The organism is Vallitalea maricola, from assembly GCF_036985595.1.
Lineage (GTDB): Bacteria > Bacillota > Clostridia > Lachnospirales > Vallitaleaceae > Vallitalea > Vallitalea maricola.
In genome coordinates this window covers 1-44,906 of record NZ_BTPU01000073.1, presented here as the reverse complement: position 1 = coordinate 44,906, position 44,906 = coordinate 1, and the positions used below count along the sequence as shown (strand labels likewise).

Genomic DNA, 44,906 nt, shown 5'->3' with positions numbered 1-44,906 from the left:
CCACTCTTGTTATGTATATAAGCTAATAGAAAGAAGGGTGATATAATTTGTCATTTAGAGAACATGTGGAAACACTAGCAGAAGAGATATTGATTCCGATTCTAGAAGAGAATAGATTCGAACTTGTAGATGTTGAATATGTAAAAGAAGCTTCCAATTGGTATCTAAGAATTTTTATTGATAAAGACGGTGGGGTTACAATAGATGATTGTGAACTTGTAAGTAGAGCTTTTGATAGTGAATTTGAAGATAAGGACCCAATTAAGGAACCATATATATTAGAAGTTAGTTCTCCTGGACTTGATAGACCATTAAAGAAAGATAAAGATTTTGCAAGAAGTCTAGGTGAGAAAGTAGAAGTTAAATTATACAAATCTATCAATAAGAAAAAAGAATTTGTAGGTTTGTTAAAGAGTTATGACGATGATAGTATAACACTTGAGTTAGAAGATGGTGAAGATTGGTCTATTGCAAGGACTGATATAGCAATTATTAGACTGGCAATATTATTTTAAATATATTTTGAAATGAGAAGCTTTTATGTCATTTGCTAAATTAAAGAGCTTTCCTATAAGATTAAAAATACTGAGGAGGATTAAAATGAATGCTGAATTTATTGAAGCATTGAACCAAATTGAGAAAGAAAAGGGTATTAGTAAGGATATATTAATTGAGACAATTGAAGTTTCTTTAGTTACAGCATGTAAGAATAACTTTGGTACTGCACAAAATATAAAAGTTGAGATCGACCGTGATAGAGGTGATGTTGCGGTTTATGCTGAAAAAGAAGTTGTTGAAGAAGTAGAAGACAAACAACTTACTATCTCATTGGAAGATGCAAAAAAAATAAATCCAACTTATAAGTTAGGTGATATGATAAATATTGAGATAACACCTAAGAATTTTGGAAGAATAGCTGCTCAAAAAGCGAAGCAAGTTGTTGTACAGAAAATAAGAGAAGCTGAAAGAGAAGTTATATTCAATCAATATATTACTAAAGAAAAAGATGTTATTACTGGTATTATCCAGAGACAAGTAAGAGATAATGTAATTATTAACTTAGGTAAAATCGATGCTATCTTAGCTGATAAAGAACAAGTTCCAGGTGAAAGATATTATCCTAACGAAAGATTTAAGGTCTATGTCCTAGAAGTAAAAGAAAGTACAAAAGGACCTAAGGTATATGTTTCACGAACTCATCCAGAACTCATCAAAAGATTATTTGAACAAGAAGTTCCAGAAGTACATGATGGTGTTGTAGAAATAAAAGGTATTTCTAGGGAAGCAGGTTCTAGAACAAAGATAGCAGTTTACTCAACTAATAGAGACGTCGATCCAGTAGGATCATGTGTAGGTCATAATGGTGCTAGAGTATCAATCATTGTAAATGAACTAAGAGGAGAAAAAATTGATATTATCCCTTGGGATGAAGACCCAGTGAAATTCATATCAGCAGCTCTTAGTCCTTCAAAAGTAGTGAAGGTTATTGTTAATGAGCAAGATAAGAGTGCTAAGGTGGTGGTTCCAGATTATCAATTATCTCTAGCAATTGGAAAAGAAGGTCAGAATGCTAGACTGGCTGCGAAACTTACTGGTTACAGAATTGATATTAAAAGTGAAACACAAGCTAAACAGACTAATTTCATTACTGAAGAAGAGACACTTGGAGCACTTTTATCAAGGAACTCTTTAGACGAAGAAGAACTTTACTAGTATTTACTTCTTTCATAACCATTCTTAATAAAAACAATAAAGAAGGGAATGATGAAAATGGCTAGAAAAATACCTTTAAGAAAATGCACGGGTTGCCAAGAAATGAAGGATAAAAGACAGTTGATTAGAGTTGTCAGGACAAAAGAAGGTAATATATCCATTGATAGTACTGGTAAGAAAAATGGTAGAGGTGCATATATATGTCCATCTATAACATGTCTTGAAAAAGCTATTAAGAATAAAGGTTTAGAACGTTCTTTTAAAGCAAGTATTCCAAGCGATGTGTATAGTGCCCTTAAGGAGGAATTAAGTAAAATAAATGGATAAAAAAGTTTATTCTCTATTGGGACTATGTAAACGGGCTTCAATGCTTAGTTCAGGAGAATTCATGACTGAAAAAGCTGTAAAGAACAAAACTGCGAAGCTAGTAATTGTAGCAGCTGATTCTTCTAAAAATACAAAAAAACTATTTAACAATATATGTTTTACACATAAAGTTAAGCTTATAGAGTTTGGTACTAAAGAAGAATTGGGTAGGGCTATTGGCAAAGACATTAGAGCATCCATATGCATTCTAGATGAAGGATTTGCTAAAGCTATTGAAGAAAATACTAATTTCAAGACTTAAATTTGCGGAGGTGGTAATATGTCAAAAGTTCGCGTATATGAAATCGCTAAACAACTTGGATTAAGTAATAAAGAATTACTTAACACGTTAAAAGAATTTGATATCGAAGTGAAAAATCATATGAGCTCATTGACAGACGAGGAAGCAAGTATTGTAACTGAATACTATGCTCCTAGTAATGATGAAAATAATGAAAAGGTAGTAGATACAAATAAGGAATCACAAGAAATAGAAGATGACAATGAAGATTTAGATGTAATCACAATACCAACCAATGTAACTGTAAAAGATTTGGCAGAGAGACTTGGTAAGCAATCATCTGATATTGTAAAATCTCTTATGTTAAAAGGGATTATGGCTACTGCTAATCAAGAAATTGATTATGAGACAGCAAGTTCAGTTGCACTAGAATTCGATTTCCTGACAGAAGAAGAAGAAGAAAAAGATATAGTTGACGAATTTTTTGCTGAAGAACCAGACGATGAAGAGGATTTAGTTACTAGATCTCCTATAGTTGTAGTTATGGGTCATGTTGACCATGGTAAAACATCTCTATTGGATGCTATACGTGAAAGTAATGTTACATCCAGAGAAGCTGGAGGAATAACTCAGCATATTGGTGCATCAGTAGTAACTATAAATGACAATGACATTACATTTTTGGATACACCTGGTCATGAAGCTTTTACAGCAATGCGTCTAAGAGGTGCTATGGCTACAGATATAGCAATACTAGTTGTTGCCGCTGATGATGGAGTTATGCCTCAGACAGTTGAGGCTATAAACCACGCAAAAGCTGCTAATGTACAAATAATTGTAGCTATCAATAAAATTGATAAACCAGGTGCTAATCAAGATAGAGTTAAACAAGAATTAGTAGAATATGGTTTAGTAGCAGAAGACTGGGGTGGAGATACTATTTGTGTACCAGTCTCAGCAATAGAAAAAACAGGCCTTGACCAATTACTTGAAATGATTCTTTTAGTGTCTGAAATGGAAGAATTAAAAGCTAATCCTAATAAAAAAGCTAGCGGTACAATTGTAGAAGCTCAGCTTGATAAAGGAAGAGGTCCAGTAGCAACTGTTCTTATTCAAAATGGTACCCTTAAGGTTGGAGATGCTATTATTGCAGGTACATCATATGGTAAGATAAGAGCCATGATTGATGACAAAGGACGTAGAGTTAAACAGGCAGGTCCTTCTACACCAGTAGAGATTTTGGGATTATCTGAAGTTCCTGTAGCTGGAGATGCGTTCTATACTGCTAAGAATGAAAGAGAAGCTAGACATGTAGCTGAAAAAGTAATTAGAAGAGATAGAGAGAAACTTATTCAGAATACACCTCAAAAAGTTACTCTTGATGACCTATTCAGTCAAATACAAGCTGGTAATATGAAAGAACTTAATATTGTTGTCAAGGCAGATGTACAAGGTTCTGTCGAAGCAGTAAAACAAAGTCTTGTAAAATTATCTAACGAAGAAGTTATGATTAAGGTTATACATGGTGGAGTAGGTGCAATTAATGAATCTGATGTAATGCTTGCATCTGCATCAAATGCTATTATTATAGGATTTAATGTTCGTCCTGAAGCCAGTGCAAAAACTGTAGCTGAAAGTGAACAAATTGATATACGTTTGTATAGAGTAATATATAATGCCATTGAGGATATTGAAGCAGCTATGAAAGGTATGCTTGACCCAGAATACAGAGAAAAAGTTATAGGTCATGCAGAAGTTAGACAGACATTCAAAGTTTCAAGTGTAGGAACTATTGCAGGTTCATATGTACAAGATGGTAAATTCACAAGAAATGCAAAAGTCAGACTTGTTCGTGACGGTATAGTTATATACGAAGGAGAACTTGAATCACTTAAGAGATTTAAGGATGACGTTAAAGAAGTTAACTCTGGATATGAATGTGGTATTATGCTCAGCAAATTCAATGACCTAAAAGAAGGGGATATTGTTGAAGCATATATTATGGAAGAGATACCAAGATAGTCAAGAAAAGAGACTACGTCTCGTCTTGCGTAGCAAGTTTCCAGTCGTTAGGAAAGTTTCCTTGACGCATATGAAAGCGGTTCTTTTTCATATACTTAATTAGAACTTTCCTATAAGATAATAACTTTATAACAACTATGATATGGTTTATATTAAAATATGTATTACTCATAATATAAGAAGGTGAGTAGAAATGAAGAAAAGAAGTAATAGAATTATTAAAATTAATGAAGAAATCAGAAGAGAAGTTAGTAATATTTTAAATAGAGGGTTGAAGGATCCTAGAGTTAATCATATGACAAGTGTAGTAAGTGTTGATACTACTCCAGATTTAAAATATTGTAAGATATATGTTAGCGTACTTGGTGACGAGACATCTCAAAGTGATACTTTAGAAGGATTGAAATGTTCTACTGGATTTATTAGAAATGAACTAGCTAGAAGGATAAATCTAAGAAATACCCCAGAAATAACGTTCGTAGTAGATCAATCCATTGAATACGGGATAAATATGTCAAAATTAATTGACGAAGTTAATAAACCAAAAGGTGAATAATATGAATCTACAAGAAATAATTAATATATGTGATGGCTACAATAATACCATAATATCAGGACATATACATCCAGATGGAGATTGTGTTGGTGCTTGCTATGCATTAGCATTAATTCTCCATAAAAAAGGAATAAATGCCGCTGTTGCTTTAGATGATGTACCTGATACATATGATTATCTAAAAGGTAGCAATTATTTACTAACAGCAATCAAGAAGGATAACTACGTTTTTATCTCTCTTGATTGTGGTGATAAAGAAAGACTTGGAGCTTATTCAGAGATTTTTGACAAGGCTTCTGTAACTATTAATATAGATCATCATATCAGTAATACAAAATTTGCTGATTATAACTATGTTTCAGATGTCAGTTCTACTTGTGAGATAGTATATGACATTCTTGAACGTTCCAGTGAAACTAAGTTATTAGATAAAAATATATGTGAAGCGCTGTATACAGGACTTATCTATGATACTGGAGCATTTAAACATAGTAATACTACAAAAAGGACTCATGAAATAGCTGGTGAGTTAATTAAGCATGGAATAGATTTTACTGATATCACTAACAGGCTTTTTTATTACAGATCTTACAAATCCTTAAAAATTCTAGGAACAGCTATTAAAAATTCTGAGTTTTATAAAGATAATAAAGTAATATTTACACATTTAACAATAAATGAACTTAAGGAATACGATTGTGATAAAAAGGATACAGAAAGTATAGTTCAAATATTAAACGAAGTCATAGAAAGTGAATGTGCTATATTCATTATACAAAACGGCAGCAATACTTATAAAGTAAGCTTAAGATCACGTAATGATATAGATGTATGCAAAATAGCCAAGAAATTTGGCGGCGGCGGACATACAAAAGCTTCAGGGTGTACCATGTCTGGTAATATTACAGAAATAAAAGATAAATTATTAAGTGCAGTAGAAGAACAAATAAAGGATATCATATGAATGGAATAATTAATGTTTATAAAGAAAAAGGTTATACATCATTTGATGTAGTAGCAATACTTAGAAAAAAATTGAAAATAAAAAAAATAGGGCATACAGGTACACTGGATCCAGAAGCTGAAGGTGTACTTCCTGTATGTGTAGGAAAAGCTACAAAAGTAGCTGATTACATTACAGATACAACTAAGACATATCTTGCTACGATGACTTTAGGAATAGAAACAGATACAGAGGACCATACTGGTAATATTATTAGTGAAAAAGAAGTGACATGTTCTAAGGAACAAATAGAAGAAGCTGTTAATTCTTTTATAGGTGATTACAGTCAGATACCTCCTATGTACTCTGCTCTAAAGGTAAATGGTAAAAGATTATACCAGTTAGCAAGAGAAGGAAAAACTATTGAACGTAAAGCTAGGAATATATATATTTATAATATAGATATTATAAATACCTACGGTACCAATGTTGAGATGAAAGTTAAGTGTTCAAAAGGTACTTATATAAGGACTCTATGTGCTGATATAGGAACTAAACTCGGTTGTGGAGCTCACATGAGTAAACTCATAAGGACTCAGTCAAGTCTATTCAGTATTGATTCTAGTATTAAACTAGGTGAAATTGATTATTATATCATGAATGATAAACTGAATGAGATAGTTACTAGCATTGATAAAGTTTTTCAGGATTATAATAAATTGGTTGTTCGTTCAGAATATGATAAATTCCTTTATAATGGTAACAAATTAAAGGTAGAATTTATAAAAGACGGTGAAAATGTAACAGAACAGATGCATTATAGAATATATGATGAAAACAACAATTTTATCGGCATATACCAATCTATATTAAAAGATGAAATTATGATATTAAAGCCTATTAAATTGTTCTTATAAGGAGATTGTTAGATGGAATACATTAAAGATACAAAAGAATTTACATCTCCTCCTTCTGTTGTAGTCCTAGGCAATTTTGATGGAATACATATCGGTCATAGAAAACTCATATGTAAGGCCTTGGAGCTATCTAGAGAACTTGGTCTGAAATCATTAGTTCTTACTTTTGATCCACATCCAAGTTTTGTATTAGCAAATAAAGAACCTGTTGACCTTATATATCTAAGCTGTGAAAAGGAACGACTTTTAAGTAATATAGATATATTTGTTGAATATCCTTATGACCTTGTTACAGCAAAGATGACCCCAGAGAATTTTATTGAAAAAGTCATCTGCAAACAACTAAACGCTAAATTTATTGTAGTTGGAAATGATTACAGATTTGGGCACGAGAGAAAAGGAGATATTAATTTATTAAAAAAATTATCTTCTAAATATGGATATGAACTAATTACAATTCCCAAAATTGCATATAACAATAATATTGTAAGCAGTACATGGATTAGAAAAGAAATAAAACAAGGTAACATAGAGCTGGCAAATAAATTGTTGGGTGAGAATTTTAGCATAGCAGGAAAAGTTGTAGAAGGTAAGAAAAATGGAAGAAAATTTGGATTTCCTACAGCGAATATAATACCCCATAGATATAAGATATTACCACCTAATGGTGTTTATTATTCAAATATATCCGTTAATGGTAAAAAGTACAATAGTATTACCAATGTAGGGGTGAATCCAACATTAAATGGACAAAAAAAAGTTGTGGAAACGCATATATTAGGTTTTGACGAAGATATATATGGACAAGTTGTAGTTGTAGAGTTTATTCAATTCATTAGAAAAGAAAAAAAATTCAATTCTATTGAGGAATTAAAAAAAGAAGTTTCTAGCAATATAGAATACGTTACAAGCTTAATAAATGAATAATGTTAAAAAATGTTGAAGAAATAATATGGATATTGTATTTTTTATAATAAAAATGTTAAAAATATACTAAGTATAGAAGAAATAACATAAATTGATTTCGTAATATTAAATCATGCAAAATTAATAACTAGATATCACATAAAATAATTTGTTTACAAAAATATCTATTTATGATAAAATTTATTGATGTAAGCCATTGCTCAGAAACTTGGGAGACTCCGACCCTTTCTTAGCAATAGGTGTTTATCTAAAATTATGGAGGTAAAGAAAATGGAAAAAACTAAACAAGAAATAATTGCAGAATTTGGAAGAAATGCTACTGATACTGGTTCACCAGAGGTTCAAATCGCATTACTTACTGCAAGAATCAATCACTTAACAGAGCATTTAAAAATGCACAAAAAAGACCATCACTCAAGAAGAGGATTACTTATGATGGTTGGTCAAAGAAGAGGTTTATTACAATATCTTAAGAATAAGGATATTGAAGGATATCGTAGCTTAATCAAAAAATTAGGATTAAGAAGATAGTTATAATCTTATTTGATTGAAACCTAGAAATTATATTTTTAGGTTATTGAAGAGCGGAGAAATCCGCTCTATAATTTTAAATTTAAAGAATTAATCAGTTTTTATGTCTTTAGTACTAGCATAGTTAACCTTTAGTCATTAGTTTTTGTTTTTTAAAATTCATAGAAATAGAAGATGAAAACTAACGACTAAGGATCTAGACTAAAGACAACCAAAATTTATTATTCGGAAGGAGATTGTTAAATGTCTAGAGTATATTCATTAGAATTAGCAGGTAGAACTCTATCTGTTGAAATTGGAAAAGTTGCAGAGCAAGCTAATGGAGCTGCATTATTAAGATATGGAGATACAGTTGTATTATCTACTGCAACAGCATCAGAGAAACCACGTGAAGGAATTGATTTCTTCCCATTAAGCGTTGATTATGAGGAACGTTTATATTCAGTTGGAAAAATTCCAGGTGGATTTATAAAAAGAGAAGGAAAACCTACAGAAAATGCGGTACTTACTTCAAGGGTTATTGATAGACCTATCAGACCTTTGTTTCCAAAAGATTATAGAAATGACTGTGCAGTTGTAAATACAGTTCTTTCTGTAGATCAAGACTGTCAACCAGAACTAGTTGCTATGATTGGTTCATCTATAGCTTTATCCATATCTGATATTCCTTTCCAGGGTCCAACAAGTTCACTTATGTTAGGATATGTTGATGGAGAAATCATTGTTAATCCTACAGCAGAACAAAGAGAGAAGTCAAGAATGTCATTAACTGTTGCATCTACTAGCGAAAAAGTTGTTATGATTGAAGCTGGTGCAGACGAGATACCAGAGGAAACTATGGTACAAGCAATTTTTAAAGCACATGAAGAAAATCAGAAAATAGTAGAATGGATAAATGGTATCGTAGAAAAAGAAGGTAAAGAAAAGCATGGTTACGAAGAGTCAGCAGTGCCTAGTGAAGTATATGAAGAGGTAGTTAACTTCATTGGTGATGAAAGAATGGAAGCTGCAGTGTTTACTGATGTTAAACAAGTTAGACAGCAAAGAATCAGCGAAATTACTGAAGAATTAACTGCAAAATTTGAAGAAGAAAATGAAGATTGGGTTTCCTATATAGGTGAAGCCGTATATAAATATCAAAAACAAACTGTAAGAAGAATGATTTTAAAAGATCATAAAAGACCAGATGGACGTGCTCTTGACGAAATTAGAAAATTAAGTTCAGAGGTAGATATTTTACCTAACACTCATGGTTCAGCATTATTCAGTCGTGGACAAACACAAGTTCTTACAGTTACAACATTAGGACCTCTAGGAGAAGTTCAGATGTTAGATGGATTAGATGAACTTGAAACATCCAAGAGATATATACATCATTATAATTTCCCATCATATTCAGTTGGGGAAACAAGACCATCTAGAGGACCTGGACGTAGAGAAATAGGACATGGTGCATTAGCTGAAAGAGCATTATTACCAGTGATTCCATCAGAAGAAGACTTCCCATATGCAATAAGACTTGTATCTGAGGTACTCAGCTCTAATGGTTCTACTTCTCAAGGAAGTATATGTGCAAGTACTTTATCACTTATGGCATCTGGAGTACCAATAAAAGCTCCAGTAGCTGGAATATCAGTTGGACTTGTTACAGGTGAGACTGATGATGATTATGTTATGCTTACTGATATCCAAGGGCTTGAAGATTTCTTTGGAGATATGGACTTCAAAGTAGCAGGTACTCATAAAGGTATCACAGCAATTCAGATGGATATTAAAATACATGGACTTACTAATGAAATTATAGAAAAAGCTATTTACCAAACTAGAAGAGCTAGATTATTCATACTAGATGAAGTTATGCTAAAAGCTATTGATGAACCAAGAACAGAATTATCCAAGATGGCTCCCAAAATTCTTCAAACTAAGATTGATCCAGAAAAGATCAGTGAGGTTATTGGACCACGTGGAAAAACTATTAACAAAATCATTGATGAAACTGGAGTTAAGATTGATATTGAAGATGATGGAAGAATCTTTATCTGTGGCGTAGAAAGTGAAGCTACTAATAAAGCCTTAAAAATAATTGAATCCATAGCAAAAGATATAGAGGTCGGCGCAATCTATACTGGAAAAGTAGCAAGAATAACTAAGTTTGGTGCATTCGTAGAAATAGCTCCAGGCAAAGATGGATTAGTTCATATATCAAAATTAGCTCATGAAAGAGTTGGAAAAGTTGAAGATGTAGTTAGTATTGGTGATGAAATCCTAGTTAAGGTTACAGAGATAGATAATCAAGGTAGAATTAATCTTTCAAGAAAAGATGCATTACCAAAAGAATAATAATTTACTTTATTCAAGGGAAGCGGCTTAGTCGCTTTTCTTGATTTATTATTTGTTCAAATGCACATACTGTATTTAGAATTAATTATTTATTTTACTTTCCCATTACCATTAATATGACTGCATTTATTAAAGATGGGAAAGTTGTATTGTTTAATATACAATTGTAGATAAAGCAATTTTTGGAGGATAAAATATGGTTAAAATGAAGACTATGGATAATGGATTATGTGTAGTTGGTGAAGAAAATTCATTTGTAAGATCTGTTGCACTGGGTATATGGATTAAAAATGGTTCAATAGATGAAAACAAAAACAATAATGGCATATCCCATTTTATAGAGCATATGATGTTTAAAGGAACCAAGAATAGAACAGCTAAAGATATTGCTGATGAAATGTCAGAGGTAGGAGGGAGAATTAATGCATTTACTGGTAAGGAGTATATGTGTTATTACGCTCATACTCTTGATAACCATATAGATGTAGCTCTTGATGTTTTATCTGATATGATACTTAATTCGGGTATGAAAGATGAAGACATGAAAAAAGAAAAAGGTGTCATAATAGAAGAAATTAATATGTATGAAGATTCACCTGAAGAGATTGTTCATGATTTGATTCAAGAAGAATCTTGGAGTGGCTCAACTCTTGGTTATAACATTCTTGGAACAAAGGAATTAGTTAACAATTTTACTAAAGAAGACATTGAAGAATATATGTCAAAACACTATATACCTGAAAATATTGTAATTTCAGTTGTTGGTAAATTTGATTTTGATGAGATGTTTGAGAAAATAAGTGAAAAGTTTTCTGTTCTGAAGAAAAAAAATAGAGTTGAAAGAATTGAAAAATTAAACTATAAAAAGTGCTTTGTAACAAAAGATAAAGATATAGAACAAGTTCATTTATGTATGTCTTTTCCAAGTATACCTTATAATTCAGATGAGATATATATTCTATCCATATTGAATACTATTCTTGGTGGAGGTATTAATTCAAGATTATTCCAATCTATTAGAGAGGAAAAAGGATTAGCATATTCAATCTATTCTTATGTAGAAACATATAATATTGCAGGAATGATTAATATATATGCTGCTACCAATCCAACTCAAATAGAACCAGTTATACTAGGTGTCATGGAAGAAATTAATCTATTGTTAGAAAAAGGAATAGATGAAAAAGAACTGAATCAAACAAAAGAACAATTAAAAAGCAATCTTATAATAGGTTTTGAAAATATGAACTCCAGAATGTCTAGTTATGGGAAAACGAAACTCATGATAGATAGAATAAAATCACAGGACGAAATGATAGAAGGTATCAATGCTGTTAACTTAGATAGTTTCATGAGTTTTGCTAAAAAAACATTCAACTACAATGATATGAGTACAGCTTTAGTTGGAAGACATAAAGATATTGATATTGAAAGGATTAAGAGTCTATGCACAAGATAAAAGTCTATGTAGAGCAAACTGACAGTGGAAAGATATTACCTCTACCAAAGTATATGAGTAAAGATGCAGCCGGCATGGATGTATATGCTTGTTTAGAGGATGATGTAATATTAGAAAAAGGTAAAATCAAATTAATACCTACGGGTCTAAAGATAGCGTTGCCTTCAGGATATGAAGCTCAGATTAGACCTAGAAGTGGTCTTGCTCTAAAACATGGTATTAGTTTAGTCAACACTCCAGGAACTATAGATGCAGACTATAGGGGAGAAATAAAAGTCATAATGATTAACTTTGGTGAAGAGGATTTCACTATTAAACATGGTGAAAGAATTGCTCAAATGGTTATTAATAAGATTGAGCAAGTAGAACTTGAAGTAGTAGATGGCTTAGAGAATACTGAAAGAGGTTCTGGTGGCTTTGGTCATACAGGAAAATAGAATGTTAATAAATTTGCCTTATGAAAATTCATAAGGCTTTAATATTATATTGATTAATGCTATACTAAAACAAAGTATGAAGGTTCTAGCAAGAGACTTATAGAACTTACATATTTAAAATATTTTTAACGAGGTGGTTTATAATGCAATATAAGCTATTTGGAAAGACTAATGAAAAGGTTTCGAGACTTGGTTTTGGCTGTATGAGATTTCACACTAACAATGACGATAATAAAGACATCAAGGAAGAATTGGCTATTAAACAAATTTGCCATGCAATTGATGGTGGCGTCAACTATATTGATACAGCATATAATTATCATGGTGGAGAAAGTGAAAAATTAGTAGCAGAAGCACTGAAAAATGGATACAGAGAAAAAGTTAAGATAGCAACTAAATTACCATCTTGGTTAATAAAGACAAGACAGGATATGGACAAATATCTAAATGAACAGTTAGAAAAGTTGCAGACTGATTATATTGATTTTTATCTTTTACATACATTAAAGAAAAAATTATGGAAGAATTTAGTAGAGAATGATGTATTTGAATTTTTAAATAGTATTGTTGCTGATGGAAGGGTTAAACATGTTGGTTTTTCTTTTCATGACGATATTGATTTATTTAAAGAGATTGTAGATTCTTATGATTGGGATTTTTGCCAAATACAATATAATTTTTTAGATGAAAATTATCAAGCTGGGAAAAAAGGATTGGAATATGCTAAAGAACGTGGACTTGGTGTAGTTATTATGGAACCCCTAAGAGGTGGAAGCCTTGTAAAGAATGTTCCTGATGATATAACAGCTATATGGAATAAGGCGGATATAAAAAGAACTCCTGCTGAGTGGGCATTCAAATTTATACTTAATCATCCAGAAGTTGATGTAGTGTTGAGTGGTATGAATGAGATGGAACATATCAATGAGAATATTAGAATTGCTACAGAGACAACACCTGATTCATTGACAAATAAGGAAAAAGAATTAATTGATGAAGTCAAATCAGTATATGATAGTAAAATTAAAGTTAGATGTACCAATTGTGCCTATTGTATGCCGTGTCCAAAAGGTGTTGATATTCCAGCCTGTTTCGCATTGTATAATGAATCGTCCATGTTTGATTTTCATACTTCTAAAAAAGAGTATACCAAGTATCTAAAGAATGAAAATAAAGCTAGTATGTGTATTGAATGCGGACAATGTGAAGAAAAATGTCCACAACACTTGGATATAAGAGAAAAATTAAAAGAAGTAGTAGAGATTTTTGAAAGTTAAGGATGCCTTAGGCATCTTTTTTTTATCCTAAAAACTTTGATTTTAAGCTAAAGTATAGAAGTTCCATATAGAATATTAAATTTTACTTGATTATTAGTTGACATGTATAAATTTCCTGCTATAATAACTCAGCTTAGAGAAGCAATACCATTTGATTAACTAAATAGTTAATCAAAATAAAGAAGGAGGAAAGTTAATACAATGAATATCTATGTTTTTAAGGCCAATGTGTACAAATATTTTATTACATTGTATCGTGCCTATCCAAGAAGTTTTTTTATATCCAGTATATTAACTATAACCTATACTCTATTATACTCGTATATTCTATATGAACATATCTTTGAGGGAGAAGTTAATAGCGCTTTTATAGGTGAAGCAGGAACTAGTAATTATATGGGATATATTTTGGTAGGGGTATTGGTATATTCTTTTACAGTTAGCACTTTACTCAATGTCAGTAGGAGTCTTATTACTGAGAAAAGAATAGGTACATTGGAAAGCGTAATGTTGGCACCATATAATAGAGGTCTATATTTTTTGGCTTACATGGTAGCACAAACAATACATACTTTTGGAGAATTAGTTTTTGCCATACCAATATTGGTAGTGTTTAAAGTGAAATTTGCGTATTTTGATTTGCTTTCATTCATAATAGTTTTATCAATATCTTTGCTCGCATTTCTTGGACTTTCGCTATTATTGGCAAATCTTATGCTATATACAAGAGATACGTATATATCACAGAATACATTGTTTACAGTTATGTTTCTTATATGTGGAATCAATTTTCCTATTACCTATTTACCAAGTTTTGTATCAAAAATTTCATATCTTATACCTTTAACACATTCTATAAAACTATTTAGAGGGATATTACTAAAAGGAGAAAGCTTAATGATACAAATTGATTCTGTTATAGCTTTAATTCTTCAAGGTATTATTTATAGCTTGATAGGATTTTTGACTCTTAAGAAAGTAGAAAAGATAGCTTTAGAAAAAATTGGTGGATGATCTATAGTTAATTAACGAAAGGAATGAAATATATGATAGAAGTTAGAGGACTATGCAAGACATATGTAACAAAAGAAAGTAAAGGTTTCTTTAAGACCAATAAAAGCCACTTGAAAGCTGTTGATGATCTAAGTATTAATATAAAAAAAGGTGAGATAACAGGTCTGCTGGGTATTAATGGTGCTGGAAAAACTACAACGGTCAAGATGCTTTCTACACTACTTGAACCAACAAGAGGAGATATTATATATGATGGAAGGGATATTAAGAAAAATGAAAAAATAATCAAAAGTAAAGTAAATATGATAGCAGGTGGAGAGAGGATGATATATTGGCGCCTTACTGCTAAAGAAAATCTTAAATATTTTGGCAGCATGTATGGATTACATGGTAAAAATCTAAATGAAAGAATAGATTATCTATTAGAACTTGTAGGATTACAGGATAAGAAAAATATACCAGTGGAGAAATTTTCAAAAGGTATGAAACAACGGTTACAGATAGCAAGAGGATTGATAAATGATCCAGACTACATTTTCTTGGATGAGCCTACGTTAGGACTTGATATTCAAATAGCAAAAGAAATGAGAGCGTTTTTTCTAGAACTGGTTAAGCAACAGGACAAAGGAATATTATTGACAACTCATTACATGAAGGAAGTAGAAGAATTATGTAGATATATATACATATTAAATGAAGGAAAACTTCTCACAGAAGGTTCAGTTGAGGAAATAACTAAGATGTCATCAATTGAAGATGGTAACCTAGAAGATGTTATACTTATGATGACAAAAGATGTTTCCATAGAACATAAGGAAGTGATATAATGAATTTTATTAGATTGGTATGGGCTAATGTTATTGCTCAACATAAAAATTATTTTTTTAATAAAAGTATATACTTATCTTTGTTTTTATGGCCGGTTATTGGATTTATTAATATATATTATTCTTACAAACCATTTAATAATAATATTTTGCTTAGAAAAATAGGTCTGCAACACGATGGGGAAATATATTTGTATTTATTGATTGGATTTGTTGCTATGAGGTTTTTTTATACTCTTATACAATCAGCATGGCAATCCAGTTATTTACTCAGAATGTCAGGGACTTTGGAATTGATATATATGTCTCCGTCTAATAGGATGGGAATGTTAATTGGTAATAGTATAGCTTCATTATTTGGAAGTGTGTGGATGTTTATTATTTTTTCGGTAGGTATGATTACTTTCTACAGAGACTTCCTTAAAGTAAATATATTATCTGCTATTTTAAGTGTAATACTACTATGTATATTAGCAGTAATATGGGGAGTTTTTTTGAATAGCTTATTTTTATTATCAAGAGATAGCGGGTTTCTATTCACAATATTTCAGGAACCCACAGAAATGTTCACTGGAGCAAAGTTACCATTTATGCACATGCCAATGTGGGCAAAAGCTATTGGATATTTATTTCCATTAACTTATGTAATTATAGTTTTGAGAAAATCACTTATGTATAATATTGGTATAATTAACTTATTGCATGATTATGTAATATGTATATTTATCGGAGGAATGTTGATGATAATTTCTTATCTAATGATGAGGGTAGGAGAAAAGAATGCAATAAAAAATGGCACAGCAACGTTATTTTAATAATATATATGTAAAGCGATACTCTCTTAGCTATATTGACAAGGGTATATATCAAAAGTATAATAAGTATAAATATTAGTCGACTCTAAATAGTAGCAAAGGAGCAAATAGATGTATGATATAGTCATAGTAGGAGCTGGACCGGCAGGGGCAACTCTAGCTAGAATCTTAGACAAAAGATATAAGGTCTTATTAATTGATAAGAGGAACCTTAATGAAGATATAGAATATAAGAGAGAAAAATGCTGTGGGGGTTTAATTGCTCCAGATGCGCAGAAAATGTTAGCACATCTTGGATTGGGTATTCCAAAAGATGTTTTAACTGGACCACAGATGTTTAGTGTCAAATCAGTTGATTTTGACAATGGAATGGAGAAACATTATCAAAGACATTATATTAATGTTAATAGAGAGAAATTCGATAGATGGTTAGTATCTTTAATACCTTCTACAGTTGAAGTTAAATTCAACTGCTTATTTATCTCCCATAAAAAACAAAATGACTATATAGAAGTAAAATATAGGGAGAATAATAAAGATTTTGTTGTTAAAGCAAAAATATTAGCGGGAGCAGATGGAGCAATATCAAAAGTCAGAAAACAGGCATTTATAGATTGTACGATACCAGATACATATATATCTATACAGAAATGCTATAAAACACACAATGAAATGCCTTATTATACTTCAATATTTGATAGAGATATTACAGATTTCTATTCTTGGATTATACAAAAGGAAAATTGCATTTTAATAGGTTCAGCCATATTAGATAATGATAAAGCTAATGAAAAATTTGACTTACTTATTGAAAAACTCAAAAATTATGGTTTTGATATAGGTGAAGAAAATAAGAAAAATGGAACCTTAATAATGAGAACAAAAAAAATTAAACAAATTAATCTAATCAGAGACAATGTTGTATTAATTGGTGAGGCAGCAGGGTTTATAAGTCCTAGTTCAGCTGAAGGAATAAGCTACGCATTAAAAAGTGGTACTATGTTGGCTCATAGTATCAATAATTATAATTTGAAATTTGCAAAGTATTATACTAAAGAAAGCAAAAAAATCAAATTAAATATTATTATAAAAAATTTTAAAGCTTTTATAATGTATAACAAGTTTTTACGTAAAGTAATTATGAAATCAAGAATATTGAGCATGGATATAAAAGATATTAACCAAAAAAATAAATAACATTCAGTGGGGTGTGTATATGAATAGGTTTAATAAAGTTCTTATATTATTAGGAATGACATTATTAGCATTTAGTTATAGGAGTATGACTATTAGTGCTAATAATGTTGGAGAAGAAAAGAATTATGAACAATACATTGAAATAGCTAAGAACCTAGAAATAATTTCTGAGGCTGATGACATTAAATATGAAAAATTTATTACAAGAAAAATATTTTGTTCGTTAATAGTAAATACCTATGAAAAAATATCTGGTAGTACACTAGATAATACAAGAAAAATATCTTTTTTAGATACTCGGGAAGATTATGTTTATAAAGCAATCAATACTGGCATTATGCATGAAAAGACTAAATCTCATTTTAAGCCTTATAGCAAAATGACTTGGGAAGAAGCAATCACTATTGCTACAAATACGATGAAACTATTGGAAAAAGAATTAGATCAAAAAATTATTTGTAATAATGATTATGAACTAGAAGGAAATAATAATGGAATAGTATATGATGATCAAATAGTCGAATCAGTTAAAAGTGCTTTATCTACTGAGCTGATAACTGGATTAGATAAAAAAATAGAGTTGAAAAATAAAATAACTATTGAAGAAGCTATTGAATTATTAGTGAAGATGACAACCATTGTACAAAACACTAAAGATAATTATTTTTTGGATAAAGGAAATTATGTTGTAGATGGAGTATGGTGGCATTTTGATAAAGATAGCAATTTTGTTAAGGATTCTACATATAATAATGTCTTTCAAGCTTATGTCGGTTTTGTATTAAAGAAGGATGGCAGATTGTATATAGATATAACTTCATATGATTCTCCACCATATTATGATTCTGATGGATGTGAAATAATAAAAAAAGCAAATTGGAAACTTTTTGAACTAGAATGTATTACAAGTATTCATTCTTGTAATGACGGTAATTTATTGATAACTTGTTTGGATGGAAGTGTTTGGCTGATAGATCACAAATTAGAGTATAAAAGAATTGATTTTCCAGAAGCTATTAAGGAGATAAAGGGTGATGAAGAGATTCTTATGGCTCTTGGAAACTCTGGCAAAGTTTATTTTTTTGGTGAAATACCTTTACAACAGGAAAACGTAGCTAACATTATTAAAATATCTAGTCGGGATAATATTTATAGAGGCTTAGATGCAGATGGTAATGTATGGGAATGGAGTAGTAAATTCTTATTTGATAAGTATTCAATTAATAAACCAATGATTAATAAGATGATAAAAAGTAATGAATTGGATTTTTATAATATATGGGATGTAGATTTAATAAAGTTGGCAGAAAATAATATTATTATTGAAGTAGATGATACTTATTGTAATGGATGTTTAGTTTTAAACAATAAAGGAGAAATTCTATTTAATAATAATTCAAATCAACGTTATGAAGTACTTCCATTGTCAGTAAAACAGTTTAAGAATTCCACAGTACTAGATGAAAATGGTAAAGTATGGTATATGGATACATTACCAAGGGCAGGTGGGTATCAATGGATGGAACCTGTTCTTATACCAGGAATGATGAATGGAATATTGATAGATGATAATGTATGTTTACAAAGAGATGGAAGTATATGGAGCTGGGAACGTATTGGTTTTACAGAACCAACATTTGTTGAACATAAATTAGGATTTTTACCTGATGAAGTTAAACCTTCAGAAATTATTAAGATATTAAGATATAATAACTATATATTGATATTGGACAATAAAGGGGTTTGCTGGTACATTTATACCTATGAAAAGAAAAAAGAATTAGGGGTATCAAAACTTCAAGAAGCTAGCCCATTATTTAAGAATATTAAAGATGTAGGATATGGATTTGTTTTGAATAATAATAGTGTTTATTGGTTTGATATTGAAAGTAAAGATGAAAAGGATAATATACAGCTTAATTTTATAATGGATAATATTAAACAATTAGTTTCTGGGTACTATAATTCTTTAGTACTTGATAATAACGGTAAAGTGTTTGATATTGGTGAAATATATTATTATTTAAAAACACCTTTAAATGAAATAAAATATCCAGTACAATTTAATAATATACCCCAAATGGTGAAATTATGGGATTATAATTTGTTACAATATCCTGTAGGCGTAGGTATAGATATAGATGGTAATTTAATTGGATTTTTATTATATAATTATTCAGATGTAAAACAGACTTTTAATAAATTAGCAATTAAAGAGTATTCTGATTTAGCTTTTACTAACAACCATATTATTGTAATTAAAAATAATAAAAAATCAAAATCTTGGTTAATTAGTTATGATCCAATTACAGTAAAATGGGTTAATGCCGATGGCATCATTGGTCCAGAAAGAGATTTTATAAAAATTAAAGAATGTTCTAAAGTCTCTTTTCAGGATGACTGAGATTTATATATGATAAAATTGAAAAATAAGAAAAAAGGTAATGTATATTTATGGATAATAATATAAAAGAAATAATAAGAAAAAGTTATAATAATAATGCGAACCTTAGAAGTTCAATAATTCCTGATTGGAAGAAAAAAGAAGTAAATAAATTTTTATCACATATAAATGATAGTAAAATGAATTTACTTGACCTTGGTGCTGGTTCAGGAACATTTGCAGAGTATTTCACTAAAAAAGGATTGGATGTTTATTGTATTGATATTTCAAAAAGTATGATTGATATATGCCTGTCAAAAAATCTAAAAGGAGAGGTAATGGATTTTTATAACTTGGATTTTGAAACAGAACAATTCAACCTTGTTTGGTCTATGAATACCTTATTGCATGTACCAAAAAGAGACATTCATATTGTTTTAGGTGAAGTTCAAAAAGTCCTTAAAAAAAATGGTATTTTTTATTTAGGATTATATGGTGGAGTATCAACAGAAGGTATATATGAGGAAGATATATATGAACCTAAAAGATTTTTTGCTTTTTACTTAAAAGATGAATTACTAGATATAGTCAACAACCATTTTAAAATAATAGAATGTGGCGAAATAACTCTTGATGGAGACCGTAATTTTTTATCTATGATTTTAACAAGTAAATAATTATTAACCTATACCCACAGCTATTTTAAATTTTCTATAAGTCAAGTATAGTATACAGTGAAGGGAGGAAATATAATTAATGTACTTAACATATTTTGATAGAGATAATGATATTAATATATATTTTATATATTCTCCTTTCCATGAGTTATTAGGTAGCCTTCATGTATTATCAAGACATGAGCATCATGTACCTAGACAGATTTGGGCAGAAGACATTATGAAAACATTGCCTCCAGAGATTAAAGATAAAATATTATTTTATGCTAATGTAACTAGTAATTTTTTAGGTGTTATCGGGTTTTTAGAGAATAAAAAATTATGGGATATTAGTATTTCTGAATGTATTGGTGAAATAGCAAATATTAATGAAGTGGATTTCTTTTACACTATATTTAATGGCGAAATAGATAAGGGATCCCTTATTAATGCTATAAATAGCAATTATTATAATAGAAGTATTCCAAATAAATATGTAGAATGTCTAAAAGAACATAAGGAATATAAAAGACAATTGATAATATTTCTAAAAGAATACTATTATAATTATTTCGTAAATGAGGTAAGTTTTGCTGAGCCCATATTAATTAGAAAGCTAAAAAGAGAATATAAAAGGTGTAAAGAAATATCAGTTTATAATTATATACATTCTCTTCACCCTAGAATAGAAGTAACAGATAATAAAATTAATTTTCATAAATATAAATTATTTGAAGTGAATAAAGAAAATATAAAAGAAGTAATATTCAACGTAGACAGTTATATAATTCCTCATTTATTATTAGGTATGAATGAAACCCAGAAACTAATAAGTTTAATAATACCAACATATATTACTTCATATGATGATGATAAATTACCAAAAGATACATTAAATATCTTTAAGGCTATTGCTGATGAAACCAGAATGAAAATTGTTCGTAATTTATATAGGCAGCCTATGGCAACTCAAAAGTTAGCGGATAGATTGAATTTGACTGAAGCATGCATTTCCAAGCATTTAAAAATTTTATATAATACAGATATAGTGACTAAGATTAGAGATGGTAATTATATTAATTACCACCTTAATCAAAGAATTATTGATAGTTTGGTTTTGTATATTTATGAATATATAAATTAGTAACTTACTTCCAATCCAAATATTAACATATATACCATAGATTTAAACCTTAATACATGTAAAGAAAGAGGAAATAGTTTATGAAAAAATTAATCATAATAACTTGTTTAGTATTTTTAGCACTAGTTGGATGTCATAACAATGGTGAAGAGAAAAGTGATATAACACAAGTAGATAAGGGTATAAATGAAAATCAATCACTAGAGGATAACAACTTAGATAATAAAAAATTAAATAGTAATATTGAGGACTTATTAAGTAGTGAAGGTGTAAAACTTAAAATAAGCCAAGACAACAGTGAATTCTTTCCTGCTTCAGAAGAATTTACTAATAAGGTTATAGAATTAATTTCTAGACATGGGAATTCTATCTGGAGAGATACTAATACGGATAATTATGATGTAATATTAAGATGTGATGGATTCAAAGATATTCATATGAATCTAGAATGTGGTTCGTTTTGGTTTGAAGATAGTGAAGAATTATATATATCTCCAGTAGCTGATAGATGGAATAATTACATTATAAAAATAATAAACGGTAAGCCAATGTATAGCTCATTTAAGAAAACAATATTAGGTAAAATACAGTTACAAAATAGTATGGATGAAGCTGTTTTATTTTATGACGGTGATGTTAGATTGCAAGTCAATAACTATGATATACTTATTGACGATTATTTGAGTGAAAGTGATTTATTTAGAGAGCATAATCCAGTAAAATATGAACTAATAAATATTAATAATGAAGATTTATTTTTACTTACAAGAAATTCATATGACAGAAATGGAAAAGTTATAAACCAATACCTTTATAAATATGAAAATGAAAAAATAGAAAATATATGGTCCACTGATAGCATTGATTGTGATGTAGAATATATTGATGTTAATAAGAAATCATTGTATATCAATTTCCCATTCATTAATGAGAAATATCAAATTAAATTAACTCAAGATGAAATAAAAGAAGTGAAAAGATTGAAAGAACAATTAGAAAGTGAAGGAATAATTGTAGATGAAAACTTCTATAAAAACACTTCAGATAACTTGATTTGTGTTCCTAGACAGAGTCAAATAAAAGATATAGATAATAATGATATCAATGAACTTGTTATTACTATACAATTTGATAATGTAGGGATGACAATGAGCCCAATACCATCAATGAATGCGAAAGCAATTATTGTATTTAATATACAGGATAATAATATAGTTTTTAGTAATATTATTTTTGAAAGGGACAATGTCAATAAAGATCTAGATTATTTATTTAAGAGTAATCAATAGGTTTTTTACTCTAATATATTCTATAGATTTAGATATTAATTCTTCTAGAATATCAATATCTTCCAGTTTATTAATATACAAACAATAAGAATTTCATAAGATCATTATCGTTCATTTTAATTCTGCCATAATTCTCACCTCGCTAATAATATGCCTGATACTTTATTGTATTATTATTCTTTTGAATTTACTATAAATAAATTTATAATTATATAATGTTGAAATATAATTTTATATATGATACCATATATATGAAATTATATTTCTTAATTTTATAATACTAAAGCTAAATTAAGCTAAAGGAATGGTGACTTTGATAGATAAACTACAAAAAATAATTAATAAAGATAAAAAAATTGCTATAGGGTTAATGTCAGGAACTTCACTTGATGGTGTAGATGCCGCTCTTGTAGAGATTGAAAAGTCTTCAATTGAAACAAAAGTAAAACTTCTAGAGTTTGATACACTCAATTACAATTTAGAAGAGAGAAACAAAATCCTTGATATATGTGCTAATGAAACCTCAACAGTTGAAGACATATGTAAGATGAATGTATATCTAGGTGAGAAGATGGCAGAAGCAGCTATGAAAGTTATTGAAAAAGCAAAGATTGATAAAACTGATGTGGACTTCATTAGTTCTCATGGACAAACAATATATCATAGTCCTGAATATTTTGCTACATTACAGATTGGAGAATTAGCTGTGATAGCAAATAGAACAGGGTTGATTACAGTAGGAGATTTCCGCCCAAGTGATATGGCTGTTGGTGGTCAAGGCGCACCATTAGTTCCTTTTGTTGATTATCTATTATTCAATAATAAAACCAAAGGCAGAGCATTAATAAATATAGGTGGTATTAGTAATGTATCTTTAATAGAAGCTAATGCAAAACCAGAAGAAGTGGTTGCTTTTGACATGGGACCAGGTAATATGTTAATAGATGCTGTTGTATCTATAGGAACATATAATAAAAATACATATGATGTTAATGGGTATTTTTCTTCTAAAGGAGAAGTCTGTAATAATTGGTTGGATGTTATTATAAATAATGATAGTTTTTTAACTAAATTACCACCTAAGAGTACAGGTAGAGAACAATATACATTTGAATTAGCTCAGAATTTATATGATGAGGGTATCTCTAGAAATTTGGGATTTGAGGATATTGTAGCAACAATAACAGCTTATACCGCTAAATCAATAGTAATGCATTTCAATAATTATATTGATATCCACCATAATATTGATGAAGTCATTGTCAGTGGTGGAGGAGTCTATAATAATACTATCATGCAAGGTCTGAAAGATGGACTTAAACAAGAGGTATCAATAATGGATCAATGGGGATATTCGTCAGATGCAAAAGAAGCTATTGAGTTTGCAGTGCTGGGAAATGAATTCTTACATGGCAATAATAATAATCTACCATCAGCTACAGGTGCAAATAGAGGAATTAGTATGGGTAAACTAGCGTTACCTTATTAAAGGAATACTTTATCTAAATTTAGAATATATAGTAATAGAATATTAATTTACTTATTATAGAAAAAGATTAATGGGGGTGGTCATAATTATTAGACCAAGGAATTTGAGAACTGGAGATCTGATTGGTATTATTGCACCTGGTAGCCCTACTACATTAAATAACGTGAATATGGCAAAAAAACATCTAGAGGAACTTGGGTTTAGAGTGAAGATGGGTGATAGTTGTTATAGTCAGAATGGATATTTAGCTGGTGAAGATAACTTAAGAGCTGAAGATGTCAATAATATGTTTTTAGATGATAATATAAAAGGAATCATGTGTTTGAGAGGTGGCTATGGGACTACTAGAATACTAAACTTAATTAATTACCAAAGGGTAAAAGAACATCCTAAAGTATTTGTGGGTTATAGTGATATTACAGCCCTTCATATAGCTTTTAATCAATTATGCAATATGGTTACCTATCATGGTCCTATGGCAGGTGTAGATATGCTGGATGGAATGGACGAATTTACAAAAGATAGCTTTTTATCATGTATAGGAACGAAAGATAAAATTAATATTGGAAATCCTCCTGGGACTGCTATGAAATGTATATGTTCTGGTACAGCAAAAGGTAAGCTGACAGGTGGTAATTTATCATTGATTGTGTCAACTTTAGGTACACCCTATGAGATTGATACAAAAGGTAAGATTCTATTTATTGAAGAAGTTGGAGAAAGACCATATGTAATAGATCGTTCACTTACACAATTGAAAAATGCAGGAAAGTTAAGAGATGCAGAGGGGATTGTATTAGGTGACTTCAAAGATTGTGTACCACTTGAAGATGAAGTGAGTCAAAGTCTGGAGGAAGTATTCAATGATATCATAAAACCTTTTAACAAACCTACTATCTACAACTTAAAAGCAGGACATTGTATTCCCATGATAACATTGCCTTTGGGATTAGATACATACTTGGATGCTGATAAGTGTCAACTTATTGTTGATAATAATTGATGATAATATATAAAATCAAAAAATTAATTATGGGGGAATTAGTTGAAAATATTGGATATAAGAACTAATAAGTTCTCAATAGGTTTAAAGAAACCTTTTAAAACTGCTCTTAGGACTTTATATCATATAGAAGCTATTATTGTAGAAATTGTTACTGAACAGGCTAGAGGTTATGGTGCAGCATCACCTACTGCTGTAATAACAGGAGATACAAATAGTTCAATAATAGGTGCAATTGATCATATTAGACAACTAATTATAGGAAAAGATGTAAGTAATTTTGAAGAAATAATGACCACACTTAATAAATGTATAGTTGGCAATACTAGTGCAAAAGCTGCTATAGATATAGCATTGTATGATTTGTATGGGAAATTATATAATGTACCAGTATACAGATTATTAGGTGGTTATAGGGATAAATTAAAAACTGATCTTACAATCAGTCTGAATACACCTGATGAAATGGCAACTGATAGTTTGAAAGCTGTTAATGAAGGATTTGATAATCTAAAGGTAAAAGTGGGTAAGGATTCTGATTTAGATATTAGAAGGATGCAAGCCATCAGAAAGGCTGTAGGAGATAAAGTTAAAATTAAAGTTGATGCAAATCAAGGCTATGAACCAAAGGAAGCAATCTACGTCATAAAAAGAATGGAACAAAAGGATATTAATATTTATCTTATGGAACAGCCAGTTCATGGAAAAGATATAGATGGATTAAAGTATGTCACTGAAAATGTGAATATACCTATATTAGCGGATGAAAGTGTATTTTCACCTGCCGACGCTATGAATATAATTAATAAAAGAGCAGCAGATATAATTAATATCAAACTAATGAAAACAGGGGGTATCTATAATGCCCTGAAGATTATATCATTAGCTGAAATAGCTGGAATGAAATGTATGATTGGTTCAATGATGGAAAGTAATATAGGAGTTACAGCTGCAGCTCATCTAGGAGCGGCTAAAAAAAATATAATAGAGGTAGATTTGGATGTACCACTTTTATGTAGTGAAAGCCAGGTAGTAGGTGGTATATCATATAATAAAAATAATATATTATTTAACCAAGAATTTGGTTTCGGTTTTGGGAAGATAGACTTTATTGACAAATAAAGCCTATCTTTTTTTATAGGGTAATTTTAGCCTATTTTTAATTATTAAGTACAAGTTCTGTTGACTGCTCTCATGATATACATATCTTGATTGTTTTTCTCTATAAAAGAATTTATCTTATATCCACATTTAATATATGTTTCAACAGCTGGTCTATTGCTACTATTAACTTTTAGATAAGAATATTTGTAACCTAATTTATTAAATATTATTTTTTGTACAAGCTTCATCACTTTTATACCATAGCCTTGTTTCTTAGCAGAAGATTCGCCAATAACATAACCACCCAATTCTACATTGTTTTCATCTATTACACGAAGTATTACAGCGCCAATTGGCATACAATAAATATTTTTTTCTTCAATGATATAAATTACTAAATCAGAATCTTTTTTATAATCTTTATACCATTTTCTTGGACTGATCCTTTTGTTAGAATTATTGGATATTGATTCTGCTTCATTACTATTTTTATACCATTTCTTGATTAAATTGTAATCTTTACGCTTTATCTCACGAAATTTGAATTCTTGATTTTCTAATACGGAATATTTTTTCATGAAATTCACCTGACCAAGTTGCTTTAGATATTTATATATAGGATTCCATTTTATAAAATAGTTATTACAATATATGTGAATTAGGTTGGGTAGGTACATTGTCTAAGTAATGATTATATTTATGTAGTACATGCAAATTTAGTATTCAGGGGTCACATATAGCCTGTAGAAAACATATTTTATTATTAAAGTACTAAGTTAGTGATGATAATATATGAAAAACAAAGTAGCAGTAATTGGTGGAGATTTAAGACAGATTTATCTAGCAAACATATTTTCTAATAATAATCAAGTTTTTATTTTTGGTAACGAGCATAAAGAGCTATCTAGTAATGTGAAGCAAGCAATATCTTTGGAAGAAGCGGTAAAAGATGCAAGTTTTATAATTTGTCCTATACCTTTTTCTAAGGATAATGAACATATCTTTGCTGCTAATTCTAAACAAAAAATATTATACAAAGATTTATTTAATCTAATTACATCAGATCAATATATTTTTTCAGGACCATATACTGAAGAGGTATTTGAGTATGCAAAAGAAAATAATATTCACTTATTTGATATTGTAGCTGAAGATGAGTTTGCGATACTTAATTCAATACCAACAGCAGAAGGTGTACTTAGTATGATGATAGAGAATGTAGAAATTACTCTTGCGAATAATAAATGTTTAGTTTTAGGTTATGGAAGATGCGGTATGGCAATAGCGGACCTAGCAAAGAAACTGAACATGGATGTATATGTAGCTTCTAAGAATAATGAAGAATTAATAATGGCTACAATAAATAAATTAAAAACAACTAAGATACAGGATAATAAATTGTTTAGGGTAGATTATTTAACCAGAGATTTCTTGGATGACAGTAATTTCATTATTAATCTAGAGAAATTCAACTATGTAATTAACACAATTCCTGTAGCACTTATTGATATTGATGTATCAAAAAAACTTGATGATTATATTTTTATAGATATAGCGAATGTCTATGAAGATAACACAAACAAATTCATAAATGCTCGTGGAATACCAGGAAAATATTCACCAAAAACAGCAGCTAAAATTATTAGTGGTGTTATCGAAAAAGAGATATATGGAAGGAACAATAAGTCAGGAAAGGAGTAGGTAATTTGAGAGAATTAGAAGGTAAAAAAATTGGTTTTGCTTTATGTGGGTCATTCTGTACGTTAGCAAGAGTTTTTGATCCCATAAAACAATTGATAGATAATGGTGCTGAGATTTTTCCAATAATGTCTAGTAATGCGTATTCTATTGATACTAGATTTGGTAATGCAAAAGATTTTGTGAAGAGACTAGAGGATTTAACTGGGCATAAGGTTCAAACAAAAATAGAAGAAACTGAGCCGATAGGACCTAAGAGGCTTTATGATATGTTAGTTGTTGCACCATGTACTGGTAATACATTAGCTAAACTGGCTAATGCCATTACTGATACAGGAGTATTAATGGCGATAAAAGCTACTCTAAGAAATTGTCAGCCGGTTATTATTGCAATAGCTACCAATGATGGATTAGCTCTAAATTTTAAGAATTTTGGTACCCTCATGAATACAAGAAATGTTTATTTTGTTCCATTTGGTCAGGATAATCATTTAACTAAGAAAAATTCATTAGTAGCTAAGATGGATTTAATTTATGATACAGTTATTGAGGCATTTGAAGGAAGGCAAAAACAACCTGTACTTATACAGTATTAGTAGACAAAAACCTTTTCAAAATTGTGAGTATATGGTATATTTAGTTAAAGATAAAGAAGAAAAAAATTTTCAAGGATACTTAATTCTATTTAGGATTCCTTGAAATATTAATTATGGGGTGAATATATGAATATATTAATTCAAAAATTTGGTGGTACATCTATGGCAACAGAAAAAACTAGAAAAAATGTTGCTGATAAGATAATTGAAGCTAAAAAGATATACGATAATGTTGTAGTAGTTGTTTCTGCTATTGGTAGACTAGGTGCACCCTATGCTACTGATTCACTACTTCATTTAGTTAATTATAAAAATACGAAATTATCTTCAAAAGAAATAGATTTACTTATGTCAGTAGGTGAAATAATATCTTCACTTGTATTAACTAATACTTTACTTGAAAGTGGAATAGATGCTTGTACATTGACTGGTGGCGGTGCTGGAATAATTACTGATGATAACTATAATAACGCTGATGTAATTAACATTAATACAGAACCTTTGATGAAACTACTGAATGAAGGTAAAATTCCTGTTGTAGCTGGATTTCAAGGTGTGACTATAGGAAATGATGTAACAACTCTTGGAAGAGGTGGAAGTGACACAACAGCATCATTACTTGGTGAAGCATTAAATGCTAGTGCAATAGAGATATATACAGATGTTGATGGTATAATGACCGCTGATCCTAGAATATGTAAGAGTGCCAAAATAATTGATGAAATAAGCTATAATGAAGTTTTCCAGATGGCTGGAAGTGGGGCAAAAGTTATACATCCACGAGCTGTTGAAGTAGCTAGAAGAGCAGGTATACCATTAATTATTAAAAATACGTTCAACAATTCAAGAGGAACAAGTATAAAAAGACATATTGGTGTCGAGAGAAAGAAAACTATTGAAGATAAATTGATAACTAGTATTGCTCACAAAACCAATATAACTCAGGTATCTATAAAAGGAGATATTGATGATGAGAATTTCTTTACAGATCTTGCAAGAGAAAATGTGAGTATTGATATTATTAATATTTTCCCTGAAAGGAAAGTATTTACAATAGATGATGTCTGTAAGGAAAAAGTTATTAGATTAATTGAAAAATATGAAGCACCTTATACTTTTATTGATGATTGTTGTAAAGTTACAGTTATTGGAGAAAAGATAACTGGTGTTCCTGGAGTAATGGCAAAGATTATTCGCTGTTTAAGTAAATCATCCGTTGAAATATTACAGACAGCCGATTCTTTATCAACAATAGCATGTCTGATAAAAGAAAAAGATTTGGTAATAGCGGCTGAAGCTCTTCATAAAGAATTTATGCTCGGATAAATAAGTTGATTGCTTTAATTGATATATTGAACTTAATGATAAATATAATTATACGTTAAGTTCAATATATAAATTCGCCTAAATAGAATGAATGAAAATATAGATTTATTCGCATAATATATTTACAAATATAAAAATATTGAAGGGCGAAATATAATGGATAAAAATATAAAGACTAATGAACAAAATAGAAATGATGAAAAAGCTGATTCACAAGAAGTTAAAGAGTATGGACAAGTTACAATTGATAAGGAAGATGACAGAATACATTGTCTAACTATCATTGGGCAAGTGGAGGGACATGTTTGCTTACCTCAGCAAAATAAAACTACTAAATATGAACATGTATTGCCCCAACTTGCATCTATAGAAGAAAGTGACAGTATTGATGGTTTATTATTACTTCTTAATACAGTTGGAGGAGATGTAGAAGCTGGACTGGCTATAGCAGAGATGATAGCTTCACTTAGCAAACCTACTGTTTCTATAGTACTTGGTGGAGGTCACTCTATTGGTGTACCACTTGCTGTATCAACCAAGTATTCTTTTATAGTACCAAGTTCAACAATGACAATACATCCTGTAAGAATGAGCGGAACAGTAATTGGAGTTCCTCAGACCTTTGAATATTTTGATAAGATGCAGGATAGAATAGTGGATTTCATTACCAGAAATTCCAAAATAAGTAGAGATAGATTAAAACAGCTTATGTTAGATACTGGAAAATTAGCTAAAGATGTTGGAACAATAATTGTGGGAGAAGAAGCTGTTGAAGAAGGGATTATTGATGAATTAGGTGGTATAGACAAAGCTATAAAAAAACTATATGAAATGATTGAAGAGAATAAAAAAGAAGGTGAAGAGTCCTAATGTATTATTCTATAATACCTTATGAGGAGTTATTTCCCACTACCGAAGATGATTTCAAATATGAAGAAGTGACATATGAAGGGAATACGGTTCAAGTATATAAAAAAGATGACAAATATATTATAAAAAGAGTCATATCTACTGATTTAAAAGTATATCTTAATAAAGAACTAAGTCCTGGAAGTGAATTAAAAATGTAGCTATGCTTTATTCTTGGGTTGAAATAATATGGTAAAAGGGTTAAAATATAACATGCATAGGTATGAGGGGGATTTTTATGTCATTTTTTGAGGCAATTCTTATGGGAATTGTTCAGGGGTTAACTGAGTTTTTACCTATCAGCAGCTCTGGTCATTTGGCTATATCAAGACATATATTAGGCTTACAGCTGGATAACATTTTATTTGAGGTTTTACTACATATAGGAACACTTGTAGCAATCATTGCAGTTTATTATAAAGATGTCATTGATTTAATAGTCAGCGGTTTAGGATTAATAGGTCGTCTATTCAAATACATAATTATAAGTATGGGAAATTTGATTTACAAGAATAATAAGAAAACTCCACAGATTATTGATAATGATAAGAAGAAATTCGTGATACTTATCATTGTTGCCAGTATTCCCACAGCAATCATCGGACTAATATTAGAAGAGAAAATCATTGAATCTTTTGATATATTATTAGTTCCTGGAATTTGTTTAATTGTTACTGGATTTTTACTATATTCAACTATAAAACTAAAATCAGGTACTAAGAAGGAAAGTAAGACTTCATATAAAGACGCTATAATAATAGGTGCTTTTCAAGGATTTGCTGGACTTCCAGGTATATCACGTTCTGGTTCAACAATTGTTGCCGGACTTCTTAGAGGGCTAAATAGAGAATTTGCTGTAAAATTTTCTTTTTTGATGTCCTTACCAGCAGTAATTGGAGCAATGATATTACAAATAAGAGGTTTCCAGTGGGATACACTTTCTACTATTATAACAGCACCTTATGTAGTAGGAATGGCTGTATCTGCTTTTGTTGGATACATATGTATCAAATTGTTGATTAAGTTAATTAAACAAAATAAATTACATTATTTCGCATATTATTGTTTTGTGATTGGCATAATCGTAATAATTTCCCATTTTGTCTTATAGATAATAAGGGATTTCGTAATGATTTTAAAAGAATACTTAGGAATTAGGGTACAGATAAACATAAAGAAGAGGGGGTAGTGATATGGCACCTAAGAAGAAAACATCTACTAAATCACCTAAGAAAAAAACATCTACTAAAAAAACAACAACAAAGAAAAAAGATGAAGATTTAATTTCCAATGATATAAAATACGAAATAATAGCTTTAACATTTTTTGCTTTTTCATTACTCATGTTTGTTAGTGTTTATTTTAATAAAGCAGGAGCATTAGGAAGAATTATCAATAATCTGTTCTTTGGATTATTCGGAGTAAGTGCGTACTTAATACCAATAATAATATTTTTGGCTTCATTTTTTAAGATATTTAATAAAGGAAATAAATTACTGAATAATCGAATATATTTAGGTTGTATTTTATTATTAACCATATCGATATTTTCACATGTAATATATATAAAAGGAACTCAGGTATTGAAAGTAAGCGGTTTAGGAGCTTTTTTTCCTGCACTGGCAAATTACTATAAATTATCAACAACTAGAGTAGCAGGTGGATATTTAGGCGGATTATTCGGTGATATACTTATTTTGTTTATTGGAAAGATAGGTACTTATATATTACTTATATTAATAAGTATAATTCTAGTTATTTTATTATCCCAAAAATCATTATTCAAGTTGATTAAGAATATTGGTCAAAAAGTAAAAGATGGTAGTAAAAATGCAATTGAAAAAACTAGAGAAGCAAGAGAAAATATGATTGAAGAATATTCTAATCATGATGATGAAGATGAAAAAGAAGATAATAATGAGAAGGTTAGTTTCCTCAGTAAGGTATCACTTAGCATTGATGATGAGCCAATAGAGAATTTTCTAGAAGAAGAAAAAGAAGTAGCACATAAACCTATTGAAGAGAAATATGTGCCACAAAAAGAAGAAATTAAACAGGCTGAGGTAATTCAAGCTAAAGAACCTACTGAATCAATAGAATCAACAGATAAGACTATCAAAGAAGTAATTCAAACAGATAAACCAGAAAATGTAGAATATAAATTTCCATCCATTGACTTATTAAAGAAAAATCCTTTGGGTGGTAACAAAGGTTCCAAAAGTGCAATTCTCAAAAATGCTGATAAGTTAGAGAAGACTCTAGAGAGTTTTGGTGTTAGAGCTAAAGTACTAAATGTTAGTTGCGGTCCTACAGTAACCAGATATGAATTACAACCTGAACAAGGTGTAAAAGTTAGTAAAATAGTATCTTTGGCAGATGATATTGCATTGAATCTTGCGGCATCAGGTATAAGGATTGAAGCTCCAATTCCTGGTAAATCAGCAGTAGGTATTGAAGTACCTAATAAAGAAGTTAGTTCAGTATATTTACGAGAGGTTATAGATACAGAAGATTTCAAGCAATTTCCATCCAATGTTGCATTTGCCCTTGGTAAAGATATAGCTGGTAAAGTAATTGTTGCAGATATTGGACGTATGCCTCATATGTTGATTGCTGGTGCAACTGGTTCTGGTAAAAGTGTATGTATAAATACTTTAATTACAAGTATAATTTACAAATCAACTCCGGAACAGGTTAAGTTAGTAATGATTGACCCAAAAGTAGTTGAACTTAGTGTTTATAATGGCATTCCACATCTATTAATACCTGTTGTAACAGATCCTAAAAAAGCAGCAGGTGCACTTAATTGGGCAGTGAGTGAAATGTCAGATAGATATAAATTATTTGCTGCATCGAATGTAAGAGATGTAAAAGGTTATAATAAACTTGTAGCCAAAACTGGTGAAGGAACCTCGTTACCACATATCATAATTATAGTTGATGAATTGGCCGACTTGATGATGGTTGCTCCAAATGATGTTGAAGATGCAATTTGTAGACTGGCGCAAATGGCAAGAGCCGCTGGTATACATTTGATCATCGCTACTCAAAGACCTTCTGTAGATGTAATTACAGGACTAATCAAAGCAAATATACCATCAAGGATAGCTTTTTCAGTATCTTCAGGTACTGATTCAAGAACAATCATTGATATGAATGGTGCAGAAAAACTTCTTGGTAAAGGTGATATGTTATTTTATCCTGTAGGAGTACAAAAACCTCTAAGGGTACAAGGAGCATTTATATCAGATAAAGAAGTTGAACATATTGTAGAATTTTTGAAAGAGAGCAGGAAAACTATTTATAATGATAAGATTATAAGTCAGATTTCATCTGACAAAGCTGTTCTTGGAAAACAAGACGATAAAGATGACTATTATAATGAAGCATTGGAATTAGTTATTGAAAAGCAGAAAGCTTCTGCTTCCATGATACAAAGACGATTCAGAGTTGGTTATAACAGAGCAGCTAGAATAGTTGATCAATTACATGAATCAGGTATAGTAGGTGGTGAGGAAGGAAGTAAGCCTAGAAAAGTTTTAATAACAAAAGAAGAATATGAAGAAATGAAAAATCAAGTATCAGCAACATCTGAAGACGGGTAGTAACTAAAAGTTATAAATATTTACTTTAATAATGACTAATTTTTATTAGAAGGAGAAATTGAAATGAAAACAGATATTCAAATAGCTAATGAAGCTAAAATGAAACCGATTAGTGTAATAGCTGGAAAATTAGGTATGACAGAAGATGACATTGAATTTTACGGTAAATATAAGGCTAAAGTAACTGATGAGTTGTATAAGAAAGTAGAAAGTAATGAAGATGGAAAACTCATACTTGTAACAGCTATCAATCCCACTCCAGCTGGTGAAGGTAAAACAACTACAACAGTAGGCCTCGGTCAGGCGATGGGAGAATTGGGAAAGAATGCTATTATTGCACTTAGAGAACCTTCATTAGGTCCTTGCATGGGTATAAAAGGTGGTGCAGCTGGTGGCGGTTATGCGCAAGTTGTACCTATGGAAGATATAAATTTACATTTTACTGGTGATATTCACGCAGTTAGTATTGCTCATAATTTATTGTCGGCGATGCTTGATAATCATTTACAGCAAGGTAATACCTTGGGGATTGATCCAAGACAGATAGTATGGAAAAGAGTAGTTGATATGAATGATAGAGCTCTTAGAAGTATTGTTGTTGGTCTAGGTGGTAAAATGCAAGGAGTTCCAAGAGAAGATGGATTCATGATTACTGTTGCATCAGAAGTAATGGCTATATTATGTCTAGCTAGTGATTTAGAAGATCTTAAGAATAGATTAAGTAGAATCATAGTTGCCTATACATATAATGGTGATCCAGTAACTGCTGGTGATCTGAATGCACAAGGTGCTATGACAGCATTATTGAAAGATGCTATTAAACCTAATCTTGTTCAAACTTTAGAAAATACACCTGCTCTTATGCACGGTGGACCTTTTGCAAACATTGCTCATGGTTGTAATAGTATAAGAGCTACAAAATTGGCATTGAAGCTTAGTGATATTGTTATTACAGAAGCTGGATTTGGTGCTGATCTTGGAGCTGAAAAGTTTTTGGACATCAAATGTAGGAAGGGTAATCTTAAACCAGATGCTATTGTTATTGTAGCAACTATAAGAGCGTTGAAGTATAATGGTGGAATAAGTAAACAAGAGCTTGGGACTGCTAATGTTTTGGCAGTAGAAAAAGGTTTTGTTAATCTTGAAAAACATATAGAGAATCTTCAACAGTATAACGTACCTATTGTTGTTACTCTTAATTCATTTGTAACAGATTCTGATGAAGAAATTTCTCTAGTAAAAGAGAAATGCGAAGGAATGGGATGCGAATTTGCTATTTCCCAAGTATGGGAAAAAGGTGGTAAAGGCGGTATAGAATTAGCCCAGAAAGTACTTGAGACACTAGAAACAAAACAAAGCAATTTTACACCTTTATATAATGAGAATGATAGTATAGAAGATAAAATCATGTGTGTAGCTACTAAGATATATGGAGCAAGTAATGTTAATTATACACCAAAAGCAAAGAAATCTATTAAGAAGATAATTGATATGGGACTTGATAAATTACCTGTTTGTATAGCTAAAACACAATATTCATTTTCTGATAATGCTAAGTTATTAGGTAGACCAGAAGGTTTTGATATCACTGTTAGAGAAATTAACATATCGGCAGGAGCTGGATTTATAGTAGCTATAACTGGAAATGTTATGACTATGCCAGGATTACCTAAAAAACCGGCAGCAGAAAATATTGATGTAGATGAGACTGGAAAGATAAGTGGATTATTCTAGAAAAGAGGCTATGCCTCGTTTTCTGTAGGACTTTCCTATAAGATAAATAAGGAGGAATCACTAATGAATACTATCATAATTGATGGAAAAAAAACATCTAAAGATATTAAGGATGAGCTTATTATAAAAGTAGAAGAATTGAAGAAGAAGGGTGTAGAACCTACTCTTGCAGTTGTTTTAGTTGGTAAAGACCCTGGTTCACAAGTTTATGTAAAACATAAGAAGATAGCTTGTGAATACGTTGGAATGAGATCTTTAGCTTATGAGCTAGATGAAAAAACTACTGAAGAAGCACTTCTTGAGTTAATTAATGAATTAAATAATAGAGATGATGTACATGGAATTCTAGTTCAGTTACCATTACCTAAACATATTGATGAAGAGAAGATCCTATTGGCTATAGACCCATCTAAAGATGTAGATGGTTTTCATCCATATAGTGTAGGAAATCTCAGTATAGGTAGAGATGGTTTTGTTTCATGTACCCCAGCAGGTATTATAGAGTTGATTAAGAGGTATAATATAGAAATAGAAGGGAAAAATTGTGTAGTTATAGGAAGAAGTAATATTGTTGGTAAACCAGTATCTATGCTATTATTAAAAGAAAATGGTACTGTTACAATATGCCATTCTAGAACTAAAAACATTAAAGAGATATGTAAAAATGCTGATATTCTAGTTGTTGCAATAGGTAGAGCTAACTTTGTTACAAAAGATTTTGTAAAAGAAGGTGCTACAGTTATTGATGTAGGAATGAATAGACTTGATAATGGTAAATTATGTGGAGATGTTAAATATGACGAATGTTCTGCAATAGCAGGTGCAATAACTCCTGTACCAGGTGGTGTTGGTCCTATGACAATAGCAATGCTTATGAGCAATTGCGTAAAATCAGCAAATAATATGTTAAAATAATAGTAATTTCTATGACAGAGATTAAATAACTTGAAGAAAAAGGAGTGTTCTTATTGAACATAAAAATTTCATTTATTTCACTTGGTTGTGATAAGAATCTTGTGGATAGTGAAGTCATGCTAGGATTATTAAGAGACAAGGGATATACATTAATAAATGATGAAACAGAAGCAGATGTTATAGTTGTAAATACATGTGGATTCATTCAAGATGCAAAAGAAGAGAGTATCGGCACAATCATAGAGATGGGGCAATATAAAGAAAATGGAAAATGTAAAGCTTTGATTGTAACAGGTTGCCTTGCTCAGAGATATCAAGATGAACTTATTAAAGAAATGCCTGAGATAGATGCTATTTTAGGAGTTTCTAATTATGACAAAGTGATTGAAGCAGTTGAATCAGTACTTGATAACAAGAAATATGTTGCTTTTGAAGATAACGATCATGTTCCTGAAGAATATATTAACAGAGTAATTAGTTCTACAGGATATTCTGCTTATCTAAAAATTGCTGAAGGCTGCGATAATCATTGTACTTACTGTATCATTCCTAAAATCAGAGGAAAGATAAAAAGCAGAACAATGGAAAGTCTTATAGAAGAGACTAAGTATTTAGCACAAAATGGTGTGAAAGAGTTAATACTAGTTGCTCAAGATACAACAAAATATGGTATTGACATTTATGGAGAAAAAAAATTACCAGCTTTACTTAGAGAGTTATGTAGGGTGGATGGTATTGAATGGATTAGATTATTATACTGTTATCCAGAAGAAATAACAGACGAATTAATTGAAGTTATGAGAGATGAAGAAAAAGTTCTTAATTATTTAGATATGCCTATTCAACATGCTAATAATGATATATTAAGAAGAATGGCAAGAAAAGGCACAAAAGAAATGATTAAAGACGCAATATCTAAACTTAGAAAAGCAATACCAGATATTTGCCTTAGAACTACACTTATTACAGGTTTCCCTGGAGAGACTAGAGAACAATTTGAAGATATGAAAGAATTTGTACAAGATGTTAGATTTGATAGATTAGGAGTTTTTTCATATTCGCCGGAAGAAGGAACACCTGCTGCATTATTTGAAGATCAGATAGATGATGATATAAAAGAAGCTAGAAAAGATGAAATAATGGCACTGCAGCAAGGAATATCCAAGTCTGTTAACGAAGAGTTAGTAGGTAAAACCTATTCTGTCATTATTGAAGGATATATGCCAGAGGATAGAGTATACTGTGGAAGAACTTATCGTGATGCTCCTGATGTAGATGGCATGATATTTGTAAGTTGTCCTTATGAATTGATGTCAGGAGATATAATTAATGTTAGAGTTAGTTCATCTAATGAATATGATTTAATAGGAGAGATTATCAATGAATATAGCGAATAAGTTAACTTTGTTTCGTGTTATATTAATTCCATTTTTTTTATTGTCACTATATATAATTGAAGCACCATATGGCAATATCATAGGTGTCATAATATTTATAATAGCTAGTTTAACAGATTTTCTTGATGGACATTTAGCTAGATCAAGAAATCTAGTAACAGATTTTGGAAAGTTCATGGACCCACTCGCTGATAAGTTATTAGTGGCATCAGCACTCATTTATCTAGTAGAAGTTAAAGAATTGGCTGCATGGATTGTTATAGTAATTATCGGTAGAGAATTCATTATCAGTGGAGTTCGCCTTGTTGCTGCCAATAAAGGTATTGTTATTGCAGCAGGATGGTGGGGAAAGATAAAAACCATGACTACAATGATTATGATTATAGTTATTCTATGCAATTTTAATTTTGAAGGTATAGTCGTTATTGAACAAATACTTATCTATGCATCTTTATTGTTTACAGTAATATCTGCCCTTGATTATATAACAAAGAATATTAATATATTTAAGGAATAAATTTAATACTTAAAGGAATTTTGAAAGGATGATACCATATGACTGCTGAAATAATAGCCATTGGAACAGAATTACTACTCGGAGATATTTTGAATACTAACGCAAGGTACTTATCAAGACAATTGGCAGATATGGGAATTTCTGTTTACTACCAATCAGTTGTAGGCGATAATGTTGATAGATTACAAGAAACAATAGAAAATGCTATGAATAGGACTAGCATCATTATCACAACTGGGGGGTTGGGGCCTACAACTGATGATTTATCTAAAGAAACTATTGCACAAGTGTTAGGGTTACCTCTTATTGAACATGAAGAATCTAAAAAGAGGATAGTTGATTTCTTCAAACAACGTGATATATGTATGACAGAAAATAATTTAAAACAGGCATATATACCAGAAGGGGCTGTTGTTCTTGAAAATGATAATGGAACGGCTCCAGGATTTATTGTTAAAACAAAAAAGAATATAATTATTGTATTACCTGGACCACCAAGTGAAATGATACCCATGTTTGAAAACGGAGTCAAAAAAGAATTGAAGAAGTTGAATGAAGGTGTCATTTTTTCAAGGACTTTAAAATTATGTGGTATAGGAGAAAGTACAGTTGCAAACATATTGCAAGATGTTATAGATAACCAAACAAATCCTACTATTGCACCTTATGCAAAAGATGGAGAGGTTCATCTTAGGATAACAGCCAAAACCAATAAAGAATCCGAAGCTATCAAATTCATTGATGATATGGAACAAAAAGTGGCTGATCATGTTGGAGAATATATATATACTACTGATGAAAAGACTCTTGAGGAAACCATTGTTGATATAATGAAGAATAAGAATCTGACTCTATCTGTAGCCGAATCATGTACTGGTGGATTGCTAAGTGGCAGAATTATTAATTGTTCTGGAGTTTCTGATGTATATAAGGAAGGTTTTATTACTTACTCTAATGAAGCAAAAATGAAATATCTGGGGGTTAAAAAAGATATCCTTGAAGAATATGGTGCAGTTAGTGAAGAAACCGCAAGAGAAATGGCAGAAGGACTAATTGATGAATGTAATACATCTGCCTCTATATCTATTACAGGTATTGCAGGTCCAACTGGAGGTACAGAAGAAAAGCCCATAGGACTTGTTTACATAGGAGTATCTTATAAAGGTGTTACTACAGTTAAAAAATGCAATTTTTACGGTAATAGACAAAAGATTAGAACGAGAGCTGTAGTAGAGAGCCTTATAATATTATGGAACAGAATTAAATAGTGATATATCTAAATTAAGTCTATGATTAACATAGGCTTAATTTTAAACTATAAGAACTATATGGATTATTGAAATATTTGTAAAAATGTATTGACGTAATTAAAATAATATATTATAATTATAAACGAACATAAGTTCGGCTTTTAATTTGAAAGGGGGAACCTAGTTAATAGGGACTATATGAAAGAAGATAAAAAAAGAGCGTTAGAGGCAGCGATATCCAATATTGAGAAACAATATGGTAAAGGTTCCATAATGAAGTTAGGTGAATCCAGAGAGAATATGAACATTGAAACTATTCCTACAGGGTCACTTAGTTTAGATATAGCACTTGGTGCTGGAGGTATACCAAAAGGAAGAATCATTGAAGTTTATGGACCAGAATCAAGTGGTAAAACAACTGTTGCATTACATATGGTAGCAGAAGCACAAAAAAAAGGCGGAATAGCTGGTTTTGTGGATGCTGAGCATGCATTAGATCCTGAGTATGCAAAAAAGATAGGTGTAGATGTAGATAATTTATATATATCACAACCAGATAATGGAGAACAAGCTCTTGAGATTACAGAAACAATGGTTCGTTCTGGTGCAATTGATATTGTTATAGTGGACTCTGTTGCAGCCCTTGTACCAAGAGCAGAAATTGAAGGAGAAATGGGAGATTCTCATGTGGGGCTTCAAGCAAGACTTATGTCTCAAGCACTAAGAAAACTGACAGCAGTAATAAACAAATCAAAATGTGTTGTTATCTTCATTAATCAGTTGCGTGAAAAAGTTGGAGTAATGTTCGGTAATCCAGAAACTACAACTGGAGGTAGAGCACTTAAGTTTTATTCATCAGTCAGACTTGATGTTAGAAGAATAGAAACACTAAAACAAAGTACTGATTTCATTGGAAATAGAGTTAGAGTAAAAGTAGTTAAGAATAAAATAGCGCCACCATTCAAAACAGCCGAATTTGATATAATGTTCGGAAAAGGTATATCAAAAGTAGGAGATATATTAGACTTGGCAACTCAAGAGAATATTGTTAATAAAAGCGGTGCTTGGTATTCTTATAATGAGACTAGATTAGGACAAGGTAGAGAAAATGCAAAACAATATTTAAGTGATAATACTGAATTATTGACGGAGATAGAGAATTTGGTAAGAAAGCATTTTGAGATACCAGTAGATGGAGAAAAAGATGCGGATAAAAAAAATAACGAGCCTAAAAAAGAAAAAGAAACAACTGACACAAAAAAAGCTAAGAAGTAATTAGTTGTGTTTTATTAAATATATTTGATTGAATTATAATGATAGATGATAAGGGGCTTCTCATAATCCATTTTTACATCAATGTAGGTGTAAGGACAGTGACTATCTTACAACTTATTGATAGGCATGAAAATAGATTATAAGACAGCCTCTTTTTAAGGATAGATATATTATACTAATATATCCTAAGAAAGGATATTTATGATTATTACAAATATTATTCAGAATAAAAGATTTAAAAATTATTATGACATATATATAGATGATGAATATTTATTTTTTGTTACCTATAAGGAACTAAAGTTCTTAAAATTAAAAGATAATGATTTGTTATCAGAAGAAATATTACACAAAATATATAGAGATTATGTATATCCTAGGGCTAAAAATAGGGCTTTTAGACTATTGCAAAGAAGAGATATGCCTAAGAAAGAAATTATAAAAAAACTAAAAGAGACAGGCTATAATCAATATATAACCAATAAAGTTATTGAGTTCTTAGAAGAGTACAACTTTATTGATGATAGAAAATATACTGAAAAATACATAAGTTATAACAAGACCAAGAAAAGTTTGAAACAAATCAATATAGAGCTTATAAGAAAAGGCATATCAAAAGATATAGTTGGTGAATTTGCAGATTATACAGAAATTTGCGAAGAAGATGCAGCATATAATTTGATTTATAAAAAATATAAAAATCTGGATACTATAGATAATAAAATCAAAAGAAGAATGATAAGTTATTTAATGAGAAAAGGTTATAATTATGGTTTAATTAGTAAAGTAATTAATCAATTTATACAAAATGAAAAGTTAACGAATACATAATAAATATGTAAAAAACGTTATGGAATATGTATATTATTTAAAAGAGTTTTCATTAAAACTTGACATAATATCTAAAACGTTATAAAATTTATATGTTATGGAAAATAACATCATGCACAATGAAAAATAAATAATGAGGAGGTGTTACCATTTGTTAGACGTTACTATAAATATAATATTACTAGTATTGTTAATACTTGTCGTTGCAGTTGTAGTTGGAGTAATAACTTTTAAGCTTGGTGTTTCTTATAGAAAGAAAGTGGCGGAATCACAATATGGATCAGCTGAACAAAAAGCGAGAAAAATTGTTGATGATGCTATAAAAGAAGCAGAATCTATTAAACGGGAAAGCCGTTTAGAGGTTAAAGAAGAAACTTATAAAATCAAAAGTGATTTAGATAAAGAAGTTAAAGAGCGAAGAAATGAATTACAACGCCTTGAGCGACGACTTCTTCAAAAAGAAGAATCTTTAGACAAAAAGGCTGATAGCTTTGAAAGAAAAGAGAATCAGTTAACATCTAGAGAAGAACAATTAGCAAAAATAAAAGCAGAAGTATCTGAATTACAGAAAAAACATGTCAAAGAGTTAGAAAAAATTTCTGGCCTCACCTCCAATCAAGCAAAAGAATACCTTTTAAAATCTGTTGAAAATGAAGTCAAACATGAAACAGCAATTTTAATTAAAGAATTGGAAGTAAAAGCAAAAGAAGAGGTTAACAAAAAATCTAGAGAAATATTGGCAAATGTAATACAAAAATGCGCAGTTGACCATGTTGCCGAAACTACTGTATCAGTAGTACCTCTTCCAAGTGATGAAATGAAAGGAAGAATAATAGGTCGAGAAGGAAGAAACATTCGAACTTTGGAGACTTTAACAGGAATAGATCTTATTATTGATGATACGCCTGAAGCAGTTATACTTTCTGGATTTGATCCAATAAGAAGAGAAGTTGCAAGAATTGCACTTGAAAAATTAATTGTTGATGGAAGAATCCATCCTGCAAGAATTGAAGAAATGGTAGAAAAAGCAAGAAAAGAAGTTGAGAATATTATTCGTGAAGAAGGTGAAATGGCCACTTTCGACACAGGTGTTCATGGCTTACACCATGAATTAACGAGATTATTAGGTAAGATGAAGTTTAGAACAAGTTATGGACAGAGTGTTTTAAAACATTCAATTGAAGTATCTCATTTAAGTGGATTAATTGCCGGTGAAATCGGAGTAGATGTAAGAGTAGCTAAACGTGCTGGTTTATTACATGATATTGGTAAATCAGTTGACCATGAAATGGAAGGTTCACATGTTTCCATAGGTGCAGACTTATGTAGGAAATATAAAGAATCAGATGTGATTGTCAATGCTGTTGAAGCACATCACGGTGATGTAGAACCTACTAGTCTAGTTGCTGTCATTGTACAAGCAGCTGATGCTATATCTGCTGCAAGACCAGGTGCACGACGTGAAACATTAGAAACATATATTAAGAGACTTCAACGTCTTGAAGAGATTGCTGATGAATTTAAAGGTGTTGACAAATCTTTTGCTATTCAAGCAGGTAGAGAAATTAGAATAATGGTTGTTCCTGATCAAACAAGTGATGAAGAAATGGTATTACTTGCAAGAGAAATTTCTAAGAAAATAGAAGATGAATTGGAATATCCAGGACAAATTAAAGTTAATGTTATAAGAGAAACAAGAGCAGTTGAATATGCTAAATAATAAAAAGCGTGAGAAATCACGCTTTTTTGTGTTTTAGTTAATTATTTTGTAGAAATTCTCTGTTGGATATTAATTGAAAAAAATAAAAATTAATATTGTCTATAAAAATTGATTGAAAAAAAGGAAAAAAGAATTTCTTATTGAATTATTAACTATAACTATAAAAAGGGGGTCTTTTAGAGTGGAAGTTTTAAAAGTTGCTGCAAAATCTAATCCCAATTCGGTAGCTGGTGCTCTTGCTAATACTATCCGTGAACAAGGCGGTGCTGAATTACAAGCAATCGGGGCAGGCGCATTAAATCAAGCAATAAAAGCAATAATAATTGCAAGAGGATATGTGGCTCCATCGGGTATCGATTTAGTTTGTATTCCAGCTTTCACTGATATTGATATTAACGGAGAAGAAAGAACAGCGATTAAATTAATCGTTCAATCAAAAAATTAATTTAAAAGTGTGCATGTCACACTTTTCTTTTTTATGTC

General features: G+C 30.4%; 42 protein-coding genes. 41 read left to right on the top strand and 1 reads right to left on the bottom strand.

Annotation, left to right across the window (positions count from 1 at the left end):
- The first annotated feature begins 47 nt into the window (after positions 1-47).
- The 25 genes from rimP (at position 48) to AACQ14_RS19035 (ending at position 26,668) form a co-directional block, all read left to right on the top strand.
- A complete protein-coding gene (gene rimP, locus AACQ14_RS19155) occupies positions 48-515 on the top strand; it encodes a ribosome maturation factor RimP (protein ID WP_339365193.1) in 468 nt (155 codons plus the stop codon).
- 85 nt (positions 516-600) lie between these two features.
- Positions 601-1,713: a transcription termination factor NusA gene (nusA, locus tag AACQ14_RS19150; RefSeq protein ID WP_339365192.1), complete on the top strand. Its 1,113-nt coding sequence runs from the start codon at positions 601-603 to the stop codon at positions 1,711-1,713.
- A 51-nt stretch (positions 1,714-1,764) separates the two neighbouring features.
- A complete protein-coding gene (gene rnpM / locus AACQ14_RS19145; protein WP_153064145.1) occupies positions 1,765-2,040 on the top strand; it encodes an RNase P modulator RnpM in 276 nt (91 codons plus the stop codon).
- Positions 2,033-2,341 carry a L7Ae/L30e/S12e/Gadd45 family ribosomal protein gene (locus AACQ14_RS19140; protein WP_339365191.1) on the top strand — a complete coding sequence of 103 codons (309 nt, stop codon included), beginning with the start codon at positions 2,033-2,035 and terminating at the stop codon, positions 2,339-2,341. Before rnpM ends, AACQ14_RS19140 begins: the two co-directional genes overlap by 8 nt.
- A gap of 18 nt (positions 2,342-2,359) precedes the next feature.
- Positions 2,360-4,342 carry a translation initiation factor IF-2 gene (gene infB / locus AACQ14_RS19135; protein WP_339365190.1) on the top strand — a complete coding sequence of 661 codons (1,983 nt, stop codon included), beginning with the start codon at positions 2,360-2,362 and terminating at the stop codon, positions 4,340-4,342.
- A 193-nt stretch (positions 4,343-4,535) separates the two neighbouring features.
- Positions 4,536-4,898 (top strand): 30S ribosome-binding factor RbfA, encoded by a 363-nt coding sequence (gene rbfA / locus AACQ14_RS19130; protein ID WP_339365189.1) that lies wholly within the window; start codon positions 4,536-4,538, stop codon positions 4,896-4,898.
- A 1-nt stretch (position 4,899) separates the two neighbouring features.
- Positions 4,900-5,862 carry a DHH family phosphoesterase gene (locus tag AACQ14_RS19125; protein ID WP_339365188.1) on the top strand — a complete coding sequence of 321 codons (963 nt, stop codon included), beginning with the start codon at positions 4,900-4,902 and terminating at the stop codon, positions 5,860-5,862.
- Positions 5,859-6,758 (top strand): tRNA pseudouridine(55) synthase TruB, encoded by a 900-nt coding sequence (gene truB / locus AACQ14_RS19120; protein ID WP_339365187.1) that lies wholly within the window; start codon positions 5,859-5,861, stop codon positions 6,756-6,758. Before AACQ14_RS19125 ends, truB begins: the two co-directional genes overlap by 4 nt.
- Before the next feature lie 12 nt (positions 6,759-6,770).
- Complete coding sequence (locus AACQ14_RS19115; protein ID WP_339365186.1) at positions 6,771-7,685, top strand: bifunctional riboflavin kinase/FAD synthetase; 915 nt, start codon at positions 6,771-6,773, stop codon at positions 7,683-7,685.
- 270 nt (positions 7,686-7,955) lie between these two features.
- Positions 7,956-8,216, top strand: a complete 261-nt coding sequence (rpsO, locus tag AACQ14_RS19110) for a 30S ribosomal protein S15 (RefSeq protein WP_113674803.1) — start codon at positions 7,956-7,958, stop codon at positions 8,214-8,216.
- Positions 8,217-8,459: 243 nt separating this feature from the next.
- Entirely contained in the window at positions 8,460-10,556 is a 2,097-nt protein-coding gene (locus AACQ14_RS19105) for a polyribonucleotide nucleotidyltransferase (protein WP_339365185.1), read from the top strand.
- A gap of 196 nt (positions 10,557-10,752) precedes the next feature.
- On the top strand, positions 10,753-12,015 hold the full coding sequence (locus AACQ14_RS19100; protein ID WP_339365184.1) for a M16 family metallopeptidase: 1,263 nt from the start codon (positions 10,753-10,755) through the stop codon (positions 12,013-12,015).
- Positions 12,003-12,452: a dUTP diphosphatase gene (gene dut, locus AACQ14_RS19095; RefSeq protein ID WP_339365183.1), complete on the top strand. Its 450-nt coding sequence runs from the start codon at positions 12,003-12,005 to the stop codon at positions 12,450-12,452. Before AACQ14_RS19100 ends, dut begins: the two co-directional genes overlap by 13 nt.
- Positions 12,453-12,595: 143 nt before the next feature.
- A complete protein-coding gene (locus tag AACQ14_RS19090) occupies positions 12,596-13,729 on the top strand; it encodes an aldo/keto reductase (RefSeq protein ID WP_339365182.1) in 1,134 nt (377 codons plus the stop codon).
- Positions 13,730-13,930: 201 nt separating this feature from the next.
- Positions 13,931-14,743, top strand: a complete 813-nt coding sequence (locus AACQ14_RS19085) for an ABC transporter permease (RefSeq protein WP_339365181.1) — start codon at positions 13,931-13,933, stop codon at positions 14,741-14,743.
- Positions 14,744-14,775: 32 nt separating this feature from the next.
- Positions 14,776-15,570, top strand: coding sequence for an ABC transporter ATP-binding protein (locus AACQ14_RS19080; RefSeq protein ID WP_339365180.1), 795 nt, complete (start codon positions 14,776-14,778; stop codon positions 15,568-15,570).
- On the top strand, positions 15,570-16,385 hold the full coding sequence (locus tag AACQ14_RS19075; protein ID WP_339365179.1) for an ABC transporter permease: 816 nt from the start codon (positions 15,570-15,572) through the stop codon (positions 16,383-16,385). The genes AACQ14_RS19080 and AACQ14_RS19075 overlap by 1 nt, the downstream gene beginning before the upstream one ends.
- A gap of 111 nt (positions 16,386-16,496) precedes the next feature.
- The gene (locus AACQ14_RS19070; protein ID WP_339365178.1) at positions 16,497-17,582 is read left to right on the top strand and encodes an FAD-binding protein; all 1,086 of its coding nucleotides are present in this window, start codon (positions 16,497-16,499) and stop codon (positions 17,580-17,582) included.
- A 19-nt stretch (positions 17,583-17,601) separates the two neighbouring features.
- Entirely contained in the window at positions 17,602-19,986 is a 2,385-nt protein-coding gene (locus AACQ14_RS19065) for a hypothetical protein (RefSeq protein ID WP_339365177.1), read from the top strand.
- 50 nt (positions 19,987-20,036) lie between these two features.
- Positions 20,037-20,642 carry a class I SAM-dependent methyltransferase gene (locus AACQ14_RS19060; RefSeq protein WP_339365176.1) on the top strand — a complete coding sequence of 202 codons (606 nt, stop codon included), beginning with the start codon at positions 20,037-20,039 and terminating at the stop codon, positions 20,640-20,642.
- Between the two features lie 79 nt (positions 20,643-20,721).
- A complete protein-coding gene (locus AACQ14_RS19055) occupies positions 20,722-21,765 on the top strand; it encodes an ArsR/SmtB family transcription factor (protein ID WP_339365175.1) in 1,044 nt (347 codons plus the stop codon).
- Between the two features lie 80 nt (positions 21,766-21,845).
- Positions 21,846-23,054 carry a hypothetical protein gene (locus AACQ14_RS19050; RefSeq protein ID WP_339365174.1) on the top strand — a complete coding sequence of 403 codons (1,209 nt, stop codon included), beginning with the start codon at positions 21,846-21,848 and terminating at the stop codon, positions 23,052-23,054.
- 313 nt (positions 23,055-23,367) lie between these two features.
- Positions 23,368-24,543 (top strand): anhydro-N-acetylmuramic acid kinase, encoded by a 1,176-nt coding sequence (locus AACQ14_RS19045; RefSeq protein ID WP_339365173.1) that lies wholly within the window; start codon positions 23,368-23,370, stop codon positions 24,541-24,543.
- A gap of 103 nt (positions 24,544-24,646) precedes the next feature.
- Positions 24,647-25,546, top strand: coding sequence for a S66 peptidase family protein (locus AACQ14_RS19040; RefSeq protein ID WP_339365172.1), 900 nt, complete (start codon positions 24,647-24,649; stop codon positions 25,544-25,546).
- A 42-nt stretch (positions 25,547-25,588) separates the two neighbouring features.
- Entirely contained in the window at positions 25,589-26,668 is a 1,080-nt protein-coding gene (locus tag AACQ14_RS19035) for a dipeptide epimerase (protein ID WP_339365171.1), read from the top strand.
- A 44-nt stretch (positions 26,669-26,712) separates the two neighbouring features.
- On the opposite strand, the gene AACQ14_RS19030 is transcribed toward AACQ14_RS19035, so the two are convergent.
- The gene (locus AACQ14_RS19030; RefSeq protein WP_339365170.1) at positions 26,713-27,228 is read right to left on the bottom strand and encodes a GNAT family N-acetyltransferase; all 516 of its coding nucleotides are present in this window, start codon (positions 27,226-27,228) and stop codon (positions 26,713-26,715) included.
- A 214-nt stretch (positions 27,229-27,442) separates the two neighbouring features.
- Here AACQ14_RS19030 and AACQ14_RS19025 point away from each other — a divergent pair, with 214 nt between their 5' ends.
- The 16 genes from AACQ14_RS19025 (at position 27,443) to AACQ14_RS18950 (ending at position 44,868) form a co-directional block, all read left to right on the top strand.
- On the top strand, positions 27,443-28,351 hold the full coding sequence (locus AACQ14_RS19025) for a dipicolinate synthase subunit DpsA (protein WP_339365169.1): 909 nt from the start codon (positions 27,443-27,445) through the stop codon (positions 28,349-28,351).
- Positions 28,352-28,356: 5 nt separating this feature from the next.
- Positions 28,357-28,944 (top strand): dipicolinate synthase subunit B, encoded by a 588-nt coding sequence (locus AACQ14_RS19020; protein WP_339365168.1) that lies wholly within the window; start codon positions 28,357-28,359, stop codon positions 28,942-28,944.
- A gap of 126 nt (positions 28,945-29,070) precedes the next feature.
- A complete protein-coding gene (dapG, locus tag AACQ14_RS19015; RefSeq protein ID WP_339365167.1) occupies positions 29,071-30,270 on the top strand; it encodes an aspartate kinase in 1,200 nt (399 codons plus the stop codon).
- 156 nt (positions 30,271-30,426) lie between these two features.
- Positions 30,427-31,140: a ClpP family protease gene (locus AACQ14_RS19010; RefSeq protein WP_339365166.1), complete on the top strand. Its 714-nt coding sequence runs from the start codon at positions 30,427-30,429 to the stop codon at positions 31,138-31,140.
- On the top strand, positions 31,140-31,340 hold the full coding sequence (locus tag AACQ14_RS19005; RefSeq protein ID WP_339365165.1) for a YlzJ-like family protein: 201 nt from the start codon (positions 31,140-31,142) through the stop codon (positions 31,338-31,340). The genes AACQ14_RS19010 and AACQ14_RS19005 overlap by 1 nt, the downstream gene beginning before the upstream one ends.
- Before the next feature lie 77 nt (positions 31,341-31,417).
- Complete coding sequence (locus AACQ14_RS19000) at positions 31,418-32,290, top strand: undecaprenyl-diphosphate phosphatase (RefSeq protein ID WP_339365164.1); 873 nt, start codon at positions 31,418-31,420, stop codon at positions 32,288-32,290.
- 82 nt (positions 32,291-32,372) lie between these two features.
- On the top strand, positions 32,373-34,784 hold the full coding sequence (locus AACQ14_RS18995; RefSeq protein ID WP_339365163.1) for an FtsK/SpoIIIE family DNA translocase: 2,412 nt from the start codon (positions 32,373-32,375) through the stop codon (positions 34,782-34,784).
- A 63-nt stretch (positions 34,785-34,847) separates the two neighbouring features.
- Complete coding sequence (locus AACQ14_RS18990) at positions 34,848-36,518, top strand: formate--tetrahydrofolate ligase (protein ID WP_339365162.1); 1,671 nt, start codon at positions 34,848-34,850, stop codon at positions 36,516-36,518.
- Between the two features lie 63 nt (positions 36,519-36,581).
- The gene (gene folD / locus AACQ14_RS18985) at positions 36,582-37,433 is read left to right on the top strand and encodes a bifunctional methylenetetrahydrofolate dehydrogenase/methenyltetrahydrofolate cyclohydrolase FolD (RefSeq protein ID WP_339365161.1); all 852 of its coding nucleotides are present in this window, start codon (positions 36,582-36,584) and stop codon (positions 37,431-37,433) included.
- A 59-nt stretch (positions 37,434-37,492) separates the two neighbouring features.
- Positions 37,493-38,830, top strand: coding sequence for a 30S ribosomal protein S12 methylthiotransferase RimO (rimO, locus tag AACQ14_RS18980; RefSeq protein ID WP_339365194.1), 1,338 nt, complete (start codon positions 37,493-37,495; stop codon positions 38,828-38,830).
- Entirely contained in the window at positions 38,814-39,347 is a 534-nt protein-coding gene (pgsA, locus tag AACQ14_RS18975) for a CDP-diacylglycerol--glycerol-3-phosphate 3-phosphatidyltransferase (RefSeq protein ID WP_273322925.1), read from the top strand. Before rimO ends, pgsA begins: the two co-directional genes overlap by 17 nt.
- A 38-nt stretch (positions 39,348-39,385) precedes the next feature.
- Positions 39,386-40,615 (top strand): competence/damage-inducible protein A, encoded by a 1,230-nt coding sequence (locus AACQ14_RS18970; RefSeq protein WP_339365160.1) that lies wholly within the window; start codon positions 39,386-39,388, stop codon positions 40,613-40,615.
- A 180-nt stretch (positions 40,616-40,795) separates the two neighbouring features.
- Positions 40,796-41,872 carry a recombinase RecA gene (recA, locus tag AACQ14_RS18965; protein ID WP_339365159.1) on the top strand — a complete coding sequence of 359 codons (1,077 nt, stop codon included), beginning with the start codon at positions 40,796-40,798 and terminating at the stop codon, positions 41,870-41,872.
- A 201-nt stretch (positions 41,873-42,073) separates the two neighbouring features.
- Positions 42,074-42,703: a regulatory protein RecX gene (locus tag AACQ14_RS18960; RefSeq protein WP_339365158.1), complete on the top strand. Its 630-nt coding sequence runs from the start codon at positions 42,074-42,076 to the stop codon at positions 42,701-42,703.
- A gap of 151 nt (positions 42,704-42,854) precedes the next feature.
- Complete coding sequence (gene rny / locus AACQ14_RS18955; RefSeq protein ID WP_339365157.1) at positions 42,855-44,423, top strand: ribonuclease Y; 1,569 nt, start codon at positions 42,855-42,857, stop codon at positions 44,421-44,423.
- 181 nt (positions 44,424-44,604) lie between these two features.
- Entirely contained in the window at positions 44,605-44,868 is a 264-nt protein-coding gene (locus AACQ14_RS18950) for a stage V sporulation protein S (RefSeq protein WP_113674834.1), read from the top strand.
- The last annotated feature ends 38 nt before the right edge of the window (positions 44,869-44,906 follow it).

Coding starts and splice junctions, on each gene's coding strand:
- nusA (WP_339365192.1), top strand. CDS start 601: ATGAATGCTGAATTTATTGAAGCATTGAACCAAATTGAGAAAGAAAAG.
- rnpM (WP_153064145.1), top strand. CDS start 1,765: ATGAAAATGGCTAGAAAAATACCTTTAAGAAAATGCACGGGTTGCCAA.
- AACQ14_RS19140 (WP_339365191.1), top strand. CDS start 2,033: ATGGATAAAAAAGTTTATTCTCTATTGGGACTATGTAAACGGGCTTCA.
- infB (WP_339365190.1), top strand. CDS start 2,360: ATGTCAAAAGTTCGCGTATATGAAATCGCTAAACAACTTGGATTAAGT.
- rbfA (WP_339365189.1), top strand. CDS start 4,536: ATGAAGAAAAGAAGTAATAGAATTATTAAAATTAATGAAGAAATCAGA.
- AACQ14_RS19125 (WP_339365188.1), top strand. CDS start 4,900: ATGAATCTACAAGAAATAATTAATATATGTGATGGCTACAATAATACC.
- truB (WP_339365187.1), top strand. CDS start 5,859: ATGAATGGAATAATTAATGTTTATAAAGAAAAAGGTTATACATCATTT.
- AACQ14_RS19115 (WP_339365186.1), top strand. CDS start 6,771: ATGGAATACATTAAAGATACAAAAGAATTTACATCTCCTCCTTCTGTT.
- rpsO (WP_113674803.1), top strand. CDS start 7,956: ATGGAAAAAACTAAACAAGAAATAATTGCAGAATTTGGAAGAAATGCT.
- AACQ14_RS19105 (WP_339365185.1), top strand. CDS start 8,460: ATGTCTAGAGTATATTCATTAGAATTAGCAGGTAGAACTCTATCTGTT.
- AACQ14_RS19100 (WP_339365184.1), top strand. CDS start 10,753: ATGGTTAAAATGAAGACTATGGATAATGGATTATGTGTAGTTGGTGAA.
- dut (WP_339365183.1), top strand. CDS start 12,003: ATGCACAAGATAAAAGTCTATGTAGAGCAAACTGACAGTGGAAAGATA.
- AACQ14_RS19090 (WP_339365182.1), top strand. CDS start 12,596: ATGCAATATAAGCTATTTGGAAAGACTAATGAAAAGGTTTCGAGACTT.
- AACQ14_RS19085 (WP_339365181.1), top strand. CDS start 13,931: ATGAATATCTATGTTTTTAAGGCCAATGTGTACAAATATTTTATTACA.
- AACQ14_RS19080 (WP_339365180.1), top strand. CDS start 14,776: ATGATAGAAGTTAGAGGACTATGCAAGACATATGTAACAAAAGAAAGT.
- AACQ14_RS19075 (WP_339365179.1), top strand. CDS start 15,570: ATGAATTTTATTAGATTGGTATGGGCTAATGTTATTGCTCAACATAAA.
- AACQ14_RS19070 (WP_339365178.1), top strand. CDS start 16,497: ATGTATGATATAGTCATAGTAGGAGCTGGACCGGCAGGGGCAACTCTA.
- AACQ14_RS19065 (WP_339365177.1), top strand. CDS start 17,602: ATGAATAGGTTTAATAAAGTTCTTATATTATTAGGAATGACATTATTA.
- AACQ14_RS19060 (WP_339365176.1), top strand. CDS start 20,037: ATGGATAATAATATAAAAGAAATAATAAGAAAAAGTTATAATAATAAT.
- AACQ14_RS19055 (WP_339365175.1), top strand. CDS start 20,722: ATGTACTTAACATATTTTGATAGAGATAATGATATTAATATATATTTT.
- AACQ14_RS19050 (WP_339365174.1), top strand. CDS start 21,846: ATGAAAAAATTAATCATAATAACTTGTTTAGTATTTTTAGCACTAGTT.
- AACQ14_RS19030 (WP_339365170.1), bottom strand. CDS start 27,228: ATGAAAAAATATTCCGTATTAGAAAATCAAGAATTCAAATTTCGTGAG.
- AACQ14_RS19025 (WP_339365169.1), top strand. CDS start 27,443: ATGAAAAACAAAGTAGCAGTAATTGGTGGAGATTTAAGACAGATTTAT.
- dapG (WP_339365167.1), top strand. CDS start 29,071: ATGAATATATTAATTCAAAAATTTGGTGGTACATCTATGGCAACAGAA.
- AACQ14_RS19010 (WP_339365166.1), top strand. CDS start 30,427: ATGGATAAAAATATAAAGACTAATGAACAAAATAGAAATGATGAAAAA.
- AACQ14_RS19005 (WP_339365165.1), top strand. CDS start 31,140: ATGTATTATTCTATAATACCTTATGAGGAGTTATTTCCCACTACCGAA.
- AACQ14_RS19000 (WP_339365164.1), top strand. CDS start 31,418: ATGTCATTTTTTGAGGCAATTCTTATGGGAATTGTTCAGGGGTTAACT.
- AACQ14_RS18995 (WP_339365163.1), top strand. CDS start 32,373: ATGGCACCTAAGAAGAAAACATCTACTAAATCACCTAAGAAAAAAACA.
- AACQ14_RS18990 (WP_339365162.1), top strand. CDS start 34,848: ATGAAAACAGATATTCAAATAGCTAATGAAGCTAAAATGAAACCGATT.
- folD (WP_339365161.1), top strand. CDS start 36,582: ATGAATACTATCATAATTGATGGAAAAAAAACATCTAAAGATATTAAG.
- pgsA (WP_273322925.1), top strand. CDS start 38,814: ATGAATATAGCGAATAAGTTAACTTTGTTTCGTGTTATATTAATTCCA.
- AACQ14_RS18970 (WP_339365160.1), top strand. CDS start 39,386: ATGACTGCTGAAATAATAGCCATTGGAACAGAATTACTACTCGGAGAT.
- recA (WP_339365159.1), top strand. CDS start 40,796: ATGAAAGAAGATAAAAAAAGAGCGTTAGAGGCAGCGATATCCAATATT.
- AACQ14_RS18960 (WP_339365158.1), top strand. CDS start 42,074: ATGATTATTACAAATATTATTCAGAATAAAAGATTTAAAAATTATTAT.